Source organism: Hymenobacter jeongseonensis, assembly GCF_015694725.1.
GTDB classification, from domain to species: domain Bacteria; phylum Bacteroidota; class Bacteroidia; order Cytophagales; family Hymenobacteraceae; genus Hymenobacter; species Hymenobacter jeongseonensis.
On record NZ_JADQDQ010000007.1, the window covers coordinates 1 to 57,671 of the forward strand.

The following is a 57,671-nucleotide window of genomic DNA, read 5'->3' on the forward strand; positions in this document are numbered from 1 at the left end:
GCATCTCGCGTGCAATAAGTAATTAGTGGTGGCACGCGAGATGCTTCGCGGCGCTCTGCATGACGTTCTTTCGGACGGTTCTTTTGGGTAGCCATCGAGTCACTTTGACAATCCTACTGGGTCAAAATGGCCCGGTTAGGTCAACCGTGGTTAGCAAGCTATCGCGCCAATATTTTTTATTCTCCCTAGTTCACAGAACATTAGCTGTCAACACCAGGCAAGCTGCCGTTTGTGGACACCAATTGGCAAGCGGGGCTGTGTCCCTTGTCAACCACTTGCCATGAACATCAAAACCAAAATCACGCTGGGTTTCCTGCTGCTCCTGACGCTGCTGCTGGGCGTGGGCGCTTACAGCCTGGGCGCGGTGCGGCAACTGGACCAGGCGGCGCGCCACATTCTGCAGGCCAATTTCTACTCGGTGCAAATGGGGCAGGAAATGCACGCAGCGCTCAACCTGCTCAGCAAGGCGCAGCAACGGCGGTTTTTGGCCCCAGCCGGCGACAGCGCCACCGAAGAGATTCACATCGGGTTGGCCCGGTTCGAAACCGCTCTGACGCAGGAAGCGGGTAACATCACCGAACCCGGCGAGCGGGAACTGGTGGCGGGGCTGCAGCAGAATTTTGCCACTTACCGCAATCTGGTGGAAGCAGAGCCGGCCGCCGGCCGCGCCACTTATTTCGCCCGCACGCTCCCGACCCACCACCAGCTCAGCCAGCAAACGGCCCAAGTGGTGCAGCTGAATGAAAGCGCCCTAACGCGTAAAAACGCCGAATCAGAGAAGCGGGCGGCCGACATTGAGCGCAACACCATTTTGCTACTGGCCTTCAGCAGCTTGTTTGCCCTGTTGTTTGTGTTCAGCGTGCCCGAGGCGGCCGTGAGCGGCCTGCGCAAGCTCTCGTCAAGCATTGACGCGGCCACGCGAAACGAGTTTACGGGCACTATCCCCGAAGAAACTAACGACGAGTTTGGGGTGGTGGCGCGGGCCTTCAACCGCATGCTGGTGCAGCTGCACGGCGCCCGCAACGCCTCGCTGGCCGAACTGGTGACCGAGCGCAACCGCGCCGCCAGCATCGTGGAGCACCTCGACGAAGGCCTGCTCCTGCTCGACGCCGACCGCTGCGTGCTGCTGGCCAACCCCACGGCTGCCGCCCTGCTGGGCCAGCCCGCCCCGGCCCTCACCGAGATGGCGGCCGATGAATTAGCGACGCAATCGGAGCTATTCCACCAGTTGCGAGCCTACCTGGAAACGCCCAAGGCCCAACGCCCCGCCGAGGCCCCGCAGCTGGCCGTGCCCAACGCCGTTGAACCGGCCGAGCCCGACTACTACCGCCTGGCCACGCGCGACGTGGTTGCCTTCAACCCCGCCCGTGACCAGATGGAATTTCTCGGCACCGTGGTGACGCTCCAAAACGTGTCGGAGTTCCGGCGGCTTGACCGGGCTAAGTCCGACTTTCTGGCCACGGTCTCGCACGAGCTGAAAACGCCCCTTTCCAGCATCAACTTCAACCTGAAGCTGCTGCAGGACCAGCGCATCGGCCCCGTCAACCACGAGCAGCAGGAGATTTTAGGCAGCATCAAGCAAGAAAACCAGCGCCTGCTGCGCCTCGTGGGCGAACTGCTGGAAGTGGGCAAGCTCGAATCGGGCGCCATTCCGCTGCAACTCGAAGCAGTGCCCGTGGCGGAGCTAGTGGCCGCCGCGGCCCAAGCGGTGCAGTTGCAGTTGCGGCCCCAGCAGCTGCAGCTCGACGTGGACTTGCCCGCCGACCTGCCTGCGGTGCGCGCCGACCGCGAAAAAACCACCTGGGTGCTGGTAAACCTGCTGGCCAACGCCATTCGCTTTTCGCCCCCCGGTGGGCGCGTGGTGGTGCGGGCCCAGGCGGGAGCCGGCCGCACGGTGGAGTGCTGCGTGGAAGACCAGGGCCCCGGCATTGCGCTGGACCTGCAGGAGCAGATTTTCCGGCGCTATGCCCAAGGCCCGAGTCCCGGCGGGGAGCCGGCGGCCGGCGGCACCGGCCTGGGCCTGAGCATTGCCCGCGAATTTCTGGCCGCCCAGCAGGGCCGCCTGTGGGTGGACAGCCAGCCTGGGCAGGGCAGCCGCTTCTACCTGGCGCTGCCCGTCGCCTAGCTCCCTTTTCACTTTATTCCTCATTTTTTCTGGCCTGCCGCAAGGTGGGTGCTAGCCACTGCCATGTCAAATTTTGCCCTTTCCGAAACCAGTATTCACAAGCGAAATATCACCGTGGCGGGCCTTTTGGTCACGCTGGGCATCATTTTCGGGGATATTGGCACCTCGCCGCTGTACGTGTTCAAATCCATTCTCGGCGACCGGCCGGTGAGCGAGCTACTGGTGTATGGCGGCGTATCGGCAGTATTCTGGACCCTCACGCTCCAAACCAGTATCAAGTACATTTTGCTGACGCTGGAGGCCGACAACCACGGCGAGGGCGGCATTTTTTCGCTGTACTCGCTGGTGCGGCACCGGGGCAAGTGGCTGCTGTGGCCGGCCATCATCGGGGCGGGCACGCTGCTGGCCGATGGCATTATCACGCCGCCCATTTCGGTGTCTTCGGCCATCGAAGGGTTGAAAATCCTGGACCCTAGCCTGACCGAAAGCACCATCATCGGCATTGTGCTGGTCATTATTACGTTGCTGTTTGCGTTTCAGCAGTTTGGCACCAAGGTGGTTGGCGCGGCTTTTGGCCCCATCATGCTGCTGTGGTTCAGCACCATTGGCACGCTGGGCGTGGCGCAGGTGCTGCAGCACCCGGCCATTCTCAAGGCGCTGAACCCGCTGTATGCCATCGAGTTGCTTACGACTTATCCGAAAGGATTTTGGCTGCTGGGGGCGGTGTTTTTGTGCACCACCGGCGCCGAGGCGCTGTACTCGGACCTGGGGCACTGCGGCCGCAAAAACATCCGCGCAGCCTGGCTTTTCGTGAAATTGGCGCTGGTGCTCAACTACCTGGGCCAGGGTGCCTGGGCCATGGAGCGGGCCGGCCAGGTGCTTACCGACCAAAACCCCTTCTTCCTCATTGCGCCTTCGTGGGCTTTGGTGCCGCTCATCGTGTTGGCCACGGCGGCCACCATCATAGCCTCGCAAGCCCTGATTTCGGGCTCCTACACGCTGGTCTCCGAGGCGGTGAGCCTGAATTTCTGGCCCAAGGTGCGCATCCTCTTCCCCACCGACCAGCGCGGGCAGATTTACGTGCCGAGCATCAACTGGCTGCTGTGGGCGGGCTGCGTGGCGGTGCAACTCTGGTTCCAGACGTCGAGCGCTATGGAGGGCGCCTACGGCTTTTCCATCACCGTGGCCATGCTGATGACCAGCATCTTGCTCTCGCAATACCTGCGGGGCGTGAAGCACTGGGCGCTGCCGGTAGTGGGCGTTATCATGCTGGTGTTTCTGACGGTGGAGCTGTCGTTCCTCGTCGCCAACATCACCAAATTGCTCAGCCGACTGGGCATTCTGGTCTTCGAGTGGGCCCTGATTATGGGTATGTGGGTGGGCTACAAGGGCCGCCAAATCAAGAACCGCTACCTGGAAATGACCGACTGGGCCGGCAACCTGCCCATCCTGCAGGAGTTGAGCCAAGACCCCACCGTGAGCAAATACGCCTCGAACCTGGTGTACCTCACGCGCAGCAAAAACGCCCGGCAGATTGAGGCGCGCATCCTCTACTCCATCCTGCGCAAGAAGCCGAAGCGCGCCGACCGGTACTGGTTCCTGAACATCAGCCTACTCAACGAGCCGTTCGGGATGCGCTACACCCTGGAAACGCTGGTGACCGACGTGGCCTACAAAATCAATTTCCAGCTGGGCTTCCGCATCCAGCCGCGCATCAACTTGCTGTTTAGAAGGGTGCTGGAGGACATGGCCGCGCAGGGCGAAATCGACATCACCTCGCGCTACGCCACGCTGCAAAAACACAAGCTACCCGGCGATTTCCGCTTTGTGGTACTCGACAAAGTGCTGAGTTTCGACAACCAGCTGTCGCTGCGCGAGCGGATTATTCTGCAGGGATACTTCCTGTTCAACAAACTGGCCATCAGCGACCAGCAGGCCTTTGGCCTCGACACCAGCGATGTGGCCGTGGAACTGGTGCCGCTGACCATTCAGCCCCACCGCCGGCTCGATTTGCAGCGCGTGCCCTCCGAATCGGACCCCGTACCCACAGCGGCCGTGGCCGCCGAAGAACTGGCCTATAAAGTATAATCCCGGCGGTAAGCCAACCCGATTCTGCTGCTAACCGACACCTTTGTAACCGCGTGGGGTAGTCCGCACGCTTGCCTGCTTTCTATGAAAAGTTTCTTTTTTCTGCTGCTTGGGGCAGCAATTTTTTCTGCGCACGCCCAAACGCCCGCTCCAGCCCCAACGGCCGTGTCAGACTCGGTTGCGGCGGCCCCAGCCGGTCCCCTCACCTTCTACGGCGCCTTGGATGCCTATTACGGCTATGATTTTGGCAACGACGTTTCCAATTTGCGGCCTTCGTTTCTGTATTCCCACAACCGGCAAGACGAGTTTAGCGTGAACCAGGGCGTGCTAGGCGTGCGCTACAACAACGACCAGGTGCGCGGCGCACTGGCCCTGCAGGCCGGTTCCTACGTCGAGGCCAACTACGCGGCCGAAGGCTCCACCTTCCGGCACCTCTATGAGGCCTATGCGGGGTTTCGCCCCTTTAAACAAACCTGGCTTGACGTGGGCATCTTCACCTCCCACATCGGCTTTGAGTCCGCCATCAGCAAGGAAAACTGGACGCTGGCGCGCTCCATCATGGCCGAAAACTCGCCCTACTACGAAACCGGCGCCCGCTTCACCTATGAGCTGGACCCCAAGCTCACGCTCACGGCCTTTGTGCTAAACGGCTGGCAAAACATCCGTGAAACCAACCAGAAAAAAGCCCTGGGCACCCAAATTCAGTGGAAACCCAGCCCCAAGCTGCTCCTCAACAGCAGCACCTTCGTCGGCGATGAGCAGCCCGCCGATGCGCTCCGGCGCCGCCGTTATTTCCACAACTTTTACCTCACCTACGCCCTCACCGACCACCTGAGCGTGGCGGGCGTGTTCGACGTGGGCAAGCAGGAAACCGAGACGTCGGGCCGATACGATACCTGGCACACGGCCGCCGCCTTTGTGCGCTACCAATTGGCCAACAAGTGGGTAGCCGCCGCCCGCGCCGAGTACTACTTTGCCGAACGCGGCGTATTGGTCACCGGAAATATTTCGCCCCTTGCCGGCGCGCCTGATTTCCTGGCCGGTGGCGGCTCGCTCAATCTCGACTACGCGCCGACTACCAACGTGACGTTAAGGGTCGAGGGCCGTTATTTGAAAGGGAAAGCGCCTGTGTTTCAGCGCGCCGACAATCCGTCCGCCAACAGCTACGGCAACCTGACGTCGAGCCTGGCTTTCTCGTTTTAGGCCGCTCATCGAACAATGTTAACATTCTACGTATTAATATTGTAGCCCCATCGAGGCCTAAGTATTTATCCGGACTCGCGTTGTTATGTGTTGTTTGCCGTTATGCGTCTTATTGCTTTCCGACCCGAATACCAGCTTACCGTTGAACAAGAGAAGAACCGCTTATTCTACCAGAATTTTGGGCAGATGCAGCAGGCCACGGCCCTTCCCGACTACCTAGCCGATTGGACCGCCGCGCTGGCCGAAGTGCGCCCGGGGTTCAGCATTCTCAGCGACATGCAGGTCGTTAATCAATCAAACCAGGACTTGCTGGCCGATTTTCAGGCCGTGGAGCAGCTCATCGTGGAGCGCGGCGTCAACGTCGTGGCCGAAGTACACGTGCCCGGCCTGCCCACCCGCCGCTGCAGCGACGAAGTAACCACGGCCCAGGCCATGCCCGTGCGCCAGTTCCTGACCATGTGGGAAGCCGCGCAGTTCCTGGACGAAGTCGCCACTGAACCGGCACTTGCTGTGTCGCACGCCGCAAATTCGGTAGCTGAATAGCAGTTAACAGCCAACGATTTGGGCGCGTCGGTTGTTATGACCCGGGTCGTCGTTGGCGGCCCCGGCTGCGGACCGTACCTTTGCCAAACGGCTTGCTACGGCGTTCGGCCGCTTTTCACTCGGCGCCTCGTCAGGCACTAATTGCTATTATGCCCAATACCATTTCAACCGATATTTGCATCATTGGGGCCGGACCGGTCGGCCTGTTTGCGGTTTTTGAAGCCGGTTTGCTCAAGCTGCGTTGCCACGTGGTCGATGCCCTGCCCCAGCCCGGTGGCCAGCTCTCCGAAATTTATCCCAAGAAGCCGATTTACGACATTCCGGGTTTCCCCGAAATCCTGGCCGGCGACTTGGTCGACAATCTGATGAAGCAGATTGCGCCCTTCCATCCCACCTTCACGCTGGGCGAGCGGGTGGAGCGGTTTGCCAAGCTCGACGACGGCTCGTTCCAGCTCTACACCACCGACGGCACCGAAATCCACTGCAAGGCCGTGGCCATTGCCGGCGGTCTGGGCTCGTTTGAGCCGCGCAAGCCCGCCGTTGAAAACCTGGAGCAGTTTGAAGGCGGCAAAGGCGTGCACTACATGGTGCGCGACCCCGAGCACTTCCGCGACCAGAAAATCGTCATCGCCGGCGGCGGCGACTCCGCCCTGGACTGGACCAACTTCCTGGCCAACGTGGCCGCCGACGTGACCTTGGTGCACCGCGGCACCACCTTCCGCGGCGCCGCCGACTCGGCCGAGAAAGTACAAAAGCTGCACGAAGCCGGCAAAATCAAGCTCGTGCTGAGTTCCAACGTGACGCACCTGCACGGCAACGGCAAGCTGGCCCAGGTTACCATCACCGCCAACGACGGCACCGCCGACACCGTGCCGCTCGACCACTTCATTCCGTTGTTCGGCCTCACGCCCAAGCTCGGCCCCATCGGCGAGTGGGGTTTGGAAATCGAAAACGACGCTGTAAAAGTCAATACGCTTGACTACAGCACTTCGCTGCCCGGCGTGTTCGCCATCGGCGACATCAACACCTATCCCGGCAAGCTGAAGCTAATCCTTTGTGGCTTCCACGAGGCCGCGCTCATGTGCCAGGGCGCGTTCAAATACATTTACCCCGACAAGAAGTACACGCTCAAGTACACGACCGTGAACGGGGCACCCAGCCTGTAGCAACAGCGCAGAACGTCATGCTGAGCGAAGCCGAAGCGTCTCTACCGCAGCACTAATCACAGTTAGTTGCGCAGTAGAGCTGCTTCGGCTTCGCTCAGCATGACGTTCTTTTGTTCTACGAATTCACCGAACCTATGGAAGAAGATATCCGCATCTACGTCGAAGAAGCCCCCGGCCAACGCACCGAACTCATCGGCCCCACCGACATGGGCCTGAGCTTGATGGAACTGCTCAAAGCCAGCGGCTACGACATTATGGCCACCTGCGGGGGCATGGCGCTGTGCGCCACCTGCCACGTGGAAGTGCTGGCGGGCCCCGCCCTGCCCGAGCCCGGCGACGACGAACTCGACATGCTCGAAACCCTGCCCGTGGTGCACGAAGGCAGCCGCCTGAGCTGCCAGATTCGCCTCACGCCCCGCACCGACGGGTTGGTGGTGCGCCTGGCCGCTACCGGCGCTTAGCAGTTCCGGCCTCCAGATGACAAAACAGCCCCCGCCTGCTAGCAGACGGGGGCTGTTTTGTCATCTGGCGGGCCCAGCTTAGTTAGAAGGCTTGGCGGATACCTGGCCGGAAGCCGGGACCTTATCGGGAACCGGGGAGGTGGCAGTGTCTGCTGCGCTGGGGGCGAAGTTGAATATTTCCAGCACAATGCGCCAGCCATCCACGGCTTCGCGCCGCCAGATGCGCAGGTAGCTGCCGCTTTCCTGTGGGTGCTTCAGGCCCGCCGGGCGGCTGACGGTGCCCACTACATAGCCCAGGTCCCCAGACGCCGCCAGGTACCCCGTGCCCACGATGAAGCTGTAGTTCCCGTCCAGGTTTTTCATGTTCGCGGCGGCGGCGGCGCCTTGCATCATCGACAGGCCCGGCCGATAAAGACGAGCCTCCGTGCTGAGGTATTGCTGGTAAGTAGCGCCCGGCTTCAGCTGCTGGGCAAGGGCAAACTTTTTGTCGATGTCGATTACGATGTTAGGCGGGGCGGTGCTGGGAGTGGCGGCCGCGGCCAAAAGGCGCGGCTGCGGCACAGTGGCCGCCTTGGCCGGGGCCGCGCCAATGCGTTCGATGCCCATATCGACCACGAATTTCATTTTGCCGTCGGCCTGCTTACGCCACACGGTCACGTACTCGCCGGTGGCCTGGGGCTGGTCGTTGAGGGAAGAAGTCCAGGGCCCGGTTGTGTAGCCCATTTCGCCCGACTGCGCAGCATCGGCCAGCACGGGGTACCAAGCCAGCTGCGTACCGGGCTGGGCCGGGCGGGACTTCCACAGGTCCTGGGCTTTCACCCAGTTGCCCTTCTCAGTTATCAGGGCCGTGGGCGCGCTGTGGGCCAGAAACGCGGCTTTGGTACCGTCTTGGGCGGCCTGCGCGGCGAAAGCCGTTTCTGCGGCCACCACAGCATCCCGAGGTATTTGGGCGAAGGCGGCGAAAGGAACCGAAAGGGCCAACATTGCCCCGATAGCTAAAGAATTCTTCATAAGATACTACTATAATAGATTGCAAAGGCTAATATACACTTTCCGTGATAATTATAATTACAGTGCAATTTTCATTCGCCATTCCGTGCCGTTCTTGCGGGCTGATTGCTTCGAGCCGTTCGATTAGCCCCTCCCCCGTTTCTGTTCCTTCTTGTTTTTATGAAATTAGCCGACCTCATTGCCCGCGCCCGCCGCATTCGTTTAGTACTCACCGACTGCGACGGCGTGCTCACCGACGGCGGGGTGTACTACTCCGAACGGGGCGAGGAAATGAAGCGCTTCAGCATCCGCGATGGCATGGGGGTGGTGCGCCTGCGCGAGTTCGGCATCGCCACGGGCATTATGACGGGCGAGCTGTCGCCTTCGGTGCGCACCCGCGCCGCCAAGCTCCAGATTGAGGAACTCCATCTGGGTGTGAAAGACAAGCCGGCCTGCCTGCACAGCATTTTGGCCCGCACCGGGCTCCGGGCCGACGAAGTGGCGTTCATCGGCGACGACACCAACGACCTCGACATTCTGAGCATGGTTGGCTTGGCGGCCTGCCCGGGCGATGCCACTTCCTTTGCCCGCGCCGTGGCCGACTTCCATTGCCAAGTGCCCGGCGGCCACGGTTGCTTCCGCGAGCTGGCCGAATTCATCATTGCCGCGCAGCAATAAATACGGATGTGCTGCGCGGGTGCACAAAAATGCATGGCGACGGAAGCGCGGGGCAGCACCGCCCGTAAAACCCGGCTTTTACTTCGGGAGCAGCCCTTGGCTGGCGGCCAGCTTGATGAGGGCCGCCGTGTTGCGAGATTGGGTCTTTTCCATGATGTTCTGGCGGTGGGTTTCGATGGTGCGCTTGCTGGTGAAGAGTTTGCCCGCAATTTCGGCATTGGTCAGCCCGCTGGCCACTAAGCCCAACACTTCCATCTCGCGTTTGCTCAGGCCCAGAGCGGCCTGGGTGGCCGCACCCCCCGTCGGACCAGTGGCGTAGAGGCGGTTGAGCAGCGCCAGCCCAATGGCCGAGCACAGAAACGGCCGGCCCAGGGCCACGGTGCGCACGCCGTGCGCGTGCTCGGTGGGCAGGGAGCTTTTAAGCAGGTAGCCGTGGGCCCCCAAGTCGAACGCGCGGCGCACGTAATGCTCGTTGGTGAGCTCGCCGCGCACCAGCACGCGCAGTTGGACGTCCTGTTCCCGCAAGGCCGGCAGCAGCGCAAACACGTCGGGGCCGGGCAGGCTCAGGTCGAGCAGCACGAGAGTGGGCGCACAGCTGGCCGTTTGCGCCAGCAGGTCGGCACCGTTGCCGACGTTGCCGACCACTTCCATCCCCACCACTGCCTCAAACCACCCCCGAAGGGCCTCACGGGCGGAAAAATCGCCATCGGTAAGCAGCAAGCGAATCATAAACGAGTTGACGGGCAAAAGAAGCGCAGATACCCCGGTTGCCAAATAATAGCTGGCAGTCCGGTTTTATAGCAACCCGAAAGTACACGGCTCGGCAAGCATATCGGGGCTGTTTTGGGCAAAAGCCGTATTAATACGGGGAAAAGCGCAAGCATTGACTTTTCATATCGTATTAATACGTACCCGCCATTTTGGTCCCAAGAGTTAGCCCAACTTTGTCATCCGCAATTCGTTTTGACAACCCGGACCTAAACTTTTTTCTGGCCATGACCCGTATTCTGCTTGCTGATGACCACACAATTTTGCGCGATGGCATTCGCGCACTCCTTTCGGCGGATGCCGACTTAGATGTGGTGGGCGAAGCCAGCAACGGCGCCGAGGTACTCTCCATCCTGGAAACGACACCCGTTGACGTGGTGCTGATGGATGTGCAAATGCCCGTGCTCGACGGCTTTGCCACCGTGCCCGAAATCCGCAGCCGATTCCCGGAGGTGCGCGTGCTGGTGCTCACCATGCTCGACCACGAAAACTACGTAACCCGCATGTTCGAGGCCGGGGCCTCGGGCTATGTGCTCAAGAACGCGGCCATCAACGAAATCACCTACGCCATTCGCACGGTGGCGGCGGGCAACCCGTTCTTGTGCACCGAAATCGGCCTCAACATGCTGCACAAGGCCGTGGTGCAGTCGTCCACCATCGCTACTGACGATGGCGGCCACGCGGGCGCCGACCTCACGGCCCGCGAGCTGGAAGTGCTCAAGCTCATCGCCGAAGGCCTTACCAACGGCGAAATCTCCGACAAGCTCTTCACCAGCAAGCGCACCATCGAAACCCACCGCCAAAACATCATCGCCAAAACCCAGGCCAAGAACACCGCCGCCCTCATCAAGCTGGCCGTGGGCCGGGGCCTCATTTCGTAGGGCACCCCCCTCGTTTCGAGAAGCCCGCCTCAGCGCATCAGCTCGCCCACGGCGCCCACGCTCAGGGCCACAATGGCGGTGTTGAACCCGAATGAAATGAGAGAATGCAGCAGCGCCGTGCGGCGTTGCCGCTTGCCGGGAATGGTGATGTCGGCCGTTTGGGCGGCCATGCCGATGGTGAAGGCGAAGTAGGCAAAATCCAGGTAATCGGGCTCGGGGTCGTTGCCGGGAAACTCCAGCCCGCCGGTATCGCCGCCGTGGCGCTCGTCGTTGTCGTAATAAATGTGCGCGTAGTGCAACGTGAATACGGTGTGCACCAGCAACCACGACTCGAGTACGGCCACCACGCTGATGGCCACGTGCCGCGTGAGGGCCCCGCGCGACAGCGAATCGAGGGTGCCGAGCAACGCCACCACCGCCAGCAAACTGGCCAGCGCGGCCACCAGCACAAACACAAAAGCCACCACCCGGCTCAGGTCTTCGCAGTTGGCCACCTTGCGAATGGTAGCCGCATCGGCCGTGAACATGGCCGCCGCGATGAGGAGCAGCGTGCTGCCCGCGTACACGTCCCACGCCGCCACCCACCGGCTCACGGTGTCCTCGCCGGCCGGAGCCAAGCTCCAGGCCAGCACGCCCAGCGCCAGGCAAAGGAGCATGCGGTGCTTAGCCGATAGTTGGCCAACGTGGTGCGTGAAACGAAAAAGAGCGGAATGGGGGAACAACATGGGCGTAAGATACGCGACCGGCACGGGCCAAGGGCCGGGCCTTTTTCGGTTTTCGGTGGTTTCCTTTGTGGCTGAAGCTTCTGCTTATTTCGCCGCTCTTTTCTATGAACACCGCTCCCCTGTCCGGCCTCTACGCCCCGTCCCTTGCCCTCGTCACCGATTTGTATCAGCTCACGATGGCCTACGGCTACTGGCAGCAGGGCATGCAAGACCGGGAAGCCGTATTTCACCTGTACTTCCGCAAGGCGCCATTTCAGGGCGGCTACGCGGTGGCGGCGGGCCTGGCGCTGGCTGTGGATTGGGTTGAGAACCTGCATTTCTCGGACGATGACCTGACTTATTTGGGCAGCCTGCGCGGCAGCAAAGGGGCTGTGATGTTCCCGGCAGAGTTTCTGGAATACCTGCGCCAGCTGAAATTCACCTGCGACATCGACGCCGTGCCCGAAGGCACCGTGATGTTCGGCAACGAACCGCTGATTCGGGTGCGCGGGCCGCTGCTACAAGCCCAATTGCTGGAAACGGCGCTGCTGACCCTCGTCAATTTCCAAACCCTGATTGCCACCAAGGCCGCTCGTATCCGAGAAGCCGCCGGGCCCGGCGACCAGATTTTGGAGTTTGGCCTGCGCCGCGCGCAGGGCTTTGATGGCGGCATTGGGGCCAGCCGCGCAGCCTATCTGGGCGGGGCCGATGCCACCAGTAACGTGCTGGCCGGGCAGCGTTTCGGCATTCCGGTGCGCGGTACGCACGCTCACAGCTGGGTGCAGGCCTTTGGGGACGAAACGCAGGCGTTTTCGGCCTATGCGCAGGCTTTTCCCGACGACTCCGTGTTTTTGGTCGATACCTACGACACCATTGAGGGCGTGCGGCGGGCCATTCACGTGGCTCGCGAGATGCGCGCCAATGGCCACGAACTGGCTGGCATCCGGCTCGATTCGGGCGACTTGGCTTACCTCAGCCGCGAGGCCCGCGCCGTGCTGGACGAGGCCGGCTTCACCGAAACGCGCATCGTAGCCAGCAACGATTTGGAGGAAAACCTCATTACCAGCCTCAAGCAGCAAGGCGCCCGCATCGACACTTGGGGCGTAGGCACCCAGCTCGTAACGGCCTACAACCAAGCCGCGTTAGGCGGAGTGTACAAGCTGGCCGCCCTACGCAAAGCCGACGATTCCGGCTGGGATTTCACCATCAAGCTTTCGGAACAGGTAGCCAAAACCAGTATTCCCGGCATCCTGCAAGTGCGCCGCTACCTCAACGAGTACGGCAAACCCCGCGCCGACATGCTCTACAACACCGCCGAGCCCCTCCCCAACCAGCTTACCATCGTGGACCCCGCCGACTACACGCGCCGCCTCGCCATCAAGCCCGAAACCAAATTCAAGGAACTGCTGGAGCCTGTGTTCCGCCAAGGCAAGCGCGTGCTGGACCTACCCACCCTCACAGAAAGCCGGGCCCACGCCCAGCGCGAAGTGCACGGCCTGGACCCCAGCATCCGCCGCTTCCTCAACCCTCACACCTACCCCGTAGGCCTGGAGAAAACCCTCTGCGAATACCGCACGCAGCTTATTCTGGAGAAGCGGCCGGTGCGCGGGGCATAGCTAGCAAAACAGGGTTACCAATTACATCTGGATTTATCAATTGGTACTACCTGCTCTTACCACCCTAGCTCATGATACCTCAGTTTCGCCTTTGCTTTGTAGTAATCCTATTGCTATTAACTGGTTGCGACTATTACGATTCGCGTCTCAGTATAATCAATGAAAGTCGTTCGGCAATCTGCGTTGAGACTTACAAAGACACCATTCCTGAAGATTCCAATACCAATCAACCAGCATTCTACTTAAGCCATGAAATTTCGCCAGGCGATACATCAAGGCAAACGATACCAGGAAAAGAGGCTTGGGTAGTTGAAATAGCAACCAGTAAAAACAGACGACTGAACATGTTTGTGTATCAATCTGATACAGTAAGAAAGTATCGTAACATGGCAATACTAAAGAAAAAACGCTTGTTTCAACGAATCAGCTTAACCCAAGAACAACTAGAAAGAAATAATTGGCTTGTAAAAATCTCGAACGAATAGAACGTCATGCTGAGCTTGCCGAAGCATCTCTACTGCGCAACTAGCTGATTTTAGTTGCGCAGTAGAGATGCTTCGGCATGCTCAGCATGACGTTCTTAAATTTTACTCCCCAAGGCTACGCGTACCGCAACTCCCCTGCCCCCACGCGCAGCGTCACGCCAGCTTCGGCGGTGAGGTGGCCGGCCACTTGCGCCCGGTAGCCGTTGCTTTCCAGCGAAGCCACTACAGCTGCGGCAGAAGCTTCTTCCGTCACAATCAGCATGCCCGTGCCCATGTTCCAGTAGAGGTAGGCGGTTTCGGGGCTTAGGTCACCGATTTCGCAAAGGCGCTGCATGGCAGGCAGGGGCTCGAATAGGTTGTCGAGCACGGCGCCGAGGCCATTTTTGAGTACGCGCTGGAAGTTGTCGGCCACGCCGCCGCCGGTGATGTGAGCGGCGCCGTGCAGGGGCAAGCCAGCATCGAGCAGGGCCGCCACGCCGGGCGAGTAGATGAGCGAGGGCGCCAGCATGGCATCGCCCCAGGTAGGGTACTGGCCGGTGTCGAGCCCGTCGTAGGGCGCTTCGTGCCAGTTGTCGCCGAAGAGACGCTGCAGGGTTTTGCGGGCCAGCGAGTAGCCGTTGGAGCGGAACGAGGGCGACTGAATGGCCACCACCGCCATGCCGGCCTGGGCAGTGTGCCCGCTCAGGGGCCGCACCAGGCTGGGGTGCAGGCTGCCGATGGCCGTGGAGCACCAGTTGAAATTCATTTTGGCGCCGGGCCAGCCGCCGATGCGGTTGCCGAGCTCCGCGATTTCGCCGCCGGTGATGGCGAGTTGGGCGAAGTTGCAGGCATCGTGCAAGCCGCGCATCATCTGGTCCACCACGTCGTAGTCGAGGTGGTTCACGTCGATGATGTTGGACAGGTTGGTGGGCACGAAACCGGCCACGATGAGGTCGTCGGCGGTCATGGCCACGAGGTCGAAGCCCAGGGTGTCGTAGCGGCCCACGCGCTCGGCCACTTCAATCTTGGTCCCGATGCCGTCGGAGCTGATGCCGAGGCGGGCGTTGCCGAAGCGGATTTCGTTGGCAAAGCCCCCGTCGAGGTCCTGGGCGGCTTCGCCGGGTTTGCCGGCGCGGTTGGCGAAAGTTTTTTTGGCCCAGCCGTAGGCGTTGCGGGAAGCGGCGTTGCCTTCTTCGATGGAGTAGCCGGCGGGGTTTTCGGGGGAAGCAGACATGGTGAGGCGTTGGCGAGGAGAAAAGACCGTCATGCAGAGCGCCGCGAAGCATCTCGCGTGCAGTCAGTAAAATCAACCGGAATTAGTGGCGGCACGCGAGATGCTTCGCGGCGCTCTGCATGACGGTTGGGTACTTATGGAATCGAGTTAGTGCTCCGTCGGCTCGGGCGCTTTGGCGCTTACGGATAGGTTTTTCTTGCCTTTTTCGGGGCGGTGGCTGGCGCGCTCCTCCTGCACGTGGCGCAGGTAGTGGGTTACGTCGCCCGTCGGGTACTTGCCCGAGAAGCAGGCGAAACAGCTACCGCCGTGGCCTTTCTCGTCAGAAAACAGGTCCTGTAAGTCTTGTAAATCCTGGTAAATGACCTTATCGGCTTCGATGTAGCGGCAGATTTCATCCTCCGTATAGTTGGCCGCAATTAGCTCGGTGCTCATGGCCATGTCGATGCCGTAAATGCAGGGTGACACGATGGGCGGGGCACTGGAAATGAAGTAGACTTCCGTCGCGCCGGCGTCGCGCAGTAGCCGCACGATGCGGCGCGAGGTGGTGCCGCGCACGATGCTGTCGTCCACGACGGCAATTTTTTTGCCTTCCACAAACTCGCGGATGGGGTTCAGCTTTTTCTTCACCACGTCTTCGCGCCCGGCCTGGGTGGCCACAATGAAGGAGCGGCCCATGTGGTTGTTCTTTACCAACGCCCGACGATAAGGCACACCGATGGCCTCGGCCAGCCCGGAGGCCGAGAAGTAGCCGCTGCTGGGCACGTCAATCACCATATCGGGCTTGATGCCGGCATCGGCCACTTTGCGGGCCAGCACCTTGCCCAAACGCACCCGCTCGCGGGCCACCAGCCGGCCGTGGATAACGGAGTCTTCGCGGGCAAAATAGATTTGCTCGAAGGCGCAGAAATTCTTGGGCAGCTCATAGGGGTTCTTGTAGTGAACCTGGAAGTTGTTGTCGATAAAGATGGCCTGGCCGGGGCCGACGTTCTCAATAAACTCAAAGCCCAGAAAGTCGAAACAGGTGCTTTCCGAGGCGAAGGCGTACACCGGGCCAGCCGGTGTGTCGCGGCGGCCCAGCACCAGCGGCCGGATGGCCAGCGGGTCGGTGAAGGCCAGCAGTCCGTGCCCGGCAATCAGGGTAATGGTGGCATAAGCACCCTCTACCAGCTCCTGAGTGGTTTCCACCGCGTCGAAAATATCGACCACGGTAAGATGGTCGAGGTCTTTCACGCGCAGCTCCGAGGCGAAGGTGTACATGATGAGCTCGAGGTCGTTGGTGGTTTTGGGCAGCACGTGGTACTTCTCGTGCAGGCGCTTGGCCACGTCGCGGAAGTTGATGACGTTGCCGTTGTGCACCATCGCCAGGCCGAAGGGGTAACTGGTGGTGAAGGGCTGGGCCAGGTTCGAGTCGTTGGCGCCCTGCGTGGTGTAGCGCACGTGGCCGATGCCGCTGTGGCCCTTCAGCTTCTTCAGGTGCTTCTTCTTGAACACGTCGTTCACCAAGCCCTGGCCCTTGTGGAGGTGGAAGGCCAAACCATCGAACGTGGCGATGCCGGCCGCGTCCTGCCCCCGGTGTTGCAGGGCGGTGAGGCCCACCACCATATCGGCAACAACGTCATCGGGGCCATGAAAACCTACTATTCCACACATGGGATTGAGTATTTCGAGTTAAAAGCAACTATCAGGAACGTCATGCTGAGCGCAATCGAAGCATCTCTACCGCGGGGGTAAATAATGCTACCACAACGAAGCGGTAGAGATGCTTCAACTGCGCTCAGCATGACCGTTTTTGTTTATTAATGATTAAGTCAGCCAGAACCTGAGCGTACAAGTGGTGCTCCACGGCCAGGCCGCGGCGCTCAACTTCGGCCAGGGTATCAGCGCCGCGCAAATCCACCGTTTCTTGAGCCAGGATGGGCCCGGTGTCCAGACCTTCGTCAACCAAATGCACGGTGATTTTGGTTTCGGCCAGCTGGTTATCAAAGGCCCACTCGTAGGCGTGCAGGCCTTGGTGCTGGTGGGTGTCGGCGGGATGAATATTGAGAATGCGCCCCGCAAACGGCTGAATGAAGGCCGGCGACAAGATGCGCATGTACCCCGCCAGCACCACAAAATCGGGGTGATATTGCTGCAGCAGTTCGGCTGCTTCCGCATCAAACGCTTCCCGCTTGCGGCCCTGGCTGGGCAAGGAAGCTACCGGATAACCTTGGGCGACGGCAAGTTCTAATCCGGGCGCATCGGGTTTGTTGCTGAACACCACCACCACTTCGGCCAGGCCTTGCAGCACGCCGGTTTGGGTGGCTTGCACCAGCGACAGCATGTTGGAACCGCGGCCCGACAGCAAAATGGCCAGTCGGGCTTTGCGGGTCCCTTCACCAAGCGTTTCCACGCTGGCCCCTCCCAAATGTGGGAGAGCCTGACGATTCTGCTCAGCGGGAGAGGAACTGCTCATGGTTGAGTTAATAATTCAATTTACGGCGCTCGCCGCTAATACCGGCGCCGGGCGTTGGGCAATGTCAGGCCGGAAATAGGCGTCCTGGAACGTGACCTTGCCGCAGGCTTCGTAGGCGCGAGCGGTGGCGGCTTCCAGGTCATTGCCGTGGGCCGTGAGGACGAGCACGCGGCCGCCATTGGTCACAATTTGGCCGGCTTCGTCGCGCTTGGTAGCGCCATGATAAGCCCGAACGCCCGCAGGCAGATTGTCTAAGCCGCTGATGGGGAAGCCGGTGGGAAATTTCTGAGCCGGGTAGCCGCCAGAGGCCAGCACCACGCCCACGAATGCGCCGGGGCGCTGCCGTACGCCCTGCTGGGCCAGCGTGCCATTCAAGGTCGCCTCAATCAGGGTGAGCAGGCTGCTGTCTAGAGCGGGCAACAATACTTCCGCTTCGGGGTCGCCGAGGCGCACGTTGTACTCCAGCAGCTTGGGGCCGCTGGGCGTGAGCATGATGCCGAAATACAGAAAACCGTGGAACGCGAACTGCTCGTTTTGCAGGCCACGCAGGGTGGGGTCCACGATGTCGCGGCGGATGGCGGCCAGCACGTTGTCGTTGGCGAAGGGCACGGGGCAGTAGGCCCCCATGCCGCCGGTGTTGGGGCCCTGGTCGCCGGCCAGCAGCTGCTTGTGGTCCTGCGAAGTGGCCAGCATCTTGATTTCGCGGCCATCGGTGAGGCCGATAATGCTGATTTCAGGACCGGTCAATTTCTCTTCTAGCAGGAAGGAAAACCAGCCCGAATAGTTCGTCTGCAAGTCATCCAAAGCAGCTTCCGCTTCTTCCGGCGACGAGCAAACGTACACGCCCTTGCCAGCGGCCAAACCGTCGTATTTCACCACCACGTGCCCGCCCAGCTCAGCGGCCTTGGCACGAGCGGCGGCAATATTATCGCTCCGAAATGACCAGGCTTTCGCCGTTGCCACGCCGTGGCGGCGCATAAATTCCTTGCTCCACACCTTGGAGCTTTCCAGCCGCGCCGCCGAGCGAGTCGGGCCGAACACCTTGATATCGGAACCGGCAAAAAAGTCGGTAATGCCGGCCGCCAGCGGTGCTTCGGGGCCCACCACAATCAGCTTGGCATTGTGCGCTTGCGCAAAGGCTTTCACAGCCTCAAAATCCAGCGGATTGACCTCGGGGTAACTGTTGGGGATGCCGGCGTTGCCGGGCAGCACGTGCACCATGGCCCCGTCGCGGGTCAGCTTTTCGGCCAGGGCGTGCTCGCGCGCGCCGGAACCGAGGAGCAATACGTTTTGGGAGTTGGTCAAAATTGGGAAGCCCGTAGCGGCTTAACTAATGTCTTGGATGGAAATAATTTGGCCGTTGGCAAAGCGAAACACGGACTTGCCTTGCAGGCGCAAGGTGTCGCCGGGCTTCAACCCGTTCGGGAATTCAATGGCCGCTACGCCGGTGTAGTCAATGACAACTTCCACCTGCTCGTTGCTCGCCTGCCAATCGGTGACGCGCTGTTCCCGCTGGGAGAAATAGGGCAAAGCCTGCTCGGCCTGCTGACGAAAACTCTCCTTCCCGTTGGTGGTCAGGTTCGCGGAGCCATCCACAATGTTCTGGAACACCACCTCGTCGTGCAGCGACGCGAGCATGCCGGCTACATCGAAGCGGTTGTACGCTTCGATGTATGCTTCGACTAGATTCTTTTGCTCCGTGGAATTCATCAGATGCGTGGTTGCTTAGAGTACCCGGAACTCCTCGTCAGCCGCTTTCAGCTTGGCTTTGGTGGCGAGAATATCCTTGCTTAGCCGCTCGCGCAGGCGGGGGATATTCAGGGCGCGCAGGGCGGCTTGGGCGGCGTTGTCGGGACGCACCACGGTGAGGTTGGGCGTGCCGCTGGGCATGATGACCGACGAGTTCAGGTTCATGGCCAGCTCGGCGTAGTCCTTGTAGGGCGGGCACGAAATCACGGGCACGTTCACGTTGGCCGCCAGGGCGCCGCCGAGGCCGTTGCTTAAGCCTGCCACGGCGATGATGACGCCGGGCTCCAGGCTGTTGTTCCAGATGTCGGCCATGCCGGCAATGGCTTCGCCGTTTTTGTGGGCCGAGGTCACACGCAGCTGGGTGAAGACGTCGTAGCCTTCGAACTGCTGGCGGATTTTCTCGCAGTGCTCCTTGTCGGCGGGCGAACCCATCACAATGTTCACCCAAGCATCCTTCACCAAGCCAGCCTGCACGAGGTTGGCTAGCAAGCGGGCGCGGGCGTCGTGGCGGCCGGACCCGGGGGCATCAGCCGCGGCGGTTTCGGCGGTGGGCAAGGCCTCGCCGGTGATGCGCTCGTAGATGTCGAGGTAGCGGCGGCTGGCTTCCGTGGCCACTTCCGGGGTGAGGGCGCGGGGATACTCGCCGTCTTTTTTGTTGGCGATGAGCCACTGGCGGACGTACTCCTTGTCCATCTGCTCCACCGTCTCGGGGTTCTTGGCGTAGTCCTCGGCGCTCCAGAAACGCGACGAGTCCGGCGTATGCATCTCGTCGATGAGAATAAGCTGGCCGTTCAGCAAGCCAAACTCATACTTGGTATCAACCAGGATGATGCCCTTTTCTGCCAGCAGGCGCGAACCAACCGCAAACAACATCTGGGACTTCACAGCCATTTGGTCGTACAGTTCCTTGGTCACCCAACCTTCGCTCACCAGGTTTTCGGGGGTGATTTCGCGGTCCGACTCCTCCTTGGTGGTAGGCGTTACGATGGGCTCGGGGAATTGCTGGTGCTTGGTCAGGCCATCGGGCACCGTCACGCCCGAGAAGGTGCGCTGGCCTTTTTGGTAGCCGCGCAGCATCGAGCCGGTGATGTAGTTGCGCACAATCATCTCCACCTTGATGGGCTGCGCCTCTTTCACCAACATGGCGTTGGCATCCACGAGCTTGATGACGTGGTTTGGGATGATGTGGGCCGTCTTTTCGAACCAGAAGTTGGCCAGGCCGTTCAGCACGGCACCTTTGTGCGGGATGGCCGTTTCGAGCACCGAATCGAACGCCGAAAGGCGGTCCGTTACGATGATGAGGCGGTCGCCGCTGGGCGCGCGCAGGCTGTCGCGCACTTTGCCGCGGTGCAGCAATGGGAGTTGGGGAGAAGCGAAGTGGGTGAGGGTGTTCATTTAGCTACGTTTCTGTGAAGGCTGGTTCTGTTTGAGAAAGAAGATTAATTCTGAGTGGCTAATTCTGCGGTAGAAGTTGCGGCAGCACGCGAGTGAGCAATGTGCTCCACGATGTTCTTGAAAATCCGAAGCCCCTCCCCTTCCTCGCTGGCTTGCGGGTTTTGACGGCGGCGGCGGGCCCAGTCCGGGTGGTTGTAGGCCGACAAAAACGCCTCGGGGTGCGGCATGAGGCCAAATACCTGGCCCGTGGGGTCGGTGAGGCCGGCGCAGTTCAGGGCCGCGCCGTTGGGGTTGAAGGGGTAAATGTCGGTGCCGTCGCCGCTGGCGTCGAGGTAGCTCAGGCAGTTGAGGCCGCCGGCTTCGATGCGCTGCTGGATGGCGGCATCCGGAATCACGAGGCGGCCTTCGCCGTGGCGCACGGGCACTTCCAGCGTGTCGATGCCTTTAAGGAAGGGCGTGTTGGCCTTGGGGTTCACGCGGAGCGTCACCCACCGGTCTTCGTAGCGGCCGCTGGCGTTGTGGGTCAGGGTTACTTCGGGCGTCACCTCGCCGCTGAGGTTGGGCAGCAAACCCAGCTTCACCAGCACCTGGAAGCCGTTGCAGATGCCGAGCACAAACTTGCCCTCGGCGATGAATTGCTTGATGTCGTCGAGCAGCGTGCGGCCACCGGGGCCGGTCTGGCGGTAGCGTAGCTTGTTGGCCAGCACCACGCCCGAGCCCAAATCATCGCCAAAGGAAAAGCCGCCGGGGAAGTTCAGCGTGTCGAAATCGTGGATGCTCACCTGTCCGTGCAGCACCTGGTTGAGGTGCACAATGGTGGGCTCGGCGCCGGCCATGCGGTAAGCGGCCGCGAATTCTTCTTCGCAGTTGATACCAAAGCCCGTCAGAATCAGCGCGCGCACCGTGCCAGCCGGGGCCGACACCTGCGTTTGTACCTCTGATTGAACTTTATGTGCTGCCTGCGTGGCGTCTTGTACCATTTCAAAAGTCTTTTGGGCCAATGGAATTGAGTCTTGTGCTTTTACAGCGAATTGGAATGGCTAAGGTTTTCCTTCGATACCACGCCAAGCAGCTTATTTACAGGACCGTTGGTCCACAGACTCCGCAGTACATCCGTATCGGCCGAAATCACCTCGTGGCCGCCGTGGCGCACCACCAAGCGCACGTCCTTCGTCACGATGCCGAGGCGCGTGGCGCGGCCGCCAAGCAGCTGCTCAAAAGCCACCACATCCTCCGGCGCCACCGTAGCCAGGAAGCGTGAGTGCGACTCTGAAAACAACTGCGCCGGCAGCGCTAGGCCCGTTTCGCGCAAGTCGATGCTGGCGCCGCAGTTGTAGCCGAAAGTGCATTCGGCCAGCGCCACGGCCAAGCCGCCGTCGCTCAGGTCGTGGCAGGATTGGATGAGGTTATGGTCGTTGGCTTGGCCCACGATGGTGTACAGCGCCTTGGCCTTTTCAAAATCAACCTTGGGCACATTGGCCCCGAGCTGGCCGTGTAGGGCGTAGTATTCGGAGCCGCCCAGCTCATCGTGGGTTTCGCCGAGGAGGTACACCACGTCGTCGGCCTGCTTGAAATCGGAGGTAATGGAGCGGCGCACGTCTTCCATTTTGGCCGTCATCGAGTAGAGCACGGTGGGCGGCACCGAAATCTTCACGCCGTCGGCCTTGAAGTCGTTTTTCATCGAATCCTTGCCACTGGTGAGCGGGATGCAGTAGGCCGCCGTGGCGTCGCGCAGGGCCTCACACATGCGCACCAGCTTGGCTAATTTCTGCTTGCCATCGGGGTTCGTGGCGGGGTCGTACACCGAATCGGGCACGCAGAAGTTGTCGTTCACCGACCAGAAAATGCCGTCGCCGGGCGTCAGGTTCGGGAGCTTCCCTCCCACTGCAATAATCTGCCGCACCGCTTCGTCGAACGCGCCGGCCGACATGTGGTAAGCATCCAAATCACCGTAGCGCGGCAGGATGCCGTTGCTCACGGCCACCCCTTCCCAGCTCTCGAAATTGAAGCGCACCACGGCCGCGTCCTGCGGCGCTTGGCCCGTCGCGCCCATCAGCGGCTTCACAATCGTGCGGCCCTTTACCTCATGGTCGTACTGCCGAATAATCGACTCGCGCGAGCAGATATTGAGCGAACCCAGCAGCTGACCCAAGGTGGCGGTGTAGTCCGTAGCGGCGGGAATCTCCGGCTCAGCCGCGGCCGGCTTGGTCCACTCCGCTTCCAGGATTTTGCGCGGCACGCCCTCATGCAGAAAATGCATGTTCAGCCGCGCTACCGGCGCACCATCAAAGCGCACGTCCAGGAAACCATCCGACGTGAAGTGGCCAATATCGGTCAGTTCCACTTCCATTTCCTGGCCCAGCGCCAGCAGCTCGGCCATCTTGCCGGGCTCCACCACCAGCGTAAACCGCTCCTGCGATTCGCTCACGAAAATCTCCCAGGGCCGCAGACCGGGGTACTTCAGCGGCACGCGCTCCAGCTCCACCACCGCACCGCCCGATATGCCCGCCAGCTCACCCACGGAGGACGACAAGCCGCCCGCGCCGTTGTCGGTGCTGCACTTCAGCAGGCCGCGACGCGAGGCCAGCATCAGGAAATCCATCGCCAGCTTTTGGGTGATGGGCGAGCCGATTTGCACGGCCGTGGCGGGCGCGGTTTCATCCAGTTCAATGGAAGAAAAGGTGGCCCCGTGGATGCCGTCTTTGCCCACCCGGCCGCCGGCCATGATGATGCGGTCGCCGGCGTCGATGATTTTTTCCCAGGAGTCTTTGCCTGCGAATTGCATGGGCATTACCGCGCCGGTGCCGCAGTATACCAGCGGCTTGCCGGCGTACCGGTCATCGAATACAATGGCGCCGTTCACCGTCGGCACGCCCGACTTGTTGCCGCCGTCCTCAATGCCCTTGCGCACGCCTTCCAGAATGCGGCGCGGGTGCAACTGACCGGTTAGCAGCGGCCCGTCATACTCCGGGTTGCCGAAGCACAGCACGTTGGTGTTGAACAGCAACTGTGCGCCGCCAATACCAGTAGCCAGCGGGTCGCGGTTGTTACCCAAAATGCCGGTAATTGCCCCGCCGTAAGGGTCAATGGCCGAGGGCGAATTGTGCGTTTCCACCTTCCACACGAACAGCGAGTCGGGGTTGATGCGCACCGCGCCGGCGTTGTCGGAAAACACCTTTATGAGCCAGTCGTTGCCGTTGGCCCGCAGCTGGCGGTCAACCTCGGAAGTGGCGTCTTTGATGTAGGTTTTAAAGAGCGAATCAACCTGCTTCTCCTCGCCCGTTTCCAGGTCTTTGTAGTTGATTAGAGCTGAAAACTCCTTGTGCTTGCAATGCTCCGACCACGTCTGAGCGATGATTTCCAGCTCGCAATCTGTGGGGTCAGCCGGTAAGCCTGCGGCCTTCCGCTCCGCCTGCGTTTCAGCCGCGGCGAAGTAGTCGCGCACGGCCCGCATTTCCTCCAGATTCAGCGCGTAGATATTTTCCTTCGACAGTTGCACCAATTCGGCATCGCTGCGGCCAGTCAGCTTGACAATTTCGGTGATGGCTTCGGCCCCACCGCCGGGGCGCGGCGTGTAGTCGCGGATGCCATCGGCCACGCGGCCCACTTCCAGCCAGTTGATGAGTTTGTTGCCGAGTAGCTCTTCCGCGATGCGGCGCAGGTCGTCGGCGGGCAGGTCGTTTTCGAGCAGGTAAAGGCGCTTGCTGAAGATGTGCTGGGTGTGGGTGTCCAGCGGCTCGTTCAGGATATCGGCGAGGGCGTTTTGGGCGGAGGTACCTTCGTCGTCGGTCACGCCGGGGCGGCGGGCGACGAGGATATAGGTGGCGAAGCCTTCAGCGGCGGTCAACCCATTCAAGCGCACGTCGTGCAGCACCGGGTCGGCGAGGCAGCGGGTGGCGAAGTTATTCAGCTGGGTTTCGGTGAGTGGGTAGCGCACCGTGTAGAGGGCGGCGCTGCGCACGCGGCCGGTGGCCAGGCCCAAGTGGCGGGCGGCGGCTTCGGCCACGCGCTGGCCGTCGCCGTCGTGCTGGCCGGGTTTCAGCGTGAGCTGGATGGTGTGGGTATCGGTCATTAATGATATCGAAACGTCGTGCTGAGCTTGCCGAAGCATCTCTATTGCACAACTAATTATTTACTATCACAACGAAGCGGGAGAGATGCTTCGGCAAGCTCAGCATGACGCTCAGACTACGGCTGAACGCTGCTTCAAAACGCTTTTTCCGGCCGACTGCCAGGCTTTACCACCGGTTCGCCTGCGGCACAGAGCGGGCAGGTTTCCGGGGTAAAGGTCGCTGCTGCGACCGAAAGCAGCGCGAAATGCGGAAAATCCAGCCCGCCTTTTCCGCCCGTCCGGTCAATTAATGATGCCACGGCCAGCACTTCGGCGCCCATAGCGCGCAGCACTTTAGCGACTTCCAACGTGCTTTTGCCGGTCGTTACCACGTCTTCGGCAATGATGATTTTATCGCCCGGCTCGATGGTGAAACCGCGCCGCAAAGTCATTTGTCCGTCGGCGTCGCGCTCCGTGAAAATGCCGGGCACGCCCAACTGCCGGGCCAGTTCGTAGGCAATTACCACGCCGCCCATCGCTGGGCCGACGACCACATCGGCTTGCAGCCCCGCTGCCCGAATTTGAGCCGCCAGCGCCGCCGCGGCCGGCGCCGCCAAATCGGGCCGGCGCAGGAAGCGCGCGCACTGCACATACGTATCGGAGTGCAGCCCCGACGACAGCCGGAAGTGCCCGCGCAACAAGGCGTATTCCTGCCGCAGCTGCTGTTCTAGCAGGCCGGAATCAAGCGCGGTGGAAGAAGTAGTATCGGGAGATGAAGTCATCGATTGCAGAAAATTTCTATGCAAAAAGCCGCAGTAAATGCGGCTTTTTAAGTTAGGCGTGAGCAGGGTTTTTTACGGTCCGGAATTGGTTGATTTGCTCCATTAATTCGCGAGCGGCGGCACCGGCATCGGCTGCCTGCCAGATGCCCCGCGAGGAGTTTATCAGCAGGCCGCTGCCATCGGCCCGTAAGCCTGCCCGCAACGTGGAGGACAAGTCGCCGCCTTGCGCGCCGATGCCCGGCACCAAGAACCACTGTTCCGGGCACGAGGCGCGGAGTTTGGCCACCGTTTCGGGCTCCGAAGCGCCCACGACCAGACCAACGGTTGACTCGGTCAGCTCCTCATCCATGAGCTTGGCCAGGCGGGCGGCCCAGTCGCTGATGGAGCCGCCACGGGTCATGGCCGCATCCTGGAGGCCGTGAATGGGCTTGTTGGACGTTTTGGCCAGCGAGAAAACCACCTTGCCGGGCCGCGCGAAGGGCCGGATGGTGTCGTCGCCCATGTAGGGGTTCACGGTCACGCCATCGGCGCCCACAATGTCGTAGGCGAAGCGGGCGTACTGCTCGGCGGTGTTGGCGATGTCGCCGAATTTGCCATCCAAAATCACGGGGATGTCGGCCGGAATGCTTTGCACTGTTTGTTGGAGCAGGGCCACTCCGTTTTCACGACTCAGAAAGAACGCCAGATTGGGTTTGAAAGCAGCGGCATACGCGGCGGTTTCGGCTACTACTTCGCGCAGCCGCCGGGCCACCGTGGCATCGTCGCCCGTGGGGTCCAGGCCCACGCACAGCAGAGAATTGGCAGTTTGAACGCGGTTGAGGAGCTTTTGCATCGGAAGGTGGTGGGAATTGGGGATGAAAAAGAAGAACGAGTCCGATTAGCGAGTTACCGAGTTGGTATGAGCGACTTCGGACGCCAACCGCGCCGAGAGGCCCGGCGACAGCCATTCGCCGCTGGCCACCTGCACGGCCTGGGCGCCCACCCGCAGGTAGTCTTCCACGTCGCGCAGTGTAAAGATGCCGCCCGTTCCGAAAATGGGAAGCTGCAATTTTTCGTCGTTGGCCAGCTCCCACACGCAGCGCAGAGCCAGCGGCCGCAACGCCTCGCCGGAGAGGCCGCCCACCAGCGGTGCATCGTTGGGGTTGGCCGGCAGGTGCAGCACTTTCAAGGTATTGGTGGCGGCCAGGGCCGTTGCACCGCCTTCCTGCGCGCCCAAGGCCAGGCCCCGAATGTGGTCGGGCCACGGCGGCAGCTTCACAATAACGGCCGCGTCGTCGCGCAATTCGTTGCGCACGGCTTCGGTGGCTTCCCGCACGTAGCGGGCCGTTACCTCGGCCCCCGCGCCGCCGTGCGGCACCGTGATGTACACTTCCACGCCGGCCAGCTGGTTGCCGGCCTCGCGCTGCAGGTAGCGCGCAATCTTGCGAAAACCGGGCACGCCCGGCGCGGTGATGCTCACGAATACCGGCACGCCGAAACGGCGCAGACGCGGCAGGTGCTCCTGAACCAGCAACTCGGCCCCTTCGGTGCGGAGGTCGGTGCGGTTGAGCAGAGTTTGGTCGGCCACTTGCAGGATGCCTTCGTCGCCGGGCAGGCCGGCGCGGGGCTCCATGGTCACGGTTTTGGTAAAAATCGCGCCCAACTGCTCGTAGCCGGGGCCGTCCAGCTCCCAGGGAGCGGTGGCCAGGCAAACGGAATTTTGTAACGTAATGGCGCCGAGTTTCATAGCTTTTTCTTCAGTGACAAAAACGAATTATCACCCGCACCAAACCGGAGTCGGGTGCGGGTGATGTTCGGCTGGCGAACCAGCGTTTGATTCTCTTAAATTACGTTGCCGCAGTTAATCAGGAAGGGCACGCACCCGCGGATGTCGGGCTGTCCGAGGATGAACTGGGCTTCTTTTGTGGGTGCTAAAAGAGTGGAGACTAGCTAAGGCAACTGAACAGATTGGACATAAAAAAACCGTTTCGAATCACGAAACGGCAGCGGGGCAACAACCAGAAAAAACGAACTGAAAATCGGCAAAACCGGCAAGGGCCAAGACCTTCCGGTCTCGCTGCGGGGCACTGTTGAGCGTCCCGCACTTCATCAATTGGTGATTGGGTTGAAGCACGATGCAAAATTACGGAATCATTTCGCCGGGCAAATTCCAGGTAATGTTAAGTTTTTATTGAGCCTTTTTTTCAACTTTATTTTCGTGCTCCATTTTGTGCGAATCGAAGGAGATAGCCGAGATTTTCAGTCGGTATAATGCTGTAAATCTTTTTCTAACAAAATTTTGCGCTTGCACTGCATTTGCGGAAAGCCGTAACTTTGACTCTTTATACCGAGATAAAAGCACCGCTTGCTTCCGGACACAAAAAAGCCCGTGGTACTCGCCTGAGTACCACGGGCTTTTTTGTGGATTTGCAGCGTTAGTTGGTCGGGCCGCTGTCGACGCGCGACTCGATGGTGGCTTGCACCGTGCTGTTCACAGCCGAGAGGATGTTGTAGCCCGTGGCCGACTCGATGGCGTCTACCGAGGTGCGGTAGCTGCCCCAGGTGGTGGCCAGGGTTTGGTTATTGGGGGTGTTGATGGCGATGACGCGGGTGGCGGTGGTCACCCGGCTGGCGTCGGAAGAGCCTTCGGGCAACACCACCACCACTTTCCAGCAGTTGCTGGGCACCGTGATTTTGCCGCCGGCAATGGTGGTGGCGTAGCCGTTCACACCCGTACCGCCGCTGCCGTAGCTGCCGCAGATGATGTAGAGTTCGTTGCCTTGGTCAACCAGGGTGCGGCAGTACGTCTCCAAACCGGCCCAGGTGCGTTGGTTATTATTGGCCGATTGTGGCATCATGTTCGTCATAAGGAAGGTGGCCGAGTTGTCGGCTACGGAGCCGGTGCGGTCGGCGCTGGGGCAGTTGTGGCCACGGTCGAAGCCCGAGCCGGTGTAGCTGCTGCTCGTGGCCCGGAACCAGCCCGTGGGCAGGGTGGCATCGCCGGCAAAATTGTCTTGGCGGGGCGTGCTGCCCAACCAAGCGCTGCTCAGGTGCCAGCTCACCCAGTTGGCCTTGCCCTTGTCGCGGTGATAAGAAGCAGCGTACTGCGTTTTGGAAAGGAGGTAGTTGGTGTAGTTGGTAGCGACGGTGGTGGCGCCGCTGGGGTTACCCATGGCGAGGTGACTGTCGCGGGTGGAATCTTGGGTCACTACGACGGCGGTTGGCGGGGCAGGCATCAGCGCTTCCTTTGAACATGCGGTGGCCAAAGCCGCAAGCAGCGCGATGCTGCTCATTCGGATAAAAGAAATTTTCATAGAATGACTGGAAATGGGAATGGGTGAACAGCAACCGCAAAATTCCTGCGCAGGCATTGCTTGGCCGCTGCGCAAATATTACGATAAGGTCAACAGTAGCTCCCCATCTCCCCCAACCAGGCTCCGCATGTTTTTGTCATATTTCAACAACCAAAGCATCGCACATATTTAGTCTAAACATCAACATATTAAACAATTATACACAACAGCGTCTTCTATATTAAATATTAGTATAGGAGTGAGTTAGTGCCCAAATTTTACACGTTTTACCCGTGTTCAATGGATAATTTCGGTAGTTCCTCCCTCTTGTCACCTCAAATTCTGCACTCTGTATAAACCCTGTTTTTGAGGTGCTTCCGAACGCCCCAGCCCGTAAAGAAGAGAACACACCTAGCGCGACGCAAAAAGCCCCGCTGGCAATGCCAGCGGGGCTTTTTTATGCAGAAGAACAGGTATTGGTTAGCGGGCGCCCACTACCAGGCGCTGGGTAGCCACGCGCTGCCCGGCGGCATCGAGCAGCACCACGTGGTACAGGCCGGGGGCCAGGGCGGGCAATGCCAGCCGGGCGGCGGCTTCGGTCACCGGCTGTTGGCTGACCAGCTGGCCCAATTGTGAATATGTCTGCACGGTACCACCGGTGGCCGGCAGGTCGGTGCATTGTACCATTACGGCTTTCGCATCGGTGGCCGGATTGGGATACACCGAGAGTTGCGGCGCGGCGGCGCGGAGTTTCCCCATGGCCACCGATACCACCGGCGAATACGCCTGCTGGCCGTCGACATCAACTTGCCGCAAGCGGTAATACAGCATGGCCACGCCCTGCGCGCCGGCCTCCGTGTCGCGCAGCTTGTAGGTTTGGTTGCGGCTGCTGTTGCCCGCCGATTGCACTTGGCCAATGGCCTGGAAGGCGGCATCGCGGCCCGTGGACCGCTCCACCACGAAGTGGCTGCTGTTTTTTTCCGAAGCGGTGGCCCAGTTGAGGTCGGTGCCGCCATTGGCCCAGCGGCCGGTGAAGGCGGTGAGCTCTACGGGCAGCGGCCCCACAATCATGGGAAGGCCGCCGGCCCGGTCATCGGCAAAGGCGTAGGCAACGGTGATGTTTTGGAGAACCGTAGCCAAGCCGCCCACGGTGATGGACACGGCCGAAAAGTCCTGGGTGGTGAGGAAAGAAAGCTCCTGGCGGCCATCGGGCAGCAGCGTTACCGAAAGCAAAGAGCTACCCGAAGCGCTTTCCAGCACTTGGTTGCCGGAATACGTGGTGATGGTGATGCGCTCAAGCACCGACAAGTCGAGCAGGTTGATGCCGGCGTCGAGTACCACACCGGCCCGATTACCGGCCTCTCCCGTGTTGGTACCGTCGGCGTTGAGGTCGAGTTTTAGCTCCACCACGTTGGCCACGCCAACCCCCACATTGATTACCGCATTGGTAGCAGGGTCGTTGTCGGCAGCGCCTTCGGGGTTCGAAACGCTACAGCCGAGGCAAACTCCTAGTCCTAAAACTCCTCCTGATTGCGTTACGGTAGCGTGCTCTTCGGCCTCATCGGAGTCAAAATCTGACAATACTTCGGTTTCGGCCTCAAACGCTTTGGGCTCCACGCCAAAGCCGTAATAGATTTCCAGGTCGTCCAGGACCGTGAGGAGGCCCACGCGCTCAATTTTCACTTCGTCAAAGGCCAGGGTCGAGGGAAAGCTGACCTGGGTTTTGCCATCGGGCAACAAGCGCAGCTCCAGCACGCCAATGCCCGTCTGCGATTCCTGCTTCACGCCGTTGAGGTAAGTGGTAACGCGCAAGCCCGACAATACACTTGCGTCAAGCAGGCCGTCGCTGCCGCTGCCAATCACAAAGCCGGCATAGTAGCCCGCCGGGGCGGGCTGAGAACCCTCCAAGGCCACGGTGAGAGCAGAAGGACAGCTCACCGTCGCCAGATTGTTGAAGGTGGCATAATTGCTCAGGTCCTTATCCACCGCATGCTCGGGGTCCTCGATTCCATTAAAGCCGCATACACTCACAATGCCTACGCCCCCGGTGCCCGCCCCGTAATAAGGCGCCAGGTCCGCGGCGCTCTGGCCGGCGAACTGCGATATCAGGCCGAGGGCCGGCTGCTGCACCAACGAGGGCACGGCGTAGGCGTAGTAAATCTTCAGCTTGTAGGAAACCGCCGCAATGCCGCTTACTTCAATGTCGATGCGGTCGAAAGCTTGCTCCGCAACAAATTCCAGCTGAGTGGGCCGGTCAACGTCGAGCAACAAGGCCCGAATCACGGCGGCGGATACCGGCACCGTCTGCTTCAATGTACCGGCTTTGTAGGTGCGAAGCGTGATTGCGCTGACGCCGAACAGGTTGACCAAATTCAAATCAGTGGGAAAGTTGCCCACCAATACGCCGGCCCGGTCACCGGCTTGTCCGCCCGCAGTGTTGGCGTTCAAACTCAGCTGCAGCTTCATGGTGCTTACAACTTCTATATCGTTATGGATGGTTGCGAAGTTGGTCAGGTTCGCATCAGCGGCCCGCTCAGGATGCTGAATACCCGCTTCTGCCGTGAGGATGTTGAGGAAATTATACTTCGGCCGGTAGGTATCGGCGGTGTAGTAGCGGTTGTCGTTGGAGTAGATGGCGTCTCCGTTGGCGGCAGTAGCGGCCAAGGCACCCGATAAAATAAACAGTACGGTCATCAACCAAAGCCGGAGCTGAATAGGCGAGATGCGGAGATGAGTAAAAATGGACATGGCAAAAAATAAAATTGAGCGTTTGGCACAGCGCCACGCTCACCCTTGCAATTCCGCAGCCACACAGCCTTTTTTTCCTTCTTCTGTTAGTAATCAACCAAATACAATTTCAAGAATAACGCCGAGTGTTCCCATTATGGGATTTTATTCCTAAATCGAGAATATTATATGTAAAAAGGCATAAATCCGCCTTCCTTCTACTGTCGTATGTACCCTATTTGTCAATGCTTTTAAATAAAATACATTATTTGAAGCCTATTTTTGCAATATGATATTTCCAATAGAAATAGACACGAATTATAAATAGATTATATAACCTTATTCCTCTTTTATATGTCTGCTATATAATTGAGCAGGCGCGGTACTTGAGTTCTTCGATTATGACAGCCATTCTACCGTTTAAGATTTTCGTTGTCGAGGACAACCAGTGGTACGGCGAGTTGCTGGCCCACCGCCTGGGCCAGAACCCCAACCACAGCGTGCACCGGTTTTTGACTGCCCGCGCCTGCCTCGAACAACTGGGCGAACTCCCCGATTTGATTACGCTGGACTATTCCCTGCCCGATGCCAAGGGCGAACAAGTGTTGCGCCAGATTCGGGAGCGGCTGCCCGGCACGGAGGTCATCGTCATTTCGGGCCAGGAAGACGTGAGCACGGCCGTGAGCATGCTCCGCCAAGGGGCCTACGACTACCTGGTGAAGGACGAGAACACCCTTGACCGCCTCTGGAACATTGTGGGCAAAGTGGAGCAGCAGGTGAGCTTGCGCCGCGAAAACACCCAGCTGCGGCAGCAAATTGGGGCCCGGTTTGGGCCGGGGCAGGCCATTTTGGGCGAGCACCCCACGGTGCAGTTGGTGCACACGCTCATTGCCAAAGCGGCCCGCACCACCATCACCGTGAGCGTAAGCGGCGAAACCGGCACGGGCAAGGAGCTGGTGGCCAAAGCCATTCACTTCCAGTCGAGCCAAGCCGGCAAGCCGTTTGTGGCCGTGAACATGGCCGCCATTCCGCGCGAGCTTGTGGAGAGCGAGTTGTTCGGGCACGAGAAGGGCGCCTTTACGGGGGCGGTGACCCGCCGGGTGGGCCGGCTGGAAGAAGCCAACGGCGGCACCCTGTTTCTGGACGAAATTGCCGACCTCGACCTGAGCCTGCAAGCTAAGCTGCTGCGGGTGCTGCAAGAGCGGGAAGTAACCCGCGTGGGTGGCAACCAAGCCGTAGCGTTCGACGTGCGCCTGGTGGTGGCCACGCACCGCGACCTGCTGGCCGAAGTGCACGCGGGCCGCTTCCGCGAAGACTTGTACTACCGCTTGCTGGGCTTGCCGGTGCAATTGCCGCCCCTGCGCCAGCGCGGCAACGACGTGCTGCTGCTGGCCGACGCGTTTGTGCGCGATTTCTGCATTCTCAACAACCTGCCGCCCCGCCAGTTCACGGAATGCGCCCGCGTACGGCTACAGCAACATCCCTTTCCCGGCAACGTGCGCGAGTTGAAAGCCGTGGTAGAACTGGCCGCCGTGCTGGCCGATGGCGAACAAATTCAGGCCGAAGACTTGCCCCTGCGGTCGGGCAAGGGGCTGGAAACCCCCAACTCCCAACGCTCGCTGCGGGACCAGACCACGGCCATTGTGCAAAAATGCCTGGACGAGGTGAGCGGCGACGTGCTGGCCGCGGCGGCCCGCCTCCGCATCGGCAAGTCCACCATTTACCGAATGATTCAACAACAAGAGCTGCACGTAGGATAGAGCGACTGCTGCGGTGTTTATTTGCCTTTCGCTACCTACCACCGACACGCTTGCCCCATGCTGCGCTATTCTCGTTCTCCCCGTGTCGGCCGTCGGGCAGCGGCCCCAGCCGTGCGCCGGGTGGCCGAGCGGGCGTCCCGCGACGCTACCCTTGCCCAGCCGGCGGCCCTGGCCAATGAGGCGCCCCTATTTGCGCAGGTCCTAGCCGACAAAGTGCCCCTCATTCTGTTCAGTTACGATTTGCAGCGGCACCGGCTGCTGCACTGCAATCAACATTGCCAAACGGTGCTGGGCTACAGCAGCCAGGAACTCCTGAACTTGGGCGATGAGCTGGGCCGACACCTGCTCCACCCCGATTCCCTGGCCCAGATTCAGCAGCGCAACCTGCCGGCCCTGTTGGCCGAAGGCCAGGGCCTGAGCTGGGATTGCCGCCTGCATCACCGCGATGGGAGCTGGCGGTGGCTGCGCATCCGCCTCCGGGCCGGGGCCACTGGCCCCACCGGGCAACTGGTAGAAATGCTGGGCAGTGCCGAGGACGTGACCCGCCACCGCGCCGCGCTGGAAGAACTGCGCCAAAACCGTCATCTGCTGCGGCAGGTAGTTGATTTGGTGCCCAACCTCATTTTTATTTACGACCTCGAGCAAGAGCGCAACACCTATTCGAACCGGCGCATTGAACAGGTAATGGGCTACACCAGCGAGGAGTTGCTGGCGTTTCCCAATGGGAAACTGCTCTCAGAAGTAATGCCTAACGACACCGTGAAACAGGTGCGTAAGCATTTCGCGGCCGTGGCCCAGCTACCCGATGGCCAAACGCTGACCATAGAATTTGCCGTACATCACCGCAACGGCGAGTTGCGATGGCTGCGCAGCACCCACGCCCCGTTTGCCCGCACGGCCGATGGCCGGGTCACCAGCATCATCGGCGTGGCCGAAGACATTACCGAACGGCGCGCTTCAGACGAGGGCAACCAGATGGCCGCGGCGCACACGGCCGAGCAGCACCGCCTGTTTCGGCAGGTTATCGACGCCCTCCCGCACCCCGTTTACCTAAAAGACGGCCACAGCAACTACCTACTGGCCAACACGGCCATGGCCGCCCTCTACGGCATGACCCCCGAGGAACTGGTGCGTAACGGCGCCCCAGCCACCACCACCCGCGAAACCGAACGCTACCAGGCGCAAGACCAACTGGTGTTGAGCACGGGCCAGGATTTAACGCTGGAAGAATCCTACACTTACCCCAACGGCCAGGTGTCGTGGTTTAGCAGCGTTAAACGGTTATTTGCGCGCACCGACGGCACCACTCAGGTACTGGGCGTCGACAGCAACATCACCGAGCTCAAGCACACGCAGCTGGCCCTGGAAGCCGCGATTGCGGCGGCCGAAGTGGATGCGCAAGCCAAGCAGGACTTTCTGGCCAACATGAGCCACGAAATCCGCACGCCGCTGCACGGCATCTTGGGCCTGACCGGCGTACTGGCCAAAACCACGCTCAGCCGCAGCCAGCACGACTACCTGCGGTTGCTGGCCGAGTCGGCCGACCACTTGCTCATGGTGCTCAACGACGTGCTGACCACCGCTCGCCTCGGCGCCGGCAAGCTGCACCCCGAAACCACCCCCTTCAACCCCGAAGAGCTGCTCTCAGGATGCGCCGCGCTGCTGCGGCCCCGAGCGCGCGAGAAAGGCCTGCGCCTGCGCGTGACAAAGCCCACGAAATTACCCCAGGTACTCGGCGATGCCCACCGCCTGCGCCAGGTGCTGCTCAACCTGGTCAGCAACGCCATCAAGTTCACCGAAACCGGCCAGGTGCTGCTGCGTTGCCGGGCCGTGACGCCGCCGCGCAGCAGCACCGAACCCGCGGGCACGGTGTGGCTGCAATTCACAGTGAGCGACACGGGCGTGGGCATGTCTTCCGCAACCCTCGAAAAAGTATTTGAGCCGTTTGCGCAGGCCGCCGCCAGCACCGACCGCGAATACGGCGGCACGGGCCTAGGCCTGAGCATTTCGGAGGGCCTGGTGCGGCTGATGGGAGGTGTGCTGCAAGTGAGCAGCGAAGTAGGCCAGGGCAGCACGTTCGCCTTCACGCTGGGTTTTCCGCCGGTGGCGGCCACTGCGGGGGCCCGCACCAAAAGCGAGCGCGACGCGGCTGTTCCGTTGGCGGGCGGGCGCATCTTGCTGGTTGAAGACAATTTGGTGAACAGCCTACTGGCCGAAACAGTGCTGCGCAACTGGGGCTGGCAGGTGACCACCGCCGCCAGCGGCCCGGCGGCCATTCAACTGTTCGAGCACCGCCCGTTCGACTTGGTGCTCATGGACATTCAGATGCCCGGCATGGATGGCGAGACGGCCGCCCGCTTCCTGCGCGAGCACCCCGACCCCGTTCGGGCAGCCACACCCATTATTGCCCTCACGGCCCGGGCCCAGGCCGGCGAAGCCGAACGGCTCCAAGCAAGCGGTTTTGCCGGCTATCTTGCCAAACCTTACCGCGAAGAGCAGCTGCTTGAAACCATGCACACCGTGCTGGCCAGCCAGCAGCTCTTAGCCGAACCTCTACCCGTCTACAACACTACCCCCACCATGACTTCTGCAAATCCCTTATACGACCTGAGCAATGTGCGCCAGCTCGTGCGCCAGGACGAGGCCATCGTTCGCCGCCTGGCCTGGGCCTTTATCGAAACCACGCCCGCCATTCTGACCGCACTCGACGAGGCCCTGACGCGCGGCAACTGGGAGGAGGTAGGCGACGCGGCCCACCACCTCAAAAGCTCCCTCGATGGCTTGGGCGTTGAGAGCCTGCGGCACGTCATTCGTGAAATCGAAGACTACGGCGCCAATCCCCCTGTCCCCTTCGTTGCGGCCCAACAAGTAGCCCAAGTGCGCGCCACCACCGAGCAAGTCATGGCCGACCTGCGGGCCGAATTTCCGGAGCTCCCGTAGCGCATGGTTTCGCCCGGTACTTCCGCGCCTGCGCCGCCGCTCATTCACACCGACACCGTGGTTATCGGGGCAGGCCAGGCCGGACTGGCCGCCGCGTATTATTTGCAGCAGCGCCAGGTCGATTTTCGGGTGCTGGACGCTGCGCCCATGGCCGGGGCTGCCTGGGCCACCCGCTACGATTCGCTGCGCTTGTTTTCACCGGCCGGGGTGAGTGGCTTGCCGGGCCTGCCGTGGCCCGGCCCCGCCGCGCACTACCCGTCCCGCGACGAAACCACCGCCTACCTGCGCCAGTACGCTGCCCACTTTGGCTTTCCCCTCGAACCCAACCGCCGGGTCGTCCGCCTGGCGCCTGGACCGGACGGCTACGTAGTGGAAACGGCGGCGGGCCCCACCTACGCCGCCCGGCGGGTAATCATCGCCACCGGCCCCTACACCACCCCCAAAGTGCCCGCGTGGGCCCCGCAGCTGCCCGCAGGCGTTTGGCAACTCCCCAGCCGTGACTACCAGCGCCCGGTCCAGCTGCCCGGCACGGGCCCCGTGGCCGTGGTCGGCAGCGGCAATTCGGCCCTGCAAATTGCCGCCGATGTAGCCGCAACAGGCCGGCCGGTGTATGTGGCATTTGATGACAAGACACCGGCCATGCCCAATAATCGGTTGATGTGGACTTTTTTGGCCATTACCGGTCTGCTGGGCGTTTCGCGGCACACGATGTTGGGGCGAAAGATGTACCACAGCCCCGAGCCGGTGGTGAGTGGCGATTTGGCAAAGCTGCGGCGCTTTGCAAACGTCCGGTTTATTGGGCGGGCCGAAGAGGCGCTGCCCTCAGGGGCCATCCGAGGGCGACGCGCGACGTCGGAACCGCTCGAAGCGGTGGTGTGGGCTACCGGCTACCGGCCGGACTATGGGTGGGTTGAGCTACCCATTTTGGAAGACGATGGCAGCCCCCGGCATTACCGCGGCATCACCGAGGTGCCCGGCGTGGCTTTTTTGGGGCTCAACTGGCTCGATAGCCGGCGCTCGGCGCTGCTGTACGGCGCGGGTCCCGACGCCCGGCGCGTAGTAGCCGAGTTGCTGCGAATGCCCTAATGTTATTGAAACCCGGACCTGCTTTCGGGGGTTGTAGAGACAAGCTGCTGCTCTTGCAAATGAGCCGCTTTTTATTAACCTGTCTTTTCTCTAGTCTTATGTTAATCTTCATGCTCGGCCTTCTGGCAGTTACTGCCGTTCTCGCCATTGATACGACCCCCAACGCGAAGAAAACGCTGGCCCCCGTGCGGGTTCGAGTGAAGTAATTCACACCGCTGATATTCATAAAAAAAAGCAGCCCTCGGGCTGCTTTTTTTATTCGTCATACTAGGGCTGCAAATCGCGCTTAGCGAATCACCAGCTTGCAAATTTGGCTGGTGTTGTCGGCCTCCAGCCGCACGTAGTATAGACCGTTGGCAAACTTGCTGAGGTCGAGCATTTTGGTATACCGGTCGTTCATCTCGGTCAGCGTTTCGCGGTACATCACCGTTCCGATGACGTTGAGCACGCTCAAGGCCACTTTCTTGCCCTGTAGGTTATTGATGGTCAGGTGCACAATGCCGGTCGAAGGGTTGGGATAGACCAGCAGCGTGCGTTCGTCGCCGGGCTTGCCTTGCTGGCCGGGACGGCTAACGGGGGCTGCCGAAGCAGCCGGCAGGCTGTTCAGAAGCGGCCCAAAGCCAATGCTGAGGCAGCCAATTAATAACAGAGATAAGAGTAAGCGTTGCATCATAGTAATTATAAGTCGGCGGCCCGAACAAGCGCAGGACGCTAGGGCTTAACGAGTGGCGTTGATTTTAGTTGGCAAAGGTACAACAGCGTAGGCATCAGGCCTAGTAGTATATACCAAAAGCAAGATAAATTACGGCTTCTTCCCTCCCATGGTTCTGATTTTATTGAATAAATAAGTGGACATTTTACTGATAGGTGGCGGCTTGGCTGGCTTGGCAGCAGCCCTGGATTTGGCGGGCCGTGGGCACCGAGTGGCGGTGGTGGAGCGCAAGCAGTACCCGTTTCACAAAGTGTGCGGCGAATACGTGAGCAACGAAGTGCTGCCCTACCTGCGCCGCTTGCACGCCGACCCCGCCGCGCTGGCCCCGGCCGCCATCAGCCGGTTCCTGCTGACCTCGCCGGGCGGCCGGAGCCTCACGGCCCGGTTGGACTTGGGCGGGTTCGGCGTGAGCCGCTACGCGCTCGATGATTTTCTGTACCAACTGGCCATGGCCCGGGGCGTCACCTTTCACTTGAAAAACACGGTGACCGACGTAGCCTACGACGCCGCCGTCGGCCTGCACCGCGTGGCGCTGGCCGACGGCCGCACGCTCACGGCCCGCGTGGTGCTGGGCACCTACGGCAAGCGCGCCAACCTCGACCGACAGCTGCAACGCGCTTTCTTCAGCCAGCGCTCGCCCTACCTCGGCGTGAAGTACCACCTGCGCCTGCCCGGCTTCCCGCGCGACCTGATTGCGCTGCACAACTTTGCCGATGGCTACGCGGGCATTTCGGCCATTGAGGAAGACAAGCTGTGCTTTTGCTACCTCACGTCCCGCCAAAACCTCAAGCGCCACGGCACCATCGCGGGCATGGAGCGCGAGGTGCTGGCCCGGAACCCCCGACTGCGCGAAATTCTGGACTCGGCCGAACGGCTGTACCCGCAGCCCGAGGTTATCAACGAGATTTCGTTTGCGCCCAAGCAGCCAGTGGAACAGCACGTGCTGATGTGCGGCGATGCGGCCGGTCTCATCACGCCGCTCTGCGGCAATGGCATGGCCATGGCGTTGCACGGCGCGGCGTTGGGCGCAGCGGCGGCACACGATTTTCTGAGTACTAAGACCACCCGGGCCGAGATGGAAACGGCTTATTCCCGGGCCTGGCACGCGCAGTTTGCGGCGCGGCTGCGGGTGGGCCGGGCGGTGCAGCGGCTCTTTGGCGGGCCGGTGCTGAGCGAGCTGGTGGTGGGAGGCTTGCGGCACTGGCCGGGGGCCGTGCAGGCGCTGATGCGCCGCACCCACGGCCAGGAGTTTTAAGTGTACCGCTCAGGCCCGGCACAGCCGCTTGGCATCGGCAAACGGCTGGTGCTATCCCGGAGCGGCTCTGCGCTTCGCTTGCAATTAGAGGCCTACTGACCCGCGGTTACTGTAACGCCAGAATCTTATTCCTCTGATTTTGCCCAAGCAAAGCGCAAAAACGTTTGTTATACCGTACGTCGGGGTGCTGATGAGCGGTGCAGCCGTACATTCATCGGCCGAGATATCCGAATAGCAGCTCAATTTAGAATCGTAATTCACTCCGCAATGCCGAGTTATTTAGGTGCCATCGGCACTGCGAACCCTGTTCACCGCATCGCCCAGCCGCAAATTGCTGATTTCATGGCCCAGGCCCTGGCTTTTGGCGACAACGAGGCGCGCAAGCTGCGGGCGCTGTACCGGGTGTCGGGCATTGAGCACCGCTATTCGGTGCTGCCCGACTACGGCCGGGCCAATGGCGACTACACGTTTTTCCCGAATACGCCCACGCTGGAGCCGTTTCCGAGCGTGGGCCAGCGCATGGCCGTGTACCGCCGCGAGGCCCTGCCTCTGGCCACCGAAGCAGTGCGCGACTGCCTGCGCCAAGTGCCCGATGTGGCGCCGGCCAGCATCACCCACCTCGTCACGGTGAGCTGCACGGGCATGTACGCGCCGGGCCTCGACATTGAACTGGTGCAGGCCTTGGGCTTGCGGCCCGACGTGCGCCGCACCTGCGTGAATTTCATGGGCTGCTACGCCGCCGTGAACGCCGTGAAGCTGGCCGATGCCTTTTGCCTGGCCGATGCTCACGCCCGCGTGCTCATTGTGAGCGTGGAGCTGTGCACCCTGCACTTCCAGAAAAGCCCCGAGGAAGACCACCTCATCAGCAATGCCCTGTTTGGCGACGGCGCGGCGGCCTGCCTCGTGCAAGCCGCGCCGCTACCCAACGGCGCGCCCAGCCTGGCGCTGCAAGCCTTTCACTGCGGCCTGGAGCCCGATGGGCACGACGACATGGCCTGGCACATCAACGACTTTGGGTTTGAGATGACACTGTCGAGCTACGTGCCGAAGCTGATTCAGCGTGGCATCCGCAGCCTCACCGACGGGCTGCTGAACAGCCTGCCCGTGCAGCTGGCCGATATTCGGCACTTCGCCATTCATCCCGGCGGCCGCAAGATTCTCGAAACCATCGAAGCCGAGCTGGGCCTGACCCGCGAGGACAACCGCCACGCCTACCGCGTGCTGCGCGACTACGGCAATATGTCGTCGGCCACGGTACTGTTTGTGCTGCGCGAGGTGCTGGCCCACGCCTCCCCGGCCGACCGCGGCGCGCCCGTTCTCAGCTTCGCCTTTGGGCCGGGGCTTACCATGGAAGCCATGCTGCTGGAGATTGCCGTGAGCGACGAACCAGCCCGCGCGAAAACCCACCAGCAGGAAGAAACGGCGGATAAGGCCGGGCTGCTCTCCATTCACTGATAACGGCTCGCCTGCGAATGTTTGAAAAACGCGCTTCCGGCCCGGAGTTGATGGACGACCTGACGCTGGCTACCGATGCCCTGCGCCAGAACCTCGACGAGCTGGAAACCATCAACACCTGGCTGGGGGGCTACGCGCCGGTGCTCAACGCGCTCAAGCGCCTGAAGCCGCGGTTTCCCAGCGGCCGGCCCCTGCGCTTGGCCGACCTGGGCAGCGGCGGCGGCGACACCCTGCGCCATATCGCGCAATGGGCCCGCAAAAACCGCGTTTCAGCAGAATTGACCGGCATTGACGCGAACCAGTTCATGCTTGACTACGCCATGGCCAAAAGCCTGGGTTATCCCGAAATCACTTACCGGCAGTTCGACATTTTCGCACCGGAATTTCAGGCGCAGCCCTACGACGTCCTTACCTGCAGCTTGTTTTGCCACCATTTCACGGATGATGAATTGGTGGCGCTGCTGCAGCAATGGCAACAGCAAGCCCAAGTGGCGGTGGTCATCAACGACCTGCACCGGCACTGGTTGGCTTATCACAGCATTAAGTGGCTCACGCGGTTGCTCGGCGGTTCTTACCTGGTGCAGCACGACGCGCCGCTGTCCGTTGCCCGGGCCTTTCGACGGGCCGATTGGGTCGCTTTGCTGCAGCGCGCGGGCATTGTAAACTATGCATTGCGCTGGCGCTGGGCCTTTCGCTGGCAGGTGATTTTGCACAACTAATTGGGCTGAAATCCCCTTTCATCCCCACAGTCCGGCGGCCACGCGGTAGGTGTTGGCATGGGCTTCCACGATGTCGGCGATGCGCTCGGAATAACCGCCGCCCATGCACACCACCACCGGCAGTTGGTGCCGGTGGCAGAGGTTCAAGACCAGTTCGTCGCGCTGCCGGCAGCCGTCGCGGGTGAGGGCTAGGTGGCCCAACTTGTCGGTGGCCAGCACATCGACGCCGGCCAGGTAGAACACGAAATCGGGCTGCACCTCGTCGAGCAGGCGCGGAAGGGTGCGGCCCAGCAACTGAAGGTAGTGGTCATCGTCGGTGCCGTCGGGCAGCGGCAGGTCGAGGTCGGAAGCTTCTTTGCGGGCCGGGTAGTTGCGGGCGCCGTGCATAGAGAAGGTGAACACCCGCGGCTCGGACTGAAAAATGGACGCCGTGCCATTGCCCTGGTGCACGTCGAGGTCCACAATCAAGACTTTTTTCACCGTCGGCACGTGCGCCAGCAGCCAGGCGGCGGCCGCGGCTTGGTCGTTGAGCAGGCAAAACCCTTCGCCCCGGGCCCGAAACGCATGGTGCGTGCCCCCCGCAATGTTGAAGGCCACGCCGTGCGTTTGCGCCAGCCGGGCCGCCTCAATGGTGCCGCCCAGAATGGTAACCTCGCGCTCAAACAGCGCGGCCGACCATGGGAAACCAGTGGCCCGCTCCTCCTGCCGCGTGAGGTGCCCCAGCCGCAGCCGCTCGTAATAGTCGGCGGCGTGCACCAGCAGCACATCCGCCACGGCGGGCGGTTTGGCCACAAAAAAATCCGTCGCAGTGGCCGTGCCCTCCCGCAACAGCTGCTCGGGCAGCAGCTCGTATTTCAGCATCGGGAAGCGGTGGCCATCCGGCAGCGGGTGGGCGTAGTTGGGCGCAAAGGCAATGGGAAGCATGGTGCAATAACCAACGAGCGGCCGGCTCGGCGGCGGCGCCAAGCATAATTCTGAGCTTACGGCAACAGACTGGGTTAGTATTTGGCACAAAACGACCAAACCGGCAGCTACCATCGGTTTAGGAAGAACGTGTTTGAAAATTGTCAGGCTCCGACAAACTTAGCTTGACGAAAACGGCGTCTTTATAAAATTCCAAACGCCCGTTTAGCATTATGAAATAGCGAATACTGCAAATAATGCCCTAGAGCGCTTGCTAGTCTGGCGGCCATCATGCTTCTTGCTAGTGCGAATACGAACACCAGCTGCTGGCGAAGCTGAGGAAACCCCAGACACATCAAAAAAAGCCCCTTCCGTGCGTGGTCGGGGCTTTTTGCACGGAGCGCATTTCCGCCGCTGTGCGCGAATTGCTTACGCGTTTTCGGGCCGAATGGCGGCCACCAGCCGGTGGCGGGCGTTGAGCCAGGCCCGCACGGGTTCATCGTAAAAGCGTAGCGCCGCCCAAGCCAGCGCCACAAAAAACCCGGTAAGGCCCACCATCACGGGCAGCACCTGCGTCATGGGCGGGTGCCGGGCCTGGACCCAGTGCGTGAAAACGTAGATAAACGGGTAATGCACGAGGTAGAGCGGGTAGGAAATCCGGCCCGAGAACCGGCACAGCGCCACCCACGCCCCGCCAACGGGGCTGCCAGTGCCGGCCGCTACAACGAGCGGAAACACCACCAGCACGCAGAACGCTTCGTAGTACCCCGCAGGCTGAAACGCCGGGGCCGCAAATACCAGCAACAGCACTGCCGACAGCAACGCGTACGCCGCCGGCACACGCAGGCGCCACTCCGAACGAAAGAGCAACAAGCCCGCGAAAAAGGGAAAGGCCACCCGCACGGGCGCCATCCAGAACGTGTCCCACCCCCAGCCGCCTTGCAAGTGCCCATGCCCCACGGCCGTGGCCGCCAATGCCACGGCAGACCCGCTCACTACCAGCAGCAGCACCCGGCGGCTAAGCCACGGCCCCACCAGCGCGTAGGCAACGTTGGCCACGTACTCCTGTAGCAGCGACCAGCAGGGCCCGTTGAGCGAGTGCGTTTCGCCGTAGTGGTTGGGCAAGGACGGCGCGGGCAACAGCAACGCGCCCAGCCCGGCAATCAGCGACAGGCGCAGCCCGCTTACACGGTCGGCCGGGCCCAGAAAGGGGTCGAATAAGTGGCCGAGTACCCCGATTACCACGGCCAGCAGCACCATCGGGTGCAGGCGCACCAGCCGGATGCGAAAAAACTCGCGCACCGTGAGCGCAGGCCACCGGTCGTCGTAGGCGTACCCCACCACGAAGCCCGAAAGCAGGAAGAAAAAGTCTACCGCCAGGTAGCCATGCCGGAGCGGATTGGCGGTGTAGTCGGGCCATACCGCTTCAAACAGGTGGAAGACAACTACGAGCAGGGCGGCCGTGCCCCGCAAGCCGTCCAAGATTTCAAAATGGCGTTTCATGAATGCAAAAGCCGAAATCCTAAGTCAGAACGCCCGGCCAAATCGTCGTTTAATGGCCGTAAGCTATGAAAAAAAGCGCCCCATTCCGGACACCTGACGGAGCAGATTTGCCGGCACCCCAGCCGCATTTAGCATGCTGGCAATAAAAACCCCCACTGCACAAGGCAGTGAGGGTTTTCGCGAGGCGTATTGGGCACGGCTATTTGCCTAAGACTGCTCAATCGTACTAGAAAATGAGGTGGTCCAGCTTAGCCGGTTCCTTCATAGTTCCCACCGCCCTTTTATCCAGCCATCACCTTTCCAGTGCTTGGCTGCGCGACCGGCGCTTGCCGGTCGCGATGTCTGCAACAACCACGGCCGGTTTGTTTGAATCTTACATCGATTGGTTTGATTCCCATTATTTGCCCAAGCTATGCCAACAGAACTTTGCATACTACTGGGCTTCCTATTGGGCTGCTCTGTGCCTTGTAGGTGGCGAAGGACGCATTTTTTATGATGGACCGGGAAATGATGGGAGGGTTTAATATTTACCAGATAACCACTGGCGCGGTTCCGACTGCGGTTTACGGGCGCCGCGACCTGTCTGCGTAACCACTTTATTCGCCCATCCTTGGCGCTGGCAATCCTTGCCATCCTGACCGTATTGGCGGGTAATGGCCAAACCCGAACGCCGTCGCCAGCGGCCAGCGGGCCGGGGCCCATTTTTGCGAAGGGCCAACCGGGGCCGACGGCCAATTTCACTGGTAAAGCGTGGTTGCAGGGGCTGACGGGCCAGGACGACAAGTACCCGTGCAGCGTCGGCAGCGTGCAGTTTGCGCCTGGGGCCCACTCCAACTGGCACCAACATCCGGCCGGACAAATCCTACTAATAGTTGAAGGCACGGGCCATTACCAGAAGTAAGGGCAGCCGATGCGGGTGCTCCGCAAAGGCGATGTCGTCAAGGCGCGAGCCGGCGTGGAGCACTGGCACGGAGCCGCGCCTACCACTTCCATGACACACGTAACCATCAACCCCGACGTGACGGCGGTGGCGGTGGTTTGGGGACTGCCAGTGACGCAGGCAGAGTACTTGAGCAAGCAGTAAGCTGTGGCGGTAGCGTGTGAATTTCGTGACACAGCCCTTATTAAAGTCTTGACTCTATTGGTGCAGAAAACACCATTACATGAAGCTTGCGCTACCTGCCTGGAGCGGCTATTATTGAGGCCAAACATTCCTCTCTCACGCACTTAACAAGGATTTCAAGTTAACTGCAGCCGTTTGAATTGGCGCGAGAAGTTATTTGATTTTCATACTAATTCGTTTGATTCTCTTTTCCCAACTGGTTCGACCAACCGGACCTTTGTCATGAAAATCTGAAGTAGTTGGACCGCGGTGTTTACCCGACGCATTAACTCGGCAAATACTCCCTTCTGCTGCTCCAGACACATTCTTTGTGCTACTTCTATCCGAAGAAAATTATGCAAACTGTCGCATTGAATAATGGAGTAAAGATGCCCCTGCTGGGCTTTGGCGTGTTCCAGGTACCGGACCCCGGCGAGTGCGAAAACAGCGTGCTGGAAGCCATCAAGGCCGGTTATCGGTTGATTGATACGGCGGCATCTTATGGCAACGAGGAAGCCGTGGGCAACGCCATCCGCAAGAGCGGGGTGCCGCGGGAGGAGCTGTTCATCACCACCAAGCTGTGGGTGCAGGACGCGAGCTACGACGGGGCTAAGCAGGCGTTTGAAACGTTGATGCAGAAGCTCGGGCTTAATTACCTGGACCTCTACCTCATTCACCAGCCCTACGGCGATGTGCACGGCGCTTGGCGCGCCATGGAGGAACTGTACCACGCCGGGCGCATCAAGGCCATTGGGGTGAGCAACTTCCACCCCGACCGGGTGATGGATATCATTGTGCACCACAACGTGGTGCCGGCGGTGAACCAGGTGGAAACCCACCCCTTCCACCAGCAGGTAGAAACGCAGCAGTTTCTGCAGGAAAATGGGGTCCAGATTCAATCCTGGGGGCCCTTCGCTGAGGGCAAGAATGACATCTTCGCCAACGACGTGTTGCGCGGCATTGCCGCCCAGCACCAGAAGACGGTGGCGCAGGTGATTCTGCGCTGGCTCACGCAGCGCGGCGTGGTAGCCATTCCGAAGTCGGTGCGCCCCGAGCGGATGGCCGAGAACTTCAACAGCCTCGACTTTGAGTTGGGGGCGGAAGAACTGGAGGCCATTAAGGCGCTGGACACGAAGGCCAGCCTGTTCTTCGACCACCGCGACCCGGCCATGGTGCAGTGGATTAGCGAGCGTAAAATTCACGACTAATTCTGGCAGAAAACGACCGGTGCGGCCGTGGAGCCGTTACCATAGTGGTGTTCTATCTGGCGCGCCACCTGCGTGTTACCCGTTCTTTACGTATAAAAGCCATGACCCACACAGCCGCCCCCGTTACCGAGCGCATCAGCAGCCATCAGGACCTGAACCCCCAGGAGTTGAAGCTTCGAGGCTTTAAGGCGTACGAGGTGGACACCGCGGCAGGCCCAAGTCATGCGTACCGCCGCCGGGACTTTTATAAAGTGGCGCTGGTCACCAGTTCCTGCACCGTGGAATACGCGGACCGCGGCATTGAAATCAACGGGCCGAGTTTGATGTTTGCCAACCCGCACATCCCGTACTCGATCGAGGTGCATGGGGATAGGCTGACGGGCTTTTCCTGCCTGTTCACCGAAGCGTTTATGAAGGAAAACGACCGGTCGGAAAGCTTGCAGCAGTCGCCGCTGTTCAAGGTCGGCGGCACGCCCATCTTTCAGCTCAATGATGAACAGGTGGCTTACGCCAAGGGCATCTTCGGGAAAATACTGGCCGAGCAGGAATCGGATTACCTCTACAAGGGCGACTTGATTCGCACCTACCTGCAGCTGCTGATTCACGAGGCCCTGCGCATGCAGCCGACCGAAAGCTTCGTGCAGCACAAGAATGCCTCGTCCCGGATTACGGCCCTGTTTCTGGAGTTGCTGGAGCGGCTGTTTCCGGTGGAAAGCCCCAGTCAGGCAATGCCGTTGAAAACGGCTCAGGAATTTGCCAACCAACTCGGGGTGCACGTTAACCACCTGAACCGGTCGGTGAAGGAAGTGACGGGCAAGCCCACTACCGCGCACATTGCGGAGCGGGTGATTAGCGAAGCCAAGGCCCTGCTGCACCACACCTCGTGGAGCACGGCCGAGGTGGCCTACAGCCTCGGGTTTGAATACCCCACGTACTTCAACAACTTCTTCAAGAAGCACACCGCCACCACGCCCCTGGCCTTCCGGCGGGATGCCGAACGGGTGATGGAGGCGTAGCGTGACGCGGTGGCGGGCCAGATAGCCAGTACCCCAGCCCGGCCTGGATTATACTATTCAAACGAATCAGTAAGGGTTTCAAACAATACCGGGCGCTGGGGCAACTTCGATAATGCCAGTTGGTATAGACCTTACCCGGTTTCGGCTCAAATGAATTAGCAGGTGTTTTTAATGGCGCCGGCGGTGTCAGAGCCGCCGGCCTGGTTGGCCCGCGACGTCGATAATTTGCGAGGGAGCCTTATTGACTTTTTCACTCACCATTCCGTTTTGCCATGGAGTCTGATTTGTTTCCACCCAACCTGGACGCCCCGCAACCAGCCGATGATTCGCGCCGCTCGTTCATGAAACAGGCCGGCGGCATCTTCGGCTTAGCGCTGGCCTCCCCCCTGGCTGGTCAGGCCGAGCGCCTGACGGCCTTCTCGAAAGTTCTCAAGGGCGCCACCGACATCACGCTGCGCGTTAATGGCCAAGCGCACACCGTTCGGGTCGAGCCCCGCGTGACGCTGCTCGACACGCTGCGCGAACGGCTGGATTTGACCGGCACGAAGAAGGGATGTGACCACGGCCAGTGCGGCGCCTGCACCGTGCACGTCAACGGCCAACGCACCCTCTCCTGTATGACGCTGGCGGTGATGGCGCAGGGCAAGGAAATCACCACCATTGAGGGCTTGGCCAAGGGCGACCAGCTGCACCCCATGCAAGCCGCTTTTATTAAGCACGACGGCTTGCAGTGCGGCTACTGCACCCCGGGCCAGATTATGTCGGGCGTGGCATGCGTGCGCGAGGGCCACGCCACCACCGACGCGCAATGCCGGGAGTGGATGAGCGGCAACCTGTGCCGCTGCGGCGCTTACCCCAACATTCTGGCCGCCGTGCGCGACGTGGCCAGCCAACCGGCCCAGGGCTAACGCTATGAACGACTTCAGCTACACCCAAGCGGCCTCGGCCAAGGAAGCCACCGCCCTGCAAAAAGACACGCCCGCGGTGGCCTACATCGCCGGCGGCACCACGCTGCTGGATTTGATGAAGGCCCACCTGCAGGAGCACCCGCAGCTGCGCAACATGGCCACGGTGGGCGGCAATATCTTGCAGCGTACCCGTTGCGGCTACTTCCGCGACGCGGCCTTTCCCTGCAACAAGCGCGTGCCCGGTTCGGGCTGCCCAGCCTTGACCGGCGACCACCACAACCTCGCCATTTTGGGAGTGAGCGAAAGCTGCATTGCCAACTCCTACCCAGGCGACTTCTCCGTGGCGCTGGCCGCCTTTGATGCCGTGCTGACGATTGAGAGAAGCAAAGGCAAGCAGCGCCAAGTGCCACTGAACGACTTCTACCGGCTACCCGGCAACACGCCCCACATTGAAACGGTACTCGAGCCCGGCGAGCTGATTGTGGCCATCACCATTCCGACTGCCGCCCATGCGCAACGCTCGGCTTACCTGAAAGTGCGCGAGCGCAGCAGCTACGCCTACGCCCTGGCCTCGGCCGCCGTGGGCCTGGATGTGCAATCTGGGACCATCCGGGCCGCGCGGGTGGCGCTGGGCGGCGTAGGCGCGCAGCCGCGAAGCGGAGCGAGTGCTGGTCGGCCAGCCAGCCACCGAGGCCACGTTCCGGGCCGCTGCTGCGGCTGCCTTGCAGGCCGCCCAGCCGCGCGAGCACAACCGCTACAAAGTGGAGCTGGCGCAAAACACACTGGTGCGCGCCCTGCAGCAAGTGGCCGCGGCATAGCCAATAAGCCCCTTCCTTTTCCTATTCCCACTGCGCCTTACGCCCGAAGCTTTTATGGATACCGAACCCCAATTCTTCGAAACCAACGCTGGCCCGGGTGCCGTGGGCCAGCCCATGAACCGCGTGGACGGCTGGGCAAAAGTGACCGGCCAGGCCAAGTACTCGGCCGAATACAACCGCTTGCCGGGACTGGTGCACGCCGTGCTCAAAACCAGCGACGTGGCCAAGGGCCGCGTCACGGGCTTTGATAGCAGTGCCGCCATGAAGCAGCCGGGGGTGCTGGCCATCCTCACGCACCTGAACTTGCCCAAGCCGGTGAAGGTGCCGGACTCGCAGGCGAACAAAGGGACGCTAAATTCCCCGATGGGCTTTTTCCCGATGATGACGGACGAGGTGCACTACGCCGGGCAGCCCGTGGCCATAGTAGTAGCCGACACGCTGGAACACGCGCAGTATGCGGCAGCCTTGCTCAAAGTGACTATTGCCGCCGAAGCGCCGGTTTCTTCCTACTTCGACCCCAAGGCCCAGCGCTACGTGCCAAAAACCGTGAAGGGCACGGCCGGCGTCACCAAGCGCGGCGATGCGCAAGCGGCTTTTGCCAAGGCTCCGGTGCAGCTGACGGCCACGTACCACCACGCCACCAACCACCACAACCCCATGGAGCCCGGCGCCACCACGGCGCACTGGGAAGCCCCCGACCGGCTTACGGTGTACGACACCACCCAAGGCGTGTCGGAAACCCAGAAAACGCTGGCCCTGATGCTGGGCCTGGCCACCGAGCAGGTGCGCGTGGTGACCAAGTACCTCGGCGGCGGTTTCGGCTGCAAGGCTTGGGTGTGGCCCCACGTGGTGCTAGCGCCGCTTACCGCTAAGGCCATGGGCCGGCCGGTGAAACTGGTGCTCACGCGCCAGCAGCAGTACACCGGCATGGGCCACCGCGAAGAACAGGAGCAAACGCTGCGCCTCGGCGCGACCAAAGAAGGCAAGCTGCTGGGCATTGTACACGAAAAAAACGTCTACTACCTCGCCTTGGGACGACTACGCCGAAACGAACAGCCGCATCATCAACATGCTCTATGCGCTGCCCGCTTTCGAGTCGACCTACCACCTGGCCAAGGCCAGCGTGATGACCTCGACCTCGACGCGGGCCCCAGGCGACATGCCCGGCTCGTTTGCCCTAGAGTGCTCCATGGGTGATTTGGCCTACCAGTTGGGCATCGACCCCATCCAAATCCGGCTGCTGAATTACGCGGAGAAGGACCCCACCAACGGCCAGCCGTGGTCGAGCAAGAGCCTGAAGCATTGCTACCAGCGCGGCGCTGAACTCTTTGGCTGGAGTAAGCGCAACCCCAAAAACGGGCAGACCCGCAACGGCAAAACGCTGGTGGGCTGGGGCATGGCCACGGCCTCCTACCCTGTCCACAACTCGCAGGGCAACGCCCGGGTGCGCCTCTACGCCGACGGGCATGCCGTGGTGCAGGCTGGCGCCACCGACCTGGGCACGGGCACCTACACCATTATCACCCAAGTGGCAGCCGACGCTTTGGGAGTACCGCCGGAGAACGTTCGATTTGAGTTGGGCGATACCATTCTGCCCACTACGCAGTGGTCGGGCGGTTCCACGGCGGCGGGCAGGGTGTCCTCGTCGGTCTACTTGGCCGCGCAGGAGGTGTGGCAGAAACTCATCAGCATGGCGGTCCGGGACAGGAAATCGCCGCTGTACGGGGCCAAGGCGGCGGACGTGGTGATGGAAAAAGGCCGCCTGCAGCTCAAAACCAAGCCGGCCACCGGCGAGGCCTTTGCTGAAATCATGAAGCGCGCCAGCCTGGGCGATGTGGAAGGCACCGCGCAAGGGCGCTACGGCAGCGTGTACAAAGAGCCCAGCGTCACGGCCGACGCTGATATGAACAAGGAGGAAAAGGAAGCCGCCGCCGGGTATTCGATGCATGCCTTTGGCGCCCACTTCTGCGAGGTGCACGTGGACCCCGAACTGGGCACCGTGCGCGTGGCACGCTGGGTGAGCGTGATGAGTGCGGGCCGCATTCTCAACCCCAAAACGGCGCGCTCCCAGGTCATTGGCGGCAGCATTTTCGGCATCGGGTCGGCGTTGATGGAGCAGACGGTACGCGACCCCAACCTGGCCCGCTACACCAACGCCGACCTCGCGAGCTACCACATCCCGGTCAACGCCGACATTCCAGACATGAGAGTCGACTTCATCGACGAGCACGACCCCCACGTCAACGCCATGGGCGTGAAGGGCATCGGCGAAATTTCCATCGTGGGCGTGACGGCGGCCGTGGCTAATGCCGTGTTCCACGCCACCGGCCGGCGGCTGCGCTCCCTGCCCATGACCCCTGACAAGGTGCTGGACGCCATGCGCCAACCGGCCTAACCAGGCGCAAGCAAGGCTTTTTCACCCGGTTACGCCCGTAGTTGAAGCCGGAGCGGGACATTCATTTCAGGCACAAATGAAGAATACAAATCAGTGGAACTGGGTAGCCGTTCGCGCGTCCCGGCAAGCGCGGCGCGACTCCCACAACCTCCCACTTCCCCCCTGGCAGACGCCGCGGGCGGGAAAGCTGGGACTGCTGGCTTTTTTTGTCTTTCTACTCGGTATTTTGGCGGTGGCAGCACCCTTTCCCGGGAGCTGTGAACAGGCTGCGGCAGATGCGCTGACGGCCCGGCAACAGGCCATTACCACCATTTCGGCGCTGACCGCGAAAGGTAACCTGCCTGAGCTGCATCAGGCGTTGGGCAAAGGCCTGGAGGCCGGCCTAACCGTGAATGAGGAAAAGGAAGTGCTGGTGCACCTCTACGCTTACTGCGGCTTTCCGCGCAGCCTACAGGGCATCAACACGCTTATTAAGGTGCTGGATGAGCGCAAGGCCAAGGGAATTAAAGATGTAATAGGCAAGGAGGCGTCGCCCGTTACCAGCACCGCATCGAAGTACGAGCGCGGCAAGAAGAACCTGGAGAAGCTTTCGGGAAAGCCCGAACCAGCCACCAAAACCGGTTACGCCGCCTTCAGCCCCGAAATCGAGCGGTTCCTGAAGGAGCACCTGTTTGCCGACATCTTCGAGCGCGACGTACTGACCTACCAGGAGCGGGAGTTGGTCACCATTGCCGCGCTGGTTAGCCTGGGGGGCGTGGAGCCCATGTTGCAGAGCCACTTGGGCATTGGACTGCATACCGGACTGACGCCCGCGCAGCTGCAGCAATTGATGGCTGTAACGGAGACGAGTATCGGTAAGAAAGAGGCGGATGCCGGCCGGGCTGTGCTCGCGAAAGCGCTGAGCACTGCTCAGCCGTCCAGCGCACCCAACCAGAAGTGAGATGGGGCTAGTCGCCTCTTTTGCGGCTGTTGCAATATGTAAAAAGCGTTGGCAAAACAGCCAGCGCTTGTTTGATAATCATACTCTTTGGTTTGAATCATGTTTAACCGCCGCCTGGTGTGTTCGGACCTTTGTCATGCTCACTGCTACTCGTTTTAGTCTATACTATTAACGGGTAACCAACTGGTCATTAGCGGACTGATTGCGAATCCATCAAGAATCAGACTGCATTCACTGCCTCAAGCTTTTGGGGGTGGGCGGCTAGCTTTCGCGCCTGCAGGCGGTGGGGCCTGATTACATTTTTTAAGCAGCATCCAACATGGAAAAGCGAAAATTGGGGCCGAGCGGCCTGGAAGTATCAGCCCTGGGCCTGGGCTGCATGGGACTGACTTTTGGCTACGGCCATTCCACCCCTGCTGAAGAAGCCATCCACCTGATTCAAACGGCCGTTGACCGCGGGGTGACCTTTTTTGACACGGCCGAAGCCTATGGGGAAGCCAACGAAACGCTGGTGGGCCAGGCCCTGGCGCCGGTGCGCGACCAAGTGGTCATTGCCACCAAGTTTGGTTTTAAAGAAGGCCAGCCCTCCCTCGGCCTCGATAGCCGGCCCGAGCGCATCCGGCAAGTGCTGGAGCAATCGCTGCGGCGCATGAAGACCGATTACATCGACCTGTTTTACCAGCACCGCGTGGACCCCAACGTGCCAATGGAAGACGTGGCCGGGGCCGTGAAAGACCTGATACAGGAAGGCAAGGTGAAGTATTTTGGCCTTTCCGAAGCGGGAGTGGCGGCCATTCGCCAGGCGCACGCAGTGCAGCCCATGTCAGCCCTGCAAAGTGAGTACTCGCTGTGGTGGCGCGAGCCCGAGCAAAGCGTGCTGCCCACCCTGGAGGAACTGGGCATCGGCTTTGTGCCATTTAGCCCGCTGGGCAAGGGCTTTCTGACGGGCAAGATTGACGAGAATACCCAGTTCGACCAGTCCGATTTCCGCAACAGCGTGCCGCGCTTCTCGGAGGAGAACCGCAAAGCCAATCAGGATTTTGTGGCCTTCATCGGCCGGGTGGCGGCAGAAAAAGGCGCTACCCCGGCCCAGGTTGCGCTGGCGTGGCTGCTGGCCCAGAAACCCTGGATTGCCCCAATCCCCGGCACCAGCAAGCTGCATCGGCTGGAGGAAAACCTCGGCGGGGCGGAATTGAAGCTGACCGCCGATGATTTGCAGCGCCTGGAAGAAGAAGGCGCCAGCATCAATGTTCACGGCGCCCGGTACACGGAGCAGTCGCAGAAAATGATTAACCGCTAAAACCGCCGCCATCAGCTCACCCTGCCTTACAAACCATGGACCCTTCAACTGACCAACCAACTTCGGGCCTCAACCGCCGCGACCTGCTGAAAACCGGTTTAATCCTGGCTGGCGGCGCCATGCTGCCAGCCTGTGCCGCATCAGCCCCGGCGGCGGCCTCCCGCTCGGCTTCGGCAAAAAGCCAGGTGCGGGGTCGGCGGAAGCTGGGCACATTGCAAGTGTCCAGCGTGGGCCTGGGCGTGCAAAACATGAGCCGCAAGTACACCACGGAAGTTCCAAACCGGGCCGAGATGCACCACATCATCCGCACGGCCTATGACCAAGGCGTGACCCTGTTCGATGCCGCGGAGGTGTACGGCCCGTGGGAGGTGGAGCGCATCCTGGGCGAAGCGGTGGGCCCCTCCCGCAACAAAATCGTGATTGAGACGAAGTTCGGTTGGAATATTGACCAGAAAACCGGTCAGCGGCTGCCGGGCCTGAACAGCCGGCCCGACCACATCAAGGTGGTGGTGGAGAACATGCTGCAACGGCTGCGCACCGACCGCATCGACCTGTTGTACCAACACCGCGTGGACCCGGCCGTGCCCATTGAGGACGTGGTCGGCGCTATCAAAGACCTCATCGGCCAGGGCAAAGTATTGCACTACGGCCTATCCGAACCCGGCCTGAAAACCGTGCGGCGGGCGCATGCCGTGCATCCGGTGACGGCGATTCAGAACGAATATTCCCTGCTCTGGCGGGGACCGGAAGCCGAAGTTATTCCGCTGTGCCAGGAGCTCGGCATTGGGTTCGTGCCGTGGAGCCCGCTGGGCGTGGGCTTTCTCACCGGGGCCATCGACGCCGGAACCCGGTTCGCACCCGGCGACATTCGCGGGGCGGAGTCTCGGTTCTCGCCGGAGAACCTGCCGGGCAACCTGGCCCTGGTGGAACTGGTGAAGCGCTGGGGCACCCGGAAAGAAGCTACCGCTGCCCAAATTTCGCTGGCCTGGCTGTTGGCGCAAAAACCCTTCATTGTGCCCATTCCCGGCACCACGCAGATGGCCCACATGCTGGAAAACAACGGGGCCGATGCCGTGCGGTTTACCGCGGATGAGTTGGGGCAATTCAATGCGGAGCTGGCTAAAATTCAAGTAAAGGGCGAGCGACTGCCGCAGATGGTGCTGCAGTTTTCGGCGGTGGAAGCAGCCCCCAAGCCATAGAATTATCTCTGCTGGCATAAATCACGTTAAGCAGGACGGGCAGCCGTTCATGAAGGGCAGCGCTCAGGTAATCCTATTCCATCGGTCAACTCATGAAACAACCTCTGATTTGCCTCCTTGCTGGTTCGCTGGCCTTTGGGGCGTGTTCTCGCAATGGAGATACTGCTGCGGTTTCTACAACGCCTGCTCCCTCCGGTTCGCCGGTGGAAACCAACGCCCCCAATGCCACTTATCGGCCGGCCTTTACCGGCCAAACCCGCGTACCGAGCGTGACTACGGCGGCCAGCAGCTACCGGGCAACGGTGCTCACGTCTTCGCTGACCAACCCGTGGGGCATCACCCCACTGCCCGATGGGCGGCTGCTCATTACCGAAAAGGCCGGCCGGATGCGTTTGGTTACGGCAACTGGTACGGTCAGCGAGCCCATTACGGGCTTGCCGCCGGTCAATTCTTCCGGGCAAGGCGGGCTGTTGGGGCTTTGCATCGACCCGGATTTTGCCACCAATCGGATGGTGTACTGGTCGTTTTCAGAAGTTCGCCCGGGCGGTAATCTGACGGCCATTGCCAAGGGCCGACTGGCTACGGATGAGCGCACCATCGAGGGAGCCGCCGTCATTTACCGCGCGGAGCCCGCGTATGCCGGGGCCAATCATTACGGGGGCCGCGTGGTATTTGACCGCACGGGCCATCTGGTGGTGAGCACCGGCGAGCGGTCGGACCTCGCCACTCGGCCTCAGGCGCAATCGGTCACGTCGGCCCTGGGTAAGCTTATCCGCATCACGAAAGACGGGCAGCCGGCCCCTGGCAATCCGGTATTTGCGCAAGCGGGCGCCCGACCGGAATTGTACTCCATCGGCCACCGGAACCCGCAGGGCTTGGCCGTTCATCCGGTGACGGGCGACATTTGGCAAAGCGAGCACGGCCCGCGGGGTGGCGACGAACTCAACCGCCCCCAGGCGGGCGCCAACTACGGCTGGCCCATCATTACTTATGGTCTCGAATACAGTGGCCAGCCGGTGGGCGGTGCCATCCAGCAGGGCACGGGCCTGGAGCAGCCGGTGTACTATTGGGACCCGGTGGTGTCGCCGAGCGGCATGACGTTCTACGCGGGCAACCGCATTGCTGAATGGCAAAACAACCTGTTCATCGGCGCGCTCAGCGGGATGCACATCGTGCGCCTGGTTATTGAAAACAACCGCGTGGTGGGCGAAGAAAGGTTGCTGGCCAGCGAAGGACAACGCTTCCGGGACATCACCCAGGGAACGGACGGCGCCTTGTATGCCGTCACCGACCAGGGCCGCTTGTATCGAATAGCCCGCCCGTAACGTTTTCTCATGGGCCGCTGCAAAATAAAAAGTCAGATGGATGCTGAGCCACAACGCCTAAAGCAGTTCCCAGCGGCACCGATGCGCTGGCTCGCAGTGTGCTTGCTCCTGATTTCCGCCTGCTCCATTGCCCCGGCCGAGGATGTCCAGGCCACCCCGGCCCCCGGCATGGCTCCAAGCAAAGTATTGATTGTGTACTTGTCGCGCACCAACAACACGAAGGCCGTTGCGGGCATGATTCACCAAGCGGTGGGCGGAACCTTGGTGGCACTGGAAGTAGAAAGCCCGTATCCGGCAAATTACCAGGCCACCGTTCAGCAGGTGGCTAGGGAAAACGAAACCGGTTTTTTGCCGCCCCTGCGTACCAAAATCGCAAACATGGAGCAGTACGACGTCGTGTTTGTGGGCTTTCCGACCTGGGGGATGCAGCTGCCACCGCCCATGAAGAGCTTTCTGAAGCAGTACAATCTGAGCGGGAAAACCATTGTGCCATTCAATACCAATGCAGGCTATGGGGTGGGCAGCAGCTTCGAAACCGTCAAGGCGCTGGCCCTCAATAGCTCGGTTGTGGAAGGCTTTTCAACCCGCGGCGGCATTGAAAGAGACGGGGTGCTTTACGTGATGGAGGGCAACAAGAAAAAGCAGGTGAAGGAGGCAGTGAACACCTGGCTGAAAAAAATCAATTTGCTATTCAGCAAATAGAAACGCATAGGCAGACACTTTCTCCTTTATATTCCTTACCGTAAAAAAGCAAACAGCCCCCGCTTCGTCTTTCTCAGACTACGAAGCGGGGGCTGTTTTGAGTTCGGCTTAACCCGGTCCGTTGGGTACAAGGCTTCGGTAGTGCCAGTGGGCTTAGGCGATGTCGCAGATGCTGCTGGTGGTGTTTTGGCACCAAAAGGTGTAGCCGTCGTGGGTGAGGAAGGCCAAACGAATGCACCTTTGGTCGTTCACAAAACCCAATGCAACAACCGCAATAACGGTCTTTGCTTTTCCTTTTTCAGAATACACAAAACACACCCAGCGGAAACGGGGACATGCAATAAAAAACCCCTCGCTGCACAAGGCAGCGAGGGGTTTTCGTGAGGCGTATTGGGCTCGAACCAACGACCTCCACCGTGTCAGGGTGGCGCTCTGAACCAACTGAGCTAACACCCCAGGCCACTACTCCGTATGAGCGGAGCAGCGGCCCCAAAGGTAAGGCCCCGACGCACGGGCGCCAACCGTTTTTTTTGCCTTCGGCCGCCACAAGGCAACTTTCTAGCCCCGGTAAAGTATAGTGGCAAACGGGAATAGTAATCTTACCCCGGCCACCGGCCTCATTCTCCTCATCTTCTTTCACCCATGAAAAAGACTCTTCTGTTTTTAGTATTCGCCGTAACCACCTCTACGGCAGCGTTTGCGCAGGCCCGTCCGGGCGGCGAGTTGTCTTCCAAAGATTACACGGGCGGCGGCACCACCGACTCGCGCAACACCGGCTTTGGCATTAAAGGCGGCTACAACCTGAGCAGCCTGCGCGGCGACGACGTGGCCGGCATCGACCGCAATTCGCGTAGCGACGTGCACGCCGGCCTTTACGGGCAGTTTGGCTTCAACGAGTTTGCTTCCGTGCAGGCCGAGTTGTTGTATTCGCGCCAAGGCTTTGAAGCCAACACCGGCGTGGGGACCAGCGCGGGCGCAAAGCAGAATTTTCGCATGGATTACATCTCGCTCCCCGTCATGTTCGTGGGCAACGTGACCGAAACCATCAGCTTCCATGTGGGCCCACAGGTGTCGCT

Annotated in this window: 47 protein-coding genes, 1 tRNA gene and 1 pseudogene (1 of these 49 running past the window's edge); 29 read left to right on the plus strand and 20 right to left on the minus strand. The window is 60.9% G+C overall.

Annotated features, from left to right (window positions below):
• The first annotated feature begins 280 nt into the window (after positions 1-280).
• From I2I05_RS14365 to I2I05_RS14390, 6 genes are all read left to right on the plus strand, one after another.
• Positions 281-2,125, plus strand: coding sequence for an ATP-binding protein (locus tag I2I05_RS14365; RefSeq protein ID WP_196282970.1), 1,845 nt, complete (start codon positions 281-283; stop codon positions 2,123-2,125).
• Between the two features lie 63 nt (positions 2,126-2,188).
• Positions 2,189-4,213 carry a KUP/HAK/KT family potassium transporter gene (locus I2I05_RS14370; RefSeq protein ID WP_196282971.1) on the plus strand — a complete coding sequence of 675 codons (2,025 nt, stop codon included), beginning with the start codon at positions 2,189-2,191 and terminating at the stop codon, positions 4,211-4,213.
• 84 nt (positions 4,214-4,297) lie between these two features.
• The gene (locus tag I2I05_RS14375) at positions 4,298-5,416 is read left to right on the plus strand and encodes a porin (RefSeq protein WP_196282972.1); all 1,119 of its coding nucleotides are present in this window, start codon (positions 4,298-4,300) and stop codon (positions 5,414-5,416) included.
• A gap of 102 nt (positions 5,417-5,518) precedes the next feature.
• Positions 5,519-5,959: a hypothetical protein gene (locus I2I05_RS14380; protein ID WP_196282973.1), complete on the plus strand. Its 441-nt coding sequence runs from the start codon at positions 5,519-5,521 to the stop codon at positions 5,957-5,959.
• A gap of 149 nt (positions 5,960-6,108) precedes the next feature.
• Positions 6,109-7,125, plus strand: a complete 1,017-nt coding sequence (locus I2I05_RS14385; RefSeq protein ID WP_196282974.1) for an NAD(P)/FAD-dependent oxidoreductase — start codon at positions 6,109-6,111, stop codon at positions 7,123-7,125.
• Between the two features lie 134 nt (positions 7,126-7,259).
• Positions 7,260-7,586, plus strand: a complete 327-nt coding sequence (locus I2I05_RS14390; protein ID WP_196282975.1) for a 2Fe-2S iron-sulfur cluster-binding protein — start codon at positions 7,260-7,262, stop codon at positions 7,584-7,586.
• A gap of 78 nt (positions 7,587-7,664) precedes the next feature.
• On the opposite strand, the gene I2I05_RS14395 is transcribed toward I2I05_RS14390, so the two are convergent.
• Positions 7,665-8,597, minus strand: a complete 933-nt coding sequence (locus I2I05_RS14395; RefSeq protein ID WP_196282976.1) for a Cif family virulence factor — start codon at positions 8,595-8,597, stop codon at positions 7,665-7,667.
• Between the two features lie 159 nt (positions 8,598-8,756).
• On the opposite strand from I2I05_RS14395, the gene I2I05_RS14400 reads away from it, so the two are divergent.
• On the plus strand, positions 8,757-9,254 hold the full coding sequence (locus I2I05_RS14400) for a KdsC family phosphatase (protein ID WP_196282977.1): 498 nt from the start codon (positions 8,757-8,759) through the stop codon (positions 9,252-9,254).
• A 78-nt stretch (positions 9,255-9,332) separates the two neighbouring features.
• Here the strand turns inward: I2I05_RS14400 and I2I05_RS14405 are convergent, their stop codons facing one another.
• Complete coding sequence (locus I2I05_RS14405) at positions 9,333-9,983, minus strand: LuxR C-terminal-related transcriptional regulator (RefSeq protein ID WP_196282978.1); 651 nt, start codon at positions 9,981-9,983, stop codon at positions 9,333-9,335.
• Positions 9,984-10,249: 266 nt separating this feature from the next.
• Between I2I05_RS14405 and I2I05_RS14410 the strand changes: the two genes are divergently transcribed.
• Positions 10,250-10,903 (plus strand): response regulator, encoded by a 654-nt coding sequence (locus I2I05_RS14410; RefSeq protein WP_196282979.1) that lies wholly within the window; start codon positions 10,250-10,252, stop codon positions 10,901-10,903.
• A 29-nt stretch (positions 10,904-10,932) separates the two neighbouring features.
• Here I2I05_RS14410 and I2I05_RS14415 read toward each other — a convergent pair whose 3' ends face one another.
• A complete protein-coding gene (locus I2I05_RS14415) occupies positions 10,933-11,628 on the minus strand; it encodes a DUF1345 domain-containing protein (RefSeq protein ID WP_196282980.1) in 696 nt (231 codons plus the stop codon).
• 104 nt (positions 11,629-11,732) lie between these two features.
• On the opposite strand from I2I05_RS14415, the gene I2I05_RS14420 reads away from it, so the two are divergent.
• Together I2I05_RS14420 and I2I05_RS14425 are read left to right on the plus strand one after the other, a co-directional pair.
• Entirely contained in the window at positions 11,733-13,223 is a 1,491-nt protein-coding gene (locus I2I05_RS14420; protein ID WP_196282981.1) for a nicotinate phosphoribosyltransferase, read from the plus strand.
• A gap of 71 nt (positions 13,224-13,294) precedes the next feature.
• Complete coding sequence (locus tag I2I05_RS14425) at positions 13,295-13,708, plus strand: hypothetical protein (RefSeq protein WP_196282982.1); 414 nt, start codon at positions 13,295-13,297, stop codon at positions 13,706-13,708.
• A 115-nt stretch (positions 13,709-13,823) separates the two neighbouring features.
• On the opposite strand, the gene I2I05_RS14430 is transcribed toward I2I05_RS14425, so the two are convergent.
• The 13 genes from I2I05_RS14430 to I2I05_RS14490 all read right to left on the minus strand — a co-directional run bounded on the left by I2I05_RS14430 (position 13,824) and on the right by I2I05_RS14490 (position 31,370).
• Positions 13,824-14,921, minus strand: a complete 1,098-nt coding sequence (locus I2I05_RS14430; protein WP_196282983.1) for an AIR synthase-related protein — start codon at positions 14,919-14,921, stop codon at positions 13,824-13,826.
• 147 nt (positions 14,922-15,068) lie between these two features.
• Positions 15,069-16,571 carry an amidophosphoribosyltransferase gene (purF, locus tag I2I05_RS14435; protein WP_196282984.1) on the minus strand — a complete coding sequence of 501 codons (1,503 nt, stop codon included), beginning with the start codon at positions 16,569-16,571 and terminating at the stop codon, positions 15,069-15,071.
• Between the two features lie 124 nt (positions 16,572-16,695).
• A complete protein-coding gene (gene purN, locus I2I05_RS14440; protein ID WP_196282985.1) occupies positions 16,696-17,373 on the minus strand; it encodes a phosphoribosylglycinamide formyltransferase in 678 nt (225 codons plus the stop codon).
• Positions 17,374-17,388: 15 nt separating this feature from the next.
• Positions 17,389-18,678, minus strand: a complete 1,290-nt coding sequence (gene purD / locus I2I05_RS14445; protein ID WP_196282986.1) for a phosphoribosylamine--glycine ligase — start codon at positions 18,676-18,678, stop codon at positions 17,389-17,391.
• A 21-nt stretch (positions 18,679-18,699) separates the two neighbouring features.
• Positions 18,700-19,083, minus strand: a complete 384-nt coding sequence (locus tag I2I05_RS14450; RefSeq protein ID WP_196282987.1) for a nuclear transport factor 2 family protein — start codon at positions 19,081-19,083, stop codon at positions 18,700-18,702.
• A 15-nt stretch (positions 19,084-19,098) separates the two neighbouring features.
• Entirely contained in the window at positions 19,099-20,517 is a 1,419-nt protein-coding gene (locus I2I05_RS14455; RefSeq protein WP_196282988.1) for a phosphoribosylaminoimidazolesuccinocarboxamide synthase, read from the minus strand.
• 44 nt (positions 20,518-20,561) lie between these two features.
• Positions 20,562-21,497: a phosphoribosylformylglycinamidine synthase subunit PurQ gene (locus I2I05_RS14460; protein ID WP_196282989.1), complete on the minus strand. Its 936-nt coding sequence runs from the start codon at positions 21,495-21,497 to the stop codon at positions 20,562-20,564.
• 41 nt (positions 21,498-21,538) lie between these two features.
• Complete coding sequence (locus I2I05_RS14465) at positions 21,539-24,589, minus strand: phosphoribosylformylglycinamidine synthase subunit PurL (protein ID WP_196282990.1); 3,051 nt, start codon at positions 24,587-24,589, stop codon at positions 21,539-21,541.
• Between the two features lie 134 nt (positions 24,590-24,723).
• Positions 24,724-25,350 (minus strand): orotate phosphoribosyltransferase, encoded by a 627-nt coding sequence (gene pyrE, locus I2I05_RS14470; protein WP_196282991.1) that lies wholly within the window; start codon positions 25,348-25,350, stop codon positions 24,724-24,726.
• 52 nt (positions 25,351-25,402) lie between these two features.
• The gene (gene pyrF, locus I2I05_RS14475; protein WP_196282992.1) at positions 25,403-26,182 is read right to left on the minus strand and encodes an orotidine-5'-phosphate decarboxylase; all 780 of its coding nucleotides are present in this window, start codon (positions 26,180-26,182) and stop codon (positions 25,403-25,405) included.
• 45 nt (positions 26,183-26,227) lie between these two features.
• A complete protein-coding gene (locus I2I05_RS14480; protein WP_196282993.1) occupies positions 26,228-27,076 on the minus strand; it encodes a dihydroorotate dehydrogenase in 849 nt (282 codons plus the stop codon).
• A 688-nt stretch (positions 27,077-27,764) separates the two neighbouring features.
• Complete coding sequence (locus I2I05_RS14485; RefSeq protein ID WP_196282994.1) at positions 27,765-28,643, minus strand: DNA/RNA non-specific endonuclease; 879 nt, start codon at positions 28,641-28,643, stop codon at positions 27,765-27,767.
• A 459-nt stretch (positions 28,644-29,102) separates the two neighbouring features.
• Positions 29,103-31,370 (minus strand): T9SS type A sorting domain-containing protein, encoded by a 2,268-nt coding sequence (locus I2I05_RS14490; protein ID WP_196282995.1) that lies wholly within the window; start codon positions 31,368-31,370, stop codon positions 29,103-29,105.
• Positions 31,371-31,750: 380 nt separating this feature from the next.
• On the opposite strand from I2I05_RS14490, the gene I2I05_RS14495 reads away from it, so the two are divergent.
• The 3 genes from I2I05_RS14495 to I2I05_RS14505 are packed head-to-tail and all read left to right on the plus strand — an operon-like array spanning position 31,751 to position 37,135.
• Positions 31,751-33,109, plus strand: a complete 1,359-nt coding sequence (locus tag I2I05_RS14495; RefSeq protein WP_196282996.1) for a sigma-54-dependent transcriptional regulator — start codon at positions 31,751-31,753, stop codon at positions 33,107-33,109.
• Between the two features lie 57 nt (positions 33,110-33,166).
• Entirely contained in the window at positions 33,167-36,049 is a 2,883-nt protein-coding gene (locus I2I05_RS14500; protein WP_196282997.1) for a PAS domain-containing hybrid sensor histidine kinase/response regulator, read from the plus strand.
• Between the two features lie 3 nt (positions 36,050-36,052).
• On the plus strand, positions 36,053-37,135 hold the full coding sequence (locus I2I05_RS14505; RefSeq protein WP_196282998.1) for a flavin-containing monooxygenase: 1,083 nt from the start codon (positions 36,053-36,055) through the stop codon (positions 37,133-37,135).
• A 286-nt stretch (positions 37,136-37,421) separates the two neighbouring features.
• Here I2I05_RS14505 and I2I05_RS14510 read toward each other — a convergent pair whose 3' ends face one another.
• Positions 37,422-37,808, minus strand: coding sequence for a T9SS type A sorting domain-containing protein (locus I2I05_RS14510; RefSeq protein ID WP_196282999.1), 387 nt, complete (start codon positions 37,806-37,808; stop codon positions 37,422-37,424).
• A 175-nt stretch (positions 37,809-37,983) separates the two neighbouring features.
• On the opposite strand from I2I05_RS14510, the gene I2I05_RS14515 reads away from it, so the two are divergent.
• From I2I05_RS14515 to I2I05_RS14525, 3 genes are all read left to right on the plus strand, one after another.
• Positions 37,984-39,102: an NAD(P)/FAD-dependent oxidoreductase gene (locus I2I05_RS14515; protein ID WP_196283000.1), complete on the plus strand. Its 1,119-nt coding sequence runs from the start codon at positions 37,984-37,986 to the stop codon at positions 39,100-39,102.
• Between the two features lie 267 nt (positions 39,103-39,369).
• A complete protein-coding gene (locus I2I05_RS14520; protein ID WP_196283001.1) occupies positions 39,370-40,557 on the plus strand; it encodes a type III polyketide synthase in 1,188 nt (395 codons plus the stop codon).
• A 17-nt stretch (positions 40,558-40,574) separates the two neighbouring features.
• Positions 40,575-41,276, plus strand: a complete 702-nt coding sequence (locus I2I05_RS14525) for a methyltransferase domain-containing protein (protein ID WP_196283002.1) — start codon at positions 40,575-40,577, stop codon at positions 41,274-41,276.
• Positions 41,277-41,294: 18 nt separating this feature from the next.
• Here the strand turns inward: I2I05_RS14525 and I2I05_RS14530 are convergent, their stop codons facing one another.
• Together I2I05_RS14530 and I2I05_RS14535 are read right to left on the minus strand one after the other, a co-directional pair.
• Positions 41,295-42,200, minus strand: a complete 906-nt coding sequence (locus I2I05_RS14530; RefSeq protein WP_196283003.1) for a histone deacetylase family protein — start codon at positions 42,198-42,200, stop codon at positions 41,295-41,297.
• Between the two features lie 408 nt (positions 42,201-42,608).
• Complete coding sequence (locus I2I05_RS14535; RefSeq protein ID WP_196283004.1) at positions 42,609-43,682, minus strand: acyltransferase family protein; 1,074 nt, start codon at positions 43,680-43,682, stop codon at positions 42,609-42,611.
• A gap of 610 nt (positions 43,683-44,292) precedes the next feature.
• Here I2I05_RS14535 and I2I05_RS14540 point away from each other — a divergent pair.
• From I2I05_RS14540 to I2I05_RS14590, 12 genes and pseudogenes are all read left to right on the plus strand, one after another.
• Positions 44,293-44,583, plus strand: coding sequence for a cupin domain-containing protein (locus tag I2I05_RS14540; RefSeq protein ID WP_196283005.1), 291 nt, complete (start codon positions 44,293-44,295; stop codon positions 44,581-44,583).
• A 557-nt stretch (positions 44,584-45,140) separates the two neighbouring features.
• Positions 45,141-45,992: an aldo/keto reductase gene (locus I2I05_RS14545; RefSeq protein ID WP_196283006.1), complete on the plus strand. Its 852-nt coding sequence runs from the start codon at positions 45,141-45,143 to the stop codon at positions 45,990-45,992.
• 101 nt (positions 45,993-46,093) lie between these two features.
• Positions 46,094-47,008 carry a helix-turn-helix domain-containing protein gene (locus tag I2I05_RS14550; protein ID WP_196283007.1) on the plus strand — a complete coding sequence of 305 codons (915 nt, stop codon included), beginning with the start codon at positions 46,094-46,096 and terminating at the stop codon, positions 47,006-47,008.
• Positions 47,009-47,280: 272 nt separating this feature from the next.
• Positions 47,281-47,916 (plus strand): (2Fe-2S)-binding protein, encoded by a 636-nt coding sequence (locus I2I05_RS14555; RefSeq protein ID WP_196283008.1) that lies wholly within the window; start codon positions 47,281-47,283, stop codon positions 47,914-47,916.
• Between the two features lie 4 nt (positions 47,917-47,920).
• Entirely contained in the window at positions 47,921-48,982 is a 1,062-nt protein-coding gene (locus I2I05_RS22515) for an FAD binding domain-containing protein (RefSeq protein WP_449555673.1), read from the plus strand.
• Positions 48,936-49,679: pseudogene (locus I2I05_RS22160) on the plus strand (xanthine dehydrogenase family protein molybdopterin-binding subunit); the annotation flags it as partial. The gene I2I05_RS22515 and the pseudogene I2I05_RS22160, both read left to right, overlap by 47 nt.
• A 52-nt stretch (positions 49,680-49,731) precedes the next feature.
• Positions 49,732-51,129: a xanthine dehydrogenase family protein molybdopterin-binding subunit gene (locus I2I05_RS22165; RefSeq protein ID WP_449555674.1), complete on the plus strand. Its 1,398-nt coding sequence runs from the start codon at positions 49,732-49,734 to the stop codon at positions 51,127-51,129.
• A 76-nt stretch (positions 51,130-51,205) separates the two neighbouring features.
• Positions 51,206-52,069 carry a carboxymuconolactone decarboxylase family protein gene (locus tag I2I05_RS14570; RefSeq protein ID WP_196283009.1) on the plus strand — a complete coding sequence of 288 codons (864 nt, stop codon included), beginning with the start codon at positions 51,206-51,208 and terminating at the stop codon, positions 52,067-52,069.
• Positions 52,070-52,388: 319 nt separating this feature from the next.
• Positions 52,389-53,369, plus strand: a complete 981-nt coding sequence (locus I2I05_RS14575) for an aldo/keto reductase (RefSeq protein ID WP_196283010.1) — start codon at positions 52,389-52,391, stop codon at positions 53,367-53,369.
• 35 nt (positions 53,370-53,404) lie between these two features.
• Positions 53,405-54,568, plus strand: coding sequence for an aldo/keto reductase (locus I2I05_RS14580; protein ID WP_196283011.1), 1,164 nt, complete (start codon positions 53,405-53,407; stop codon positions 54,566-54,568).
• A 92-nt stretch (positions 54,569-54,660) separates the two neighbouring features.
• Positions 54,661-55,893: a PQQ-dependent sugar dehydrogenase gene (locus I2I05_RS14585; protein ID WP_196283012.1), complete on the plus strand. Its 1,233-nt coding sequence runs from the start codon at positions 54,661-54,663 to the stop codon at positions 55,891-55,893.
• 81 nt (positions 55,894-55,974) lie between these two features.
• On the plus strand, positions 55,975-56,595 hold the full coding sequence (locus I2I05_RS14590) for a flavodoxin (RefSeq protein ID WP_230688355.1): 621 nt from the start codon (positions 55,975-55,977) through the stop codon (positions 56,593-56,595).
• A gap of 381 nt (positions 56,596-56,976) precedes the next feature.
• Here the strand turns inward: I2I05_RS14590 and I2I05_RS14595 are convergent.
• A tRNA-Val gene (locus tag I2I05_RS14595) sits at positions 56,977-57,051 on the minus strand.
• 186 nt (positions 57,052-57,237) lie between these two features.
• On the opposite strand from I2I05_RS14595, the gene I2I05_RS14600 reads away from it, so the two are divergent.
• On the plus strand, positions 57,238-57,671 hold the 5' portion of the coding sequence (locus I2I05_RS14600; RefSeq protein ID WP_196283014.1) for a porin family protein. 256 nt of this gene lie beyond the right edge of the window; only the first 434 of its 690 coding nucleotides appear in the window; the start codon lies at positions 57,238-57,240; the stop codon falls past the right edge of the window.

What these genes read in the sequence shown, in the direction of transcription:
- I2I05_RS14365 (WP_196282970.1), top strand. Translation starts at nt 281, where the DNA reads ATGAACATCAAAACCAAAATCACGCTGGGTTTCCTGCTGCTCCTGACG.
- I2I05_RS14370 (WP_196282971.1), top strand. Translation starts at nt 2,189, where the DNA reads ATGTCAAATTTTGCCCTTTCCGAAACCAGTATTCACAAGCGAAATATC.
- I2I05_RS14375 (WP_196282972.1), top strand. Translation starts at nt 4,298, where the DNA reads ATGAAAAGTTTCTTTTTTCTGCTGCTTGGGGCAGCAATTTTTTCTGCG.
- I2I05_RS14380 (WP_196282973.1), top strand. Translation starts at nt 5,519, where the DNA reads ATGCGTCTTATTGCTTTCCGACCCGAATACCAGCTTACCGTTGAACAA.
- I2I05_RS14385 (WP_196282974.1), top strand. Translation starts at nt 6,109, where the DNA reads ATGCCCAATACCATTTCAACCGATATTTGCATCATTGGGGCCGGACCG.
- I2I05_RS14390 (WP_196282975.1), top strand. Translation starts at nt 7,260, where the DNA reads ATGGAAGAAGATATCCGCATCTACGTCGAAGAAGCCCCCGGCCAACGC.
- I2I05_RS14395 (WP_196282976.1), bottom strand. Translation starts at nt 8,597, where the DNA reads ATGAAGAATTCTTTAGCTATCGGGGCAATGTTGGCCCTTTCGGTTCCT.
- I2I05_RS14400 (WP_196282977.1), top strand. Translation starts at nt 8,757, where the DNA reads ATGAAATTAGCCGACCTCATTGCCCGCGCCCGCCGCATTCGTTTAGTA.
- I2I05_RS14405 (WP_196282978.1), bottom strand. Translation starts at nt 9,983, where the DNA reads ATGATTCGCTTGCTGCTTACCGATGGCGATTTTTCCGCCCGTGAGGCC.
- I2I05_RS14410 (WP_196282979.1), top strand. Translation starts at nt 10,250, where the DNA reads ATGACCCGTATTCTGCTTGCTGATGACCACACAATTTTGCGCGATGGC.
- I2I05_RS14415 (WP_196282980.1), bottom strand. Translation starts at nt 11,628, where the DNA reads ATGTTGTTCCCCCATTCCGCTCTTTTTCGTTTCACGCACCACGTTGGC.
- I2I05_RS14420 (WP_196282981.1), top strand. Translation starts at nt 11,733, where the DNA reads ATGAACACCGCTCCCCTGTCCGGCCTCTACGCCCCGTCCCTTGCCCTC.
- I2I05_RS14425 (WP_196282982.1), top strand. Translation starts at nt 13,295, where the DNA reads ATGATACCTCAGTTTCGCCTTTGCTTTGTAGTAATCCTATTGCTATTA.
- I2I05_RS14430 (WP_196282983.1), bottom strand. Translation starts at nt 14,921, where the DNA reads ATGTCTGCTTCCCCCGAAAACCCCGCCGGCTACTCCATCGAAGAAGGC.
- purF (WP_196282984.1), bottom strand. Translation starts at nt 16,571, where the DNA reads ATGTGTGGAATAGTAGGTTTTCATGGCCCCGATGACGTTGTTGCCGAT.
- purN (WP_196282985.1), bottom strand. Translation starts at nt 17,373, where the DNA reads ATGAGCAGTTCCTCTCCCGCTGAGCAGAATCGTCAGGCTCTCCCACAT.
- I2I05_RS14450 (WP_196282987.1), bottom strand. Translation starts at nt 19,083, where the DNA reads ATGAATTCCACGGAGCAAAAGAATCTAGTCGAAGCATACATCGAAGCG.
- I2I05_RS14455 (WP_196282988.1), bottom strand. Translation starts at nt 20,517, where the DNA reads ATGAACACCCTCACCCACTTCGCTTCTCCCCAACTCCCATTGCTGCAC.
- I2I05_RS14460 (WP_196282989.1), bottom strand. Translation starts at nt 21,497, where the DNA reads ATGGTACAAGACGCCACGCAGGCAGCACATAAAGTTCAATCAGAGGTA.
- I2I05_RS14465 (WP_196282990.1), bottom strand. Translation starts at nt 24,589, where the DNA reads ATGACCGATACCCACACCATCCAGCTCACGCTGAAACCCGGCCAGCAC.
- pyrE (WP_196282991.1), bottom strand. Translation starts at nt 25,350, where the DNA reads ATGACTTCATCTCCCGATACTACTTCTTCCACCGCGCTTGATTCCGGC.
- pyrF (WP_196282992.1), bottom strand. Translation starts at nt 26,182, where the DNA reads ATGCAAAAGCTCCTCAACCGCGTTCAAACTGCCAATTCTCTGCTGTGC.
- I2I05_RS14480 (WP_196282993.1), bottom strand. Translation starts at nt 27,076, where the DNA reads ATGAAACTCGGCGCCATTACGTTACAAAATTCCGTTTGCCTGGCCACC.
- I2I05_RS14485 (WP_196282994.1), bottom strand. Translation starts at nt 28,643, where the DNA reads ATGAAAATTTCTTTTATCCGAATGAGCAGCATCGCGCTGCTTGCGGCT.
- I2I05_RS14490 (WP_196282995.1), bottom strand. Translation starts at nt 31,370, where the DNA reads ATGTCCATTTTTACTCATCTCCGCATCTCGCCTATTCAGCTCCGGCTT.
- I2I05_RS14495 (WP_196282996.1), top strand. Translation starts at nt 31,751, where the DNA reads ATGACAGCCATTCTACCGTTTAAGATTTTCGTTGTCGAGGACAACCAG.
- I2I05_RS14500 (WP_196282997.1), top strand. Translation starts at nt 33,167, where the DNA reads ATGCTGCGCTATTCTCGTTCTCCCCGTGTCGGCCGTCGGGCAGCGGCC.
- I2I05_RS14505 (WP_196282998.1), top strand. Translation starts at nt 36,053, where the DNA reads ATGGTTTCGCCCGGTACTTCCGCGCCTGCGCCGCCGCTCATTCACACC.
- I2I05_RS14510 (WP_196282999.1), bottom strand. Translation starts at nt 37,808, where the DNA reads ATGATGCAACGCTTACTCTTATCTCTGTTATTAATTGGCTGCCTCAGC.
- I2I05_RS14520 (WP_196283001.1), top strand. Translation starts at nt 39,370, where the DNA reads ATGCCGAGTTATTTAGGTGCCATCGGCACTGCGAACCCTGTTCACCGC.
- I2I05_RS14525 (WP_196283002.1), top strand. Translation starts at nt 40,575, where the DNA reads ATGTTTGAAAAACGCGCTTCCGGCCCGGAGTTGATGGACGACCTGACG.
- I2I05_RS14530 (WP_196283003.1), bottom strand. Translation starts at nt 42,200, where the DNA reads ATGCTTCCCATTGCCTTTGCGCCCAACTACGCCCACCCGCTGCCGGAT.
- I2I05_RS14535 (WP_196283004.1), bottom strand. Translation starts at nt 43,682, where the DNA reads ATGAAACGCCATTTTGAAATCTTGGACGGCTTGCGGGGCACGGCCGCC.
- I2I05_RS14545 (WP_196283006.1), top strand. Translation starts at nt 45,141, where the DNA reads ATGCAAACTGTCGCATTGAATAATGGAGTAAAGATGCCCCTGCTGGGC.
- I2I05_RS14550 (WP_196283007.1), top strand. Translation starts at nt 46,094, where the DNA reads ATGACCCACACAGCCGCCCCCGTTACCGAGCGCATCAGCAGCCATCAG.
- I2I05_RS14555 (WP_196283008.1), top strand. Translation starts at nt 47,281, where the DNA reads ATGGAGTCTGATTTGTTTCCACCCAACCTGGACGCCCCGCAACCAGCC.
- I2I05_RS22515 (WP_449555673.1), top strand. Translation starts at nt 47,921, where the DNA reads ATGAACGACTTCAGCTACACCCAAGCGGCCTCGGCCAAGGAAGCCACC.
- I2I05_RS14570 (WP_196283009.1), top strand. Translation starts at nt 51,206, where the DNA reads ATGAAGAATACAAATCAGTGGAACTGGGTAGCCGTTCGCGCGTCCCGG.
- I2I05_RS14575 (WP_196283010.1), top strand. Translation starts at nt 52,389, where the DNA reads ATGGAAAAGCGAAAATTGGGGCCGAGCGGCCTGGAAGTATCAGCCCTG.
- I2I05_RS14580 (WP_196283011.1), top strand. Translation starts at nt 53,405, where the DNA reads ATGGACCCTTCAACTGACCAACCAACTTCGGGCCTCAACCGCCGCGAC.
- I2I05_RS14585 (WP_196283012.1), top strand. Translation starts at nt 54,661, where the DNA reads ATGAAACAACCTCTGATTTGCCTCCTTGCTGGTTCGCTGGCCTTTGGG.
- I2I05_RS14590 (WP_230688355.1), top strand. Translation starts at nt 55,975, where the DNA reads ATGCGCTGGCTCGCAGTGTGCTTGCTCCTGATTTCCGCCTGCTCCATT.